Origin of the sequence: Methylocystis sp. H4A (assembly GCF_015709545.1) — a bacterium.
GTDB classification, from domain to species: Bacteria; Pseudomonadota; Alphaproteobacteria; order Rhizobiales; family Beijerinckiaceae; genus Methylocystis; species Methylocystis silviterrae.
Genome location: NZ_JADNQY010000023.1, coordinates 166,619 through 221,342 on the forward strand (window position 1 = coordinate 166,619; position 54,724 = coordinate 221,342).

A 54,724-nucleotide genomic window follows, 5' to 3' on the forward strand; every position below is an offset into this window, starting at 1 on the left:
TAGAACGAATGGGCGCACGCGATCGCCGTCGAGCGCAAAGGCGCCGAAAAGATCCCATGCCGAAACGATTCGCGCGCCGTCGATCCGCGCGTCAATCGTCATCGGCGCCTCTCGCGGATCGTCGCGCCAGAGCGCGAGGATGCGCATGTCACGAGGTTCGCTCATGTTTTAACGCGCTGCAGCAGACAGGCGTCGCCATAGGAATAAAAACGATAGCCGCTTTCGATGGCATGCGCATAGGCGGCCTTCATGCGCTCGAGGCCGGCGAATGCGGCGACCAGCATGAACAGAGTCGAGCGCGGGAGATGGAAATTGGTGAGCAGCATGTCCACGGCGCGGAAATGATAGCCGGGCGTAATGAAGATCCGCGTGCGCGCGGCATAAGGCGCAAGCCGTCCGGCGTCGTCCGCGGCGCTTTCGAGCACGCGCAACGCCGTCGTGCCGACGGCGACGATGCGTCCGCCTCCCGCCCGCACATCGTTCAGCGCCTGCGCCGTTTCAGCGTCAAGCCGCGCGAATTCCTCGTGCATCCTGTGCAGGTCCGTGTCATCCGCCTTCACGGGAAGAAAGGTGCCGGCGCCCACATGCAGCGTCACGCAATAAAGATGAACGCCCCGCGCTTCGATCGCAGCGAGCAGCTGCGGCGTAAAATGCAGGCCCGCCGTGGGCGCGGCGACCGCTCCCGCTTCGCGCGCAAAGATCGTCTGATAGTCACTTTCGTCACGCGCGTCGGACGAGCGCTTGCCGGCAATATAGGGCGGCAGGGGCATGACGCCTGCCTGCTCTATGGCGATATCCAGAGCGGTTCCGTGAAGCTCGAAAGCGAGCGTGATTTCGCCGTCCTCTCCCTTTGCTTCGACGCGAGCGTCGATCTCGCCCCCATGGCCCATAAAGCTTATGCGATCGCCGATCGCGAGCTTCTTTGCCGGGCGCATCAGCGCGCGCCAGCGGGAAGCGTCCAGCCGTTCGATCAGCGTCGCTTCGACATTGGCGCTCAACGCGCCGCGAAAGCGCCGACCGGAAAGCCGTGCGTGAATGACGCGCGAATCATTGACGACGAGCGCGTCTCCCGGACGAAGGTAGTCCGGCAGACCGCCGACGATCTTGTCCTCGAAAGGCCCGCCCGACGGGACGACGAGCATGCGGGCGCTGTCGCGGGGATCGGCGGGCCGAAGAGCGATTCTGTCTGGCGGGAGGTTGAAGTCGAAAAGGTCGACGCGCATGCGGAGCTTGCAAAAACCATAAGCTCCGTCAGGTCAAGTACGCCAGAACAATCGCGGCGCCGATTGTCGACCAACCGGCGCCGCGGCGACGGCTTACTGGCTTGCGCCGACGCGTCGGCGACGCTCGTCGAAACGGAACTCCGGAGCGTTCCGCAGATCGTCGCGAGTCGTGTTCACAATCGCTTCGACGTCGCCATCTTGGTTCCTCGAAACGACCATTGATGTCGGGTCAATTGCGATATGGCGCTCGCCGATGCCGAGGAAACCGCCGACGCTGACGATGACCGCACGCACATTCCTATTGTTGTCGAAGATGACGTCTTCGATCTCGCCGACGTTATCATTCTGCAGATTGCGGACGTCGCTGCCGATTAGCTGTGACATGCGCATATCGGTGGGGCCGAGCCTGTAGAAAATTACGCGGGCGGAGCCGAGCTGCTCCAGTTCGCGCATTTCAGCTGCGGATCGCCCTTTCGTCATCCGCCTATCCATGCCCGTCCGATCCATGCCCGTCCGGTCCATGCCTGACTGGCTGTCCTGATCGCGCATCCGTTCCCGCGCTGCGCTGCCTCGCCAAGTCGGCGAGGGGTCGTCATCGCGGCCCATCTCCCGCCAGCCGCCGCCAGATGTCGTATCCTCCACATCCTTGGCTGGTTCGCTTTGTTTCTCCTGCCACTGATTGCTGCTGCGAGACTGAGTTTGACTTTTGCTCGAGCTCGCGCCCGTGCGATCGCGCCCTGCATTCGCTGTCACGCTGGCGGAAAGCGCGATCGCCGCGACTGTAGCGATCAACAACTTGAGCGATTTCATCGGATACTCTCCACTGTTCCGCTCGCCCGTCTCGGCGAGCGATACTTTGCAACCAGCGTCTGGAGAGATAGTTCCGAATTTTGCGTCGAACTCAGGTCTTTACTGCACATGCGCCCAAGGCCGGGGCGCATGCTTGACCAAGGAGCTCATTCTGTCGCGTCAGTCGATCAGCCCAACGTGGCCTTGACGATCTTGTCCGGATCTTTCACCGGCTCGCCGCGCTTGATCTTATCGATATTCTCCATGCCGGAGATCACCTCGCCCCAGACCGTATATTTGTTGTCAAGGAAGCGCGCGTCATCGAAGCAGATGAAGAACTGCGAATTGGCGCTGTCGGGGCTTTGCGCGCGGGCCATCGAGCAGGTGCCGCGCACATGCGGCGTGCTGTTGAACTCGGCCTTGAGGTCTGGATATTGCGATCCGCCCGTGCCCGTGCCGCGCGGGCAGCCCGTCTGAGCCATGAAGCCGTCAATCACGCGATGAAAGACGATGCCGTCGTAGAATCCTTCCGAGACGAGCTTCTTGATATGCGCGACATGATTGGGCGCGAGGTCTGAACGAAATTTGATGACGACCGGTCCCTTCGTCGTCTCAAGCGTCATGGTGTCGGCGGCTTCGGTCATTATCATTTCCCTTGATTTTTGCAGGCGTAGCGGCTCTTCAACTCAGCTCTCGTCGCCAGCGACGCGCATCTTGATGATCTTATCCGGATTATCGACCATGCCATTATTGGACTTCGAACCCTTCTTGATCTTGTCGACGACGTCCATGCCGGAAACCACCTCGCCGAATACGGTGTATTTGCCGTTGAGCTGCGGCGCGTCTGCGTAGACGATGAAGAACTGCGAATTGGCCGAGTCATTGTCGCCCGGCTGACGCGCCATTCCGAGGACGCCGCGCTTGAACGGCGTATTCGAGAACTCCGCCTTAAGATCGAGATAGCGGGAGCCGCTCATGCCCGTCCCGGTGGGATCGCCGGCCTGAGCCATGAAACCGTCGATGACGCGATGGAACGCAATGCCGTCGTAGAAATGCTCTTTCGCGAGCTTCTCAATGCGCTCGACATGTTTGGGCGCGAGATCAGGCCGCAGCTTGATGGTGACGCGGCCGTCTTTTGTGTCGAGGTAGAGTGTGTGGTCATCGGCCGCGCTGGCAGGCATGGCGCTCAGCGCGGCGGCGGCCGCAGCGGCAAGGATGAGACGGCGCGTGAATTTCATGAAGCCTCCCTATGAGTTGCCGCGCCTTTTGACGGCGCGTTCAAGTGCGGCGACGGCGGCGGCCGGCGCAAAGGCCGACACGTCCCCGCCAAGCGCCGCGATTTGGCGCACGAAGGTTCCGCTAACATGGCGTAGCCCTGGCGAAGCAGGCAGGAAAATCGTGCGAATGTCGGGCGCGAGCGTCCCGTTCATCCCCGCCATCTGCATCTCATAGTCGAAATCGGCGCTATCGCGCAAACCGCGGAGAATGGCGCAGGCGCCGTGCTGGCGCGCCGCTTCGACGACGAGTCCGTCAAAGCCCGCGACCTCGAAGCCGCAAGACGCGCCTAGTCCGGCGCAGGCGTCGCGAATGACCGCCGCGCGCTCGTCGAAAGAGAGCCACGGTTTCTTGCCGTGGTGCACGCCGATCGCCACGACGATCCTGTCAAACAGCGCCCCGCCCTGCGCCATCACGTCGAGATGGCCAAAGGTCAACGGGTCGAACGTGCCGGGGTAGAGGGCCGTCCGCGCGGTGGTGGCAGAGGTCGCGGTCATCGCAGCGGTATAGGAGATTTTGCGCGGCTTCGCGAGACGGTGAGCGCCTTCGCCAATCCGACGGCCTGCCAAAGCCGGCGTCCGGTCGGCAACCCGTCGCTCAGGCGTTGCTTTTCGCGGAGGTCCGCCCTCCTGCGCTGCGAACGGAGCCCTACAATAGGTCTGCGTATCCGGCCAAGGGTCGGGACGCCTGCGACGGAGGCTCTAATGGGACTGTTGGATTTTTTGACCGGAAAAGGCAAACCGGGGCCTGCCCCAGACGCGCTCAAGAAGACGGCCGACGCCACCCCTAAGGCTGATGAGAGGCCCGGCGCGGCCGCGTCCGAAACTTTCTATGTCGTGAAGCCAGGCGACACGCTGTGGAAGATCGCCGAAGCGCATTATGGCGCGGGCAAGGGCGCCAAATATATGGAGATCTTCGAAGCCAATCGCCCGATGCTGACAGATCCTGATAAAATTCAGCCCGGCCAGCGCCTGCGCATTCCGCACGGCTCGACCGGACCTAGCGGCGAAGTCGCCGGCACGCATTAGTCGGCAGTAAAGGCGAAGGCGAGAGTGATGTGAAATTAGGCCTTCGTGGCTTCGAAGGCTGGGATGGCGCACGCAAATTTTTCGAGCCAGGCGACAAGGCGCGGGTGATTCTCCCGCCATGCGCCCGCGAAACGCAGGTCGAGATAGCCGAGCGCACAAGCGACTGCGATATGGCCGATGTCGATCGAGCCGGCCGGCGGAACTGCGCCCAGTACAGCGAGCGCCCGGTCGATCTTACCTCGCTGAAGCGCGATCGCTTCGTCGTAACGCAAGGCTTCCGGGCGATTGAACGTTTCGTAGCGGATCAATAGAGCGGCGTCATTGATCCCGTCGCCGAGCGCTTGCAGCCGCAAGGCCGCGAAGCGGGCCGTCGCCTCGGTTGGAATGATCCGCCCGCCGCCGGCGAGATGATCCAGATATTCGGCGATGACCCGACTGTCATACAGCGACGAGCCGTCCTCCAAAACCAACGTCGGAATTTTGCCGAGTGGGTTCTGACGCCGCAGACTGTCGGCCGGATCGGCCGCATTTGCGGTCGCAATTTCGATCCCATCCGACAAGCCGAGCAGGTCGGCGGCGATGCGGATCTTCCTGGCGTAGGGCGAAGCGGGATGAGAGCGCAGAACGAGCATGGCCGCTCCTATCATCCGTGTAGGAAACCCACAACGGCGTTATGGGGGACCGTCAACCTTGGGCGGCCTCCGCCGGATGGACTTGGTAAGCCCGCATCAGGTCATTCGCCTGCGAGCCAGGCAATCTCGTAGCCCGCGCCTTCGCCCTGCGCCATCCGTGCAGCGAGGAAGGAAAGCAGCGATCGCGCTTCCTCTTCGAACACGAATGGCGGATTGACGACCGCCATTCCGCAGCGGCGCAACCCCTCACCGTCTCCGCCAATGCTCAACGAAAGCTGCAGGATGCGCCGTATGCCGCTTTCCCTCAGCCTATTATGCAATTTCCGAATGTCGCGATCGCTCTTTGAGGGATGCCACAAGGCGTAAATGCCGGAACTCCATTTCGCATATGATTTACTAAAGGCGTCGAATGCGGCTTCGAACTCGTCCTCGCGCTCGAAAGGCGGATCAATCAACGCGAGCCCACGCCGCTCCTTCGGCGGAACATAAGCGCCAAGCCCCACATAGCCGTCGATATGAATCGCCTTAATGCGCTCGTCGCGCGAGAACCGGCGACGCAGCGCCGCAAAGGCGTCGGGCCGCAGCTCGCAGAAAATCGCGCGGTCCTGCGGGCGCATCAATTTCTGCGCGATCGCCGGCGAACCTGGATAGAGCGCGGGCTTTCCCTCCTGATCGAACGGCCCGAGACAATCGACGTAGGGCGCAAGCAGCGTGCGAACGTCCGCACTCGCGCCGGAGAGATCAGCGAGACGTCCAACGCCGCCGCGCCACTCGAGCGTGCGCTCCGCCTCATCCGCTGAAAGATCGTAGGCGCCCTCTCCTGCGTGCGTATCAATCACGCGAAACGGCGTCTCCTTGCGCCTCAGATAGACCAAGAGGCGCACCAGCAGCGCATGTTTGAAGACGTCGGCGAAATTGCCGGCGTGAAACCCGTGGCGATAGTTCATATGCGCTACAGCGGAGCGGGCGCGCTGATTTCTCGAACGTGGCAACCGCGCTGCGCAACGGCGGGACAAGCGCGAAACTCGCGCAGATCCTTGGACAGGCAGATGCGCACGCCGTCCATAACGCCCCGCCGGCACGACACCGCCATCATGCCGGGCCGCAGCCGTGGATTGGCTTCGTAGAAGGCGCGCTCGACGTCGATCGGCGTAAAGGTCTGGTCGCGCGTGGGTTTGACGAAAAGCGCCGGGATGGCCACGGCGGCATGGGCCCGCGCCACTTCGGCGAAATAGTCGCTCGGGCTTTTGCCGCTGCAGACTCCATGCTTGCGCCACTCGTAACGCGCCAGCCGCTCGTCGGGAAACAAGCCCGCCGCTTTTTCGATCGCGACGCGCGATGGAGAGCGCGCGCCCGGACATTCGCTCGGGACGCCGCTTTCATATTGCGGCCAGAGCCCGTGAACGACGAAGCCGAGTCCCTTCCCCGGCTCGCACTGGTCGCGCGCGCCCTCGACGCTTTCGCAAAATCCTGGAGACCAGCTGAGCGCCAGCACGTAAAAGTCGAAGTCGCGCGCCGCGCCGGCCCGCGAGGCCGCGCGATTCGCGCAATCCTCCGCCGTGCAGTCGCCTTCTTTCGCGATAGCGCCCAAAAATCCGCCCGACGTCACCGCGCCAACAATGAGCGCCCATGCGGCGCAACGAACGAAAACTCTTCTCATTTCAAACGACTCTGCAAATAGGACGCTAAGGCCCTGCGGCTCGACAATTAGGACTGAAGGCATGATTACGGTCGAGCCCGACGACGCACCATGTCACGCCAGGTCCCGCGCCGATGAAGCCCAAGGATTCTCCGATATTGTACACGACCTCGCGTCTCACGCCGTCGTTAAAAAGCGCCAATGCGCGACAATAGCGACGGGGAATATAGCTCAAGCCGTTGTTGCGCGCGCCGATGTCCTCGACGCCGTCAAAGGCCACAATGACCAAAGGCGAATTCCAGAACCAGGCTTCTCTTGCAGCAAAACCCTTGACGACTTCGTTGAGAATCGTCGGATCGACGCAGTAGGGGGTCAGTCCAGAGTAAGGCAGAATTCGAAACTCCGCCGGCGGGTTTTCCTCGCGTGCGGGCTGGGCGGCCGCCGTGGCCGCAGCAAGCGCGAAAAGCGCGGTCGCGGCGGCTCGCATCCAAACTCCGCCAGACCCCCGGTTGCGGCGCCGCATCTCGCTTCTCCTGAATCCCGCCCAGTTGCCGACGATTGACGCCAAAACCGCTCCCTGCGTCAAGGCTATGCGCCACTCATTAAGCGAAGAATCGCAGCAAGGATGCCAAGGCGCTCGGGACGCGCTATAATGGCCTCATGTCTAGGAACGTTCAGACCCTGCGCCGCATTATGGCGCTCTTCCTTGGCGCATTGTTGACGAGCGCGACGCCCAGCGCGTCCTTCGCGCAGGACCCCTTTACGGAATTCTTTGGCGGCATCTTTGGCGGCCATCCGCAGCATGGCTGGGGGCCTCGCGGCGAGCCAAGAGTGCGACGGATTATGCCGCACCGCGAGAATCGCGCCCCGACATACTGGCACGGCCAGACGGATAATCCGCGCCGCGCGGCGAAGCGTACGGACGGCGCCACCCCGGACCCGAACACGACCATTACCCAGCCGACGTTCGTTGTCGCGACGATCGGCGACACTCTGGGACTGCTTCTCGCAAACGGCCTGAAAGACGGGTTTTCGGATCGCCCAGACGTCGCCATCCTTCGGAAAGGCCGGGAAAGCAGCGGTCTCGTGCGCGAAGACTTCTACGATTGGCCCAAGGCGGCGAAAGAGATCGCCGCCGATCCGCAGAAGATCAATGTCGCCGTCGTCATGCTCGGCAGCAATGACCGTCAAGTGATCCAGCAGGGTCAAGAGTCAATCGAGCCGCTGTCGCCGCGCTGGCGCGAAATCTACGCAGCGCGGGTCGACGCGGTGATTGCGGCTTTCAAGGAAAAGAATATTCCGGTCATTTGGGTCGGTCTGCCGGTCATGAAGAACGAGCGCCTGTCCGCCGACATGGCGCAGCTCAATGAGATCTTTAAGGCGCGCGCGGCCCACGCCAATATTCCCTATGTCGATCTCTGGGAGGCGATGACCGACGAACATGGGCAGTACAGCGCTTTCGGGCCGGACATCAACGGCCAGATCGTCAAGCTGCGCTCCGCGGACGGCGTGCACTTCACCGAAGCCGGCGCGCGCAGCGTCGCCCATTTCGTCGAAGGCGAGATCAAGAAATATTACGACGCCTCTCGCCAGCAGGCTCCGGTCGCTGACGCGCCGGCGACGTCCCAACCTGACGCGCCGGGCGCGACTCCGTCACAGCAGCCAATAGCGGCGACCCCGGCGGACGGTCAGCCGATCGTATTCCGCTCGCCTGTCGGCGGACCGTCGGCGGCGCCGAGCCTGCCTGAACGACCTGCCGTTGGGCCGACGCAGCAACTGACGGGCGCCGGAGCGGCGACAGAACTCGCCAGGCGAACCCCGGCCGGCAAAGCGGCGACGGACGCAGGCACGCCCGCGCAGGCGCTCGCGCGACATGTTTTCATCGAGGGCGGGGACCAGAATCCACGCAGCAACCGCGCCGACGACTACAGCTGGCGCCCGGCGGCAAACGCACCTTCTCAGCCGCGCTAACGATTTGTGCGTTGGCGCACGGAACGCTTTTCGGTGGTTCTGCATTCTCTCTGCACGACAGAGAAATTGTGGAGCCGCCGTCATGTCCCGCCGTCAATTCAACGCCAGCCGCTTTCTGAAGGTCGCCGCCGTCGCCGCGTTCGCGGGACTTTCGTCTTCCGCCGTCAACGCTCAGGAAAGCTCCTTCATGGCGCTGCTTGATCCGTCGGCGGGCGCGCAGGAAATGACCGCGTCCTACGATGACGCCCGTGAGCAGCAAGCCTATTACGGCGGTCAGGATCAGGAAGCTAATTACGCCGTGCAGGACCCGCAGGCCTATTACGGGGATCAAGAAGACGCGCGGCTCGCGCGCGAATATCCGACCACGACGCGCGAGATCGTGCAGGATCCGACCAATGAGCGTCCTGGCACCATCACCGTCGACACGAACAATCGCTATCTCTATCTGTCGCTGCCGAACGGAGAGGCCGTGCGCTACGGCGTCGGCGTCGGCCGCCAGGGCTTCACCTGGAAAGGCCGGACACATATCGGCCGCAAGGAAGCCTGGCCGGATTGGACGCCACCGGCGGCGATGTTGAAGCGCCGTCCCGATCTGCCGCGCCATATGGTTGGCGGCGAGGACAATCCGCTGGGCGCGCGCGCGATGTATCTTTTCGCGGGCAATCGCGACACGATGTTCCGCATCCACGGCTCGAACGAGCCCTGGACGATCGGACAGGCGGTCTCGTCGGGCTGCATCCGCATGCTGAACAACGACGTGACCGATCTGTTCAGCCGCGTGAAGGTGGGCGCCACGGTCGTCGTGCTGTAAGCCGGCTCTCTGTCAAACGAAAGGCCCCGATTGCCGGGGCCTTTTATTTTGCGCCTATTCGAGCGAGCAAGTGAACACGAGATTGGTGAGCGCCGAAAAGATCACTTGCGTGACGACCCAAAAGCCGATCAGCGACCAAGCGAGCTTGTATTTCTCGCGGCCATAAAAGAAGGCCCCTACGAGCGGCACGATGAGAAAGTAAAATTGCCAGGGCGTGCTGACGAAGGTGTCACAATACCAGAGATTTAGCTTTTCACTGACCATTTACTCTCACCTTGGCAGATTGGTTTCGCCCATCAGGAATTCGTCCACCGAGTGGGCGCATTGGCGTCCCTCGCGAATGGCCCAGACGACGAGCGATTGTCCGCGCCGCATGTCTCCGCAGGCGAAGATCTTCTCGCGAGACGCCCGATAGGCGCGCGTGTCCGCCGCGACATTGCCGCGCGAATCGAGATCGACCCCGAGCGTTTCGAGCAAGCCTTCCCGCACCGGCGACACAAAGCCCATCGCAAGCAGCACCAGATCGGCCTTAAGCTTGAAGTCGCTTCCGGGCTCCTCCTGCATTTTCCCGTCGACGCGCACGCAGCGCAGCGCCTTCACTGCGCCTTCCGCGCCTTCGAATTCGCGCGTCAGCACCGAAAATTCGCGCGACGAACCCTCGTCGTGTGAGGAGGAGGTGCGCAGCTTCAGCGGCCAGTCGGGCCACGTCTGCAGCTTGTTTTCCTTCTCGGGGGGAAGCGGCATGATTTCGAGCTGGGTGACCGAAAGCGCCCCCTGGCGCACCGAGGTGCCGATGCAGTCCGAGCCGGTGTCGCCGCCGCCGATGACCACGACATGTTTGCCGGTGGCCAGGATCGGCTCGTTGGTTGAGAGCGGCTCGCCCGAGACCCGGCGATTTTGCTGCGGCAGAAAATCCATGGCGAAGTGAACCCCGCGCAATTCGCGGCCGGGGATCGACAAATCGCGCGGCTGTTCGGCGCCGCCGGCGAGGACAACGGCGTCATGGCCTGCGACCAGATCGGCGGCGGTGAGATCGACGCCGACATGAACGCCGCAGTGAAACACCGCCCCTTCCGCCTCCATCTGCTGAACCCGACGGTCGATGAGATGCTTCTCCATCTTGAAGTCGGGAATGCCGTAGCGCAGCAAGCCGCCGGCCTTGGCTTGCTTTTCGTAGACATGCACGTCATGGCCGGCGCGCGCGAGCTGCTGCGCCGCCGCAAGTCCCGCCGGCCCGGCGCCGACCACGGCGATCTTCTTGCCTGTTTTGCGCTTGGGCGGCTCGGGAACGACCCAGCCCTGCTCGAATCCGCGGTCGATGATCGCGCATTCGATGGTCTTGATGGTGACCGGCTGGTCCTGGAGATTCAGCGTGCACGAGGCTTCGCAGGGCGCCGGACAGACGCGGCCGGTGAACTCCGGGAAGTTGTTGGTGGAATGGAGATTGACGAGCGCGCGCCGCCACTCGCCGTGGTAGACGAGGTCGTTCCAGTCGGGAATCTGATTGTTGACCGGGCAGCCATTGTGGCAAAACGGAATGCCGCAATCCATGCAGCGCGAGGCTTGGCTGCGCGTGGTCTCGTCCGACAACGGAATGACGAATTCGCGATAATGGCGAATGCGGTCGGCCGCCGGCTTATATTTGCGGTCATGCCGGTCGATCTCGAGAAACCCGGTCACCTTACCCATCTTGTCGCGCACCTCTCGCGCCGCGCGTCGCGGCGGCAACGGCAATTCTCATCGTCGCGGCAGTCTCGCGTGGAAAAGCCAATTCGCTTTTCCGAACGCCCTGAGCCGTCGCAATCTTGGATGTTTTCTAAACGCTTTCGAGGGGTCGCCGTCAAGCCGCGAAGCTTCCGCGTCATAAGCTGACGCTCGCCAGCATTCCACTATTGAGTGCTGGGGCGCATGCCGCGCGCCGTCGGCGCGATGCGGCGAGACTGATCCTCCTTAACGAGGGTGTGCAGCAATTTCACCTGCCGCTGAGCCTTCGCCTCATAAAGCGCTTCATCGGCCACCGCGAGAAGCGCCTCCGCGTCTGCGCCATGTTCCGTCACCAGAGCTATGCCGACGCTTACGCCGATCGTCGCCTGAACGCCGTCGCCGAGGTCATAAGGCGCCGATATGGAATTCGTCAGCCGGAGACTCAGCTCCGCCGCTTGCTCGCTCGTCAAACTCTTGGCGAGCACCACGAATTCGTCGCCGCCAATCCGCGCCGCCACGTCGGTCGCGCGCAAGGACTGGCGGAGGCGCTCCGCGACCGATTTGAGCAGCCTGTCTCCGGCGGCGTGTCCGTATGTGTCGTTGACGGTTTTGAAGTTGTCGAGATCAAGAAAAAGGACAGCCAAATCGCCGCCGTGCGTCGGCGCGTCTTTCAGATTCGCGTCAACCGCGGCGGCGAGCCCGACGCGGTTCGACAGGCCGGTGAGCGCATCATGCTTGGCGCGATGGTCGTTCAGGCGTTCGGCCTGCATCGTCGCAATAAGCATTTTGTTTAGGCTGTAGGCGGCGGCGATCATGGCGGCGAGATAGAGGGGCACCTGCAGAAATACAAGATAAAGCAACGGTTCGCCAGAAAGGGCGGCGCCCGGCAGGAACGGGCCGAGGCTCGTCAGGATCATTGCGCCGGCGAGACGCGGCGCGCCAAAATTACGAAATCCGATGCCGCCGACCATGGCGGACCCAGAGAGACAAGCGAGCGTCGCGGAAACCCAGTCGCCGCTCGCGAGGCTAATAAAGGCGCCGTAGCCGACGCCGCTGCTCCAGAAAAGCTGAAGCAGGAGATAAACATCGGTCGGCGTCGGGCGATACTCGAGAGCGGCGCGGCGCGAGACTCTCAGGACGATCAGACGCACGGCCCCGAGCACGATTTCAAAGACGAACCAAGCGATGAAGGGGAGCGTCTGCTCGCGCGCCGCGATCGCTCCCGACACGACGATCGTATTGATAACGCCGCCAAAGAAGACTGGCAGGGTTCCGAACAACCCGCCAATCAACGCCACTTGGATGTCGCGAGTCGCGCCATGACCCGGGTTCACGAGCCAGCGCATCGCAGGCCAGCCCGGCAAGCTGTAAACTCTAGAGTCCTCTCGCATCAGGCTTCCTGGCCGCCGTCAAGGAAAAACCGCCGAGTTTAAAGCAGGTTAGCCCGACTCCCTCTCTTTAACAATCACCACTGACAAAGGCAAAGGCTACGCCCAAGCATTCCGCTCATTCGTCGCCCAGGTCACTCGCCCGCAGCTTTCAGCTGTTGCGGCTGCTTTTTACGCGCGTTGAGTTCGTTGAGCGCGCGCCGATACTCGACCGGCATCACCTTACGGAACTTGCCCACGTAATTTGGCCAATCCGCCAGAATGTCGCGCGCCCGCGTCGAGCCGGTGTAGCGCAGGTGATTGGCGATCAGCTGCCGAAGCCGCTCGGCGTCGAAGCGCGTCATGTCGCTCATCACGTCGACGCGGCCATGGCCTTCCAGATCGCCGGACTGGTGATAGGTCTCGGTCATGACGGCCTCCTCGTCGCGCACCGGCTCGAGGTCGACCATCGCGAGATTGCAACGCGTCGAGAACGCGTCATCCTCGTCCAAAACATAGGCGATGCCGCCCGACATGCCGGCCGCGAAGTTGCGGCCGGTCTGCCCAAGAACCACCACGACGCCGCCCGTCATATATTCGCAGCCGTGATCGCCAACGCCCTCGACCACGGCGAGCGCCCCCGAATTTCTTACCCCGAAGCGCTCGCCGGCGACGCCTCGGAAATAGCATTCTCCGGCAATCGCGCCATAGAGAACGGTGTTGCCGACAATGATCGAATTCGAGGGGTCGATCTGCCCGGCGTCGCGCGACGGATAGATGATCAGTTTGCCGCCCGAGAGGCCCTTGCCCACATAGTCGTTGGCTTCGCCTTCCAGACGCAGCGTCACGCCGCGCGCGACAAACGCCCCAAAGCTCTGGCCCGCGGTGCCCGTCGCGCGAATGTCGATCGTGTCCTCGGGCAGTCCCGCATGGCCATAGATGCGCGCGACCTCGCCGGAGAGCATCGCGCCCGTGGCGCGATCGACGTTGCGGATCGGCGTTTCGATGGAAACCTTCGCGCCGCGATCGAGCGCCGCGCGCGCCTCGGCGATGAGCTTGTTGTCGAGGACTTTATCCAGGCCGTGATCCTGCGTCTTGCTGTGACGGATCGCTCCGCCTTCTCCCTGTGGCTTGAAGAACAGCTTGGAGAAATCGAGACCGCGCGCCTTCCAATGCGCAATCGCCTTCTCCTTGTCGAGCATTTGCATCTGCCCGATCATTTCGTCGAATCTGCGATAACCCATGGAGGCCATGAGTTCGCGCGCTTCTTCGGCGACGAAGAAGAAGAAGTTGATGACATGTTCCGGCAAGCCGACGAAGCGCTTGCGCAGAACGGGATCCTGAGTCGCGACGCCGACCGGGCACGTGTTGAGATGGCACTTGCGCATCATGATGCAGCCCGCCGCGATGAGCGGCGCCGTCGCGAAGCCGAACTCGTCGGCCCCAAGCAGCGCGCCGATCACGACGTCGCGGCCGGTGCGCAACCCGCCGTCGACCTGCACGGCGATGCGCGAACGCAAATTGTTCAGCACGAGCGTCTGATGCGTTTCAGCGAGCCCGATCTCCCACGGCGACCCCGCGTGCTTGATCGACGTCAGCGGCGAAGCGCCGGTGCCGCCCTCGAAGCCGGAAATCGTCACATGATCGGCGCGGCCCTTGGAGACGCCGGCGGCGACCGTGCCGACGCCAACTTCCGAAACGAGCTTCACCGACACGGCGGCGCGCGGATTAGCGTTCTTTAGGTCGAAGATGAGCTGCGCCAAATCCTCGATCGAATAGATGTCGTGATGCGGCGGCGGCGAGATCAGGCCGACGCCGGGCGTCGAATGGCGCACCTTGGCGATGACCGCGTCGACCTTGTCGCCGGGCAGCTGGCCGCCTTCGCCGGGCTTTGCGCCCTGCGCCATCTTGATCTGAATCATGTCGGCGTTGACGAGATATTCCGTCGTCACGCCGAAGCGGCCGGACGCCACCTGCTTAATGGCGCTTCGCATTGAATCGCCGTTCGGCAGCGGCTTGAATCGATCCGCCTCTTCGCCGCCCTCGCCGGTGTTCGATCTGCCGCCGATGCGATTCATGGCGATGGCGAGCGTCGTATGCGCCTCGCGCGAGATGGAGCCAAACGACATGGCGCCCGTCGAGAAGCGCTTGACGATCTCGTTTGCCGGCTCGACCTCGTCGAGCGGAATCGGCTTCCGACCGTCCTCCTCGGCGCCTTTGACGCGGAACAGCCCGCGCAGATTGAGAAGCTTCTCGTCCTGCTCATTCAGCAGCTTGGCGAAGGCGCGATATTTGTCTTGCGCATTGCCGCGCACCGCATGCTGCAGCAGCGACACGGTTTGCGGCGTCCAGCTGTGGGCTTCGCCTCTGATGCGGTAGGCGTAATCGCCGCCGACGTCGAGCGCCTCCTTGTAGACGGGCGCATCGCTGAAGGCGAGGCGATGGCGACGCACGGTCTCGCGCGCGATCTCTTCGAGCCCGACGCCTTCGATGCGCGTCGTCGTGCCGGTGAAGAATTCGTCGATAAAGCTTTGCGCAAGGCCGACGGCGTCGAAGATCTGCGCGCCGCAATACGACTGATAGGTGGAGATGCCCATCTTGGACATCACCTTGAGAATACCCTTGTCGACCGCCTTGATGAAGCGCTTGACGGCGGTCGGACCGTCGACGTCGGAGGGAAACTCCGCCGCCGAAGCGATGAGCGTTTCAAACGCAAGATAGGGGTTGATCGCCTCGGCGCCGTAGCCCGCGAGACAGCAGAAATGATGCACCTCCCGCGCCTCGCCGGTCTCGACGACGAGGCCGACGGAGGTGCGCAGCCCTCTGCGGATCAGATGATGATGCACCGCCGCGGTCGCGAGCAGCGCCGGGATCGGAATGCGGTCCGGACCGACCATGCGGTCCGAGAGAATAATGATGTTGTAGCGGCCGCTGACCGCCTCCTCGGCGCGCTGACATAGCCGCTTGATCGCCGCATACATGCCTTCGGCGCCCTTTGTGGCGTCGTAAGTGACGTCGATCGTCTTGGTGTCGAAACTATCTTCGATCGTGCCGATCCAGCGGATCTTTTCAAGGTCCTCGCTCGTCAAGATCGGCTGGCGCACTTCGAGGCGCTTCTTGTTCGCCGAGCCTTCATGGTCAAGGATGTTGGGCCGAGGGCCGATGAAGGAAACAAGGCTCATGACCAGCTCTTCGCGGATCGGATCGATCGGCGGATTGGTCACCTGCGCGAAGTTCTGCTTGAAATAGGTATAGAGCAGCTTCTCCTTGTCGGAGAGCGCCGACACGGGCGTGTCCGTGCCCATCGACCCGATCGCCTCCTGGCCTGTGACGGCCATTGGGAAAAGCAAAAGATCGAGGTCCTCCTGCGTGTAGCCGAAGGCCTGCTGACGGTCGAGCATCGACACGTCCCATCGCGCGGGACGCGTATCGACGGGCTTTAGATCCTCGAGCTGAATTTGCGTGCGCGCCAGCCACTCCTTGTAAGGGTGAGAGTTCGACAGCTCCTTCTTGATCTCGTCGTCGGAAATGATGCGTCCCTGCTCCAGATCGACCAGCAGCATCTTGCCAGGCTGGAGACGCCACTTGGTCACGATCTTCTCTTCGGGAATCGGCAACACGCCCATTTCTGAAGCCATGACGACGAGACCGTCGTCGGTGACGAGATAGCGCGCAGGCCGCAGCCCGTTTCGGTCGAGCGTCGCGCCGATCTGGAGCCCGTCGGTGAAGGCCATGGCGGCCGGACCGTCCCACGGCTCCATGAGCGCCGCGTGATGCTCGTAGAAAGCCTTGCGGTCGGCGTCCATCAGCGGATTGCCGGCCCAGGCTTCCGGAATAAGCATCATCACCGCATGCGCGAGCGAATAGCCGCCGCGCACGAGGAATTCGAGCGCATTGTCGAAGCAGGCGGTGTCGGACTGGCCCTCATAGGAGATCGGCCATAGCTTGCTGATCTCGTCGCCAAACAGCGGCGAGGAGACCGACGCCTGGCGCGCCGCCATCCAGTTCAGATTGCCGCGCAGCGTGTTGATTTCGCCGTTATGCGCGACGAAGCGATAGGGATGCGCAAGCCGCCAGGAGGGGAAGGTGTTCGTCGCGAAGCGCTGATGCACAAGCGCCAGCGCCGAGATAAAACGCTCGTCCTTGAGATCGAGGAAATATTCGCCGAGCTGCGAGACGAGCACCATGCCCTTATAGACGATGGTGCGCGAGGAGACCGAGACGGCGTAAAACTCCCGTCCACCGTTGCCGAGCCTGTAAATTTCGTTCGAGGCCGCCTTGCGCGCAAGATAGATGCGCCGCTCAAAGATGTCGGCGTCAGCGACGTTCGGCCCCCGCCCGATGAAAATTTGCGCGTGATGCGGTTCGACCGCCTTCACCGCCTCGCCGAGATCGCTCGAGTCGACGGGAAGATCGCGCCAACCAAGAACGACGAGCCCCTCTTCTTCGATCGCCTTTTCGATGATGCCGCGCGCGCTTGCGCGCGTCTCGGGATCGCGCGGCAGGAAAAACTGCCCGATGGCGTAATCGCCGGGGCCGGGAAGCTCTACGCCGAGCTTCGCGCACTCCGCTTTGAAGAACTCATGGGGGATCTGAAGCAGGATGCCGCAGCCGTCGCCGAGCTTCGGATCAGCGCCGACCGCGCCCCGGTGATCGAGATTGAGCAATATTTGCAAGCCCATCTCGACAATGGCGTGCGACTTCTCGTTGCGCATGTTGGCGACGAAGCCCACCCCGCAGGAATCATGCTCCTTGGCGGGGTCATAAAGCCCTTGCGCCTGCGGAAGAGCGGGGTCGCGGCCGAGCGGCTGCGGTCCGGCTTCAGCGAAGTGCTCGGCGGCTTTCGTCATTTCGGCGTCTCCTCGACAGGACCGAGCGCCTTTTCCTGCGCCCCTCCCGCCCGCTCATCGAACCATAAAACTGTCGTCGGCGTGACCTAAATCGTCGCAGCCCGACTCTCGCATTCCCGTAACGCAGGTTTCGCAACGATTGCGAAACCCTCGCGTCCTCGTCTCGCGACCGGGCGCAAGGCAAGGGACGCGCCACTTTGCGAGCCCTCTCATTTACGTTGGCCGGGGCGCGTGTCGAGCGGCGACCATGAAAATGAAACAGAGCTTCCAAAAGCGAGCGCCGCTTTAAGGTCAGCAACGCTGACATATCTGCGGGCTAAATTACTGCCAGATTTGCGCTGAAGTGACAAGCAACCGCTTGGGCTTTGGGCGCTTGGCGGTCCAATGCTCGCCGCAATGTTGTCAGAGCATCCGCGCGGCCGAGAGGGCTTATAGGGAAGAAACAATGCGGTCATTCAATGGGAAAGCGGTTTTGCCGTTCGTGTTGGCGCTGGCGGCAAGCGCCGCCGTTCCGCAGCACGCCTTCGCGCAGTTTTTCTTTCGGCCGTTCGCCAACATCTTCCGCACTCGAATTCCCGACGAGGGTCCGCCGGCCTTCGCCTCCCGTCCCGCCGTCGCTTCGATCCTCGGGCGCACCGGCTTTCAATTGGTCGGACCGCTCGGTCGCCGAGGCGATCAGATCGTCGCCACCGGCGTCAGTCGCCGCGAGGGCGAGATGCGCTTTATCATCGATCCCTACGAGGGCCGCATCTTGCGCGCGGTGAGACTTGGCCCTCCGCCGATGTATGATCGCGGGCCACATTATGGCGGCGCTTACGGACCTTCAGGCGGCGATGCTTATGGCGCGCCCCCCTCGACCGGCGCAGCTCCATACCCGCCCCCGGGCGTCGGCAGTCCCGGGGCGGTCGGCCCGGCTGCGGATCGCGGACGCCAGCAGCCCGGCGGCGCAGCTTTGGCGGATAAGGCGCCAAATAGCGCCAGCCAACAGCGCGCTCGGGCGGCGCAGAAAACCGCGGCGCCGAAGAGTTCGCGCGCAATCGCCCCGACGACGAAGCCCATAGCGCCCCCCGGGGCGCCGATTGCGATCGCGCCGGCCGCCTCCCCTGCTCCGGCGCCGTCCGCGGCTACGCCGATCGAGCCCAAGACCGCGCCGGCCGCCCAGTCGCAGGAGCCCAAGCCGAACGCTCAGAGCGCCAAGACGGCGCCCGCGCCGAGCACGGAGACGGCGCCCGCGCCAAGCACGGAACAGAAGGGCGCCGATTTAACGGCTACGCCTCCGGCGGCGACAGCCGATAAGACCGCTGGCGACAAGCCGGGCGCCGCTTCGGCTCCGTCAGAACTGAAGTCGAACGAAGCCAGCGCCCCCGCGCCGGCGCAAGCGGCCCAGGGGCTGCAGCCAACCACGGAAAGCTCAGCTAAGCCGGCGCCGACTTCTGCTCAAAAGGCGCCGGACTCTGGCGCGACTCCGCCGTCGGCGCAGGCCGCCAAGGAAACGCCAGCCGATAAGCCGGCGGATTCGGCGTCTGTGGAGCCGAAAGCCGAGCCCGCAAGCGCGCCGCCGCAAGCGCAAGCGACGCAGCAGTCGCCGCAAAGCCCTGAAAGCGCCCCCACATCGCCGGCGCCGGTCTCGGCTGATCATGCGCCAAGCGCTGCTCCCGTGGGGCAGATCGCCGAAAAGCCCGCCGCTCCGTCGCAAAGCGTGTCCACGCCCGCGAAGCGCGCAGCGGCCGTCCGCGCCGCCGGAGGCTCCTCGCGCCGGGCGATCGTCCCGCCATCAGGCGCGAGCGGCACGACTGCCGTGACCCCGACGGCGTCGACGCCGCCGGCTTCCGCCCCGATGGGTTCAGCGACGGCGAAGACGCCCGAGGACGCCGCAAAACCGAAGACCGGCGGATAGCAAGAGAGGCGCCCGAAAGGGCGCCTCTGGCATTTTCTTCGAATGTTCCGCCGTTACTTTACGCAGCCTTGGACTCGACGATCGTCGCGGACGGCGTCGTCACGCCGATGTCGATGCGGCGTGGCTTCTGCGCCTCCGGAATCTCGCGGACGAGGTCGACGTGCAGCAAGCCGTTGACGAGGCTGGCGCCGGTTACGACCACATGGTCGGCAAGCTGGAACCGACGTTCGAACGCCCGTGCGGCGATGCCCTGATGCAGGACCGCGCGGCCGTCGGAAGGCTGCGCCGGCTCTTTCGAGCCTTTGACGGACAGCGTGTTTTCCTTGGTCTCGACGGACAGTTCCTCGCGCGAGAAGCCCGCGACCGCGAGGGTCACGCGATAGGCGTTCTCGCCCGTGCGCTCGATATTGTAAGGCGGGTAGCTTTGGGACGTCTCGAAGCCGCTGGCCTGATCGAGCAGGTTGAACAGACGGTCGAAGCCGACGGTCTGACGGTACAGCGGAGAGAGATCGAACTGACGCATGACATATCCTCCAGTTGAGCGACATGCGGCGCGCTAGCGTTATCGCGCCGCGCCTCTTAGCGCGTCCGTTACGGCCCGCGCTGGCAACGATTTAAGAAGCGCTGCGGCGTCGTTCAAGAGGCCCCGGCAGGATCCGGCGACACAGAATTTCAGGCCGGCAGCGAATGGCGCTCGGGCGCGCGAAACGGCGACTCGAGAGCCAGCACGAGCCTGACCAGATCCGCCTGACGGCTCGCGCCGGTCTTCTGGAAGATGCTTTTCAGATAGCCCTTGACGGTTCCTTCGCTGAGACCAAGCGCGCGCGCGGTCGCCGGGACGCCGCCCACTTCGGCGATGGCGAGCAGCACCGAACTCTCGCGGGCGGTGAGGCCGAACACGCCCGCGGCGACCGCTCCACTTTCGCTGGAGTTGAGGGCGAGCCTGCGCATGAACAACGCCGACAATCCCTTCGACAGCGGCAGCACATGCATCACGCAGCAGCGCGACTCCCCGCGTTTCACCATGATCGCGAAGGCTTCCGCATCGGCCCCGCCGATCCGAGCGAGCGCACGCTCCAATGCCTCCTTCGCGCGCGGATCGCGCACAGTCAGCGTTTCGCCGCAGATCGCCAGCGCATCGCCTTCGCCGAACATCTCGTCGGCGCTGCGATTCCTATGGACGATGCGCATCCTGCTGTCGACGACAAGCACGGGGGACGTCAGCTCCTCGAACAATTCGACAAGAGCGGATGTGTCAGACGCCGGCTTGTGCCGCGCGATGGCCTTCGCGAGATGCGGCAGAAGCGCCTCAAGGCGCCCCTTCGCCTCGATGTCGTCGAGACCCGCGGCCTCATCGCGAAAGGCGACGAATAGGCAAACGCCCGTCTCGGATCGGTGAATGACTCCGCCGATCATATCGGCGAGGCCGAAGGGCGCCATCCAGCGCTGGTAGGCGCCGCTTTGATGTAGTTCGTCCCGCGAGACGAAGTCTTCCGCCGAGAACGCCCGACCGACGCCAATCTCGGCCAGCACACGCGCCTTGATCGGATCGAGTTTGCGATGATTGCGGAGATATTCGACGATCCACGCTTTCTCAGCACGTGTCGAATGCTTGAGCTCCAGCAGCGCCGAACAACGGTCTTCGAACAGCAGCGCTGCAAAGCGCGCATCTAGCAATCGCGCGATCTCGTCGAGCGCATGGGGCCAATGCTGGGCTTCGGCGCCCGCGGCTTTGATCGCCACGATGACGCGCGCATCCGCATCTTTCGTCGAGGTCATGTCTTCACCCGGTGCGACCTCTCGCCACACCTTCGCAAAGCCGGTCTTCGCGATGGCGCTTGCCGCACAGCGAAACGTCACACTGCCTTGGAGCCCTAGAAGAATCTGTAGAAACGCCAGGGCGCCAATCACTCGCAGCTTAGCGTCTGTGTTGCGCAACTGCAACAAGGACAAGAATTTACGCAAATGCCGAGCGCCACCCTCCCGATCGGGGGGAAACGGAGAAAAACGTAGCGGCTAAGTTGCACAAAATGAATCGGCGCGGCGGCATGGCGACTTCGGCTTCAATGACGACAGCAAAGACGGACGCACGGAAAGGCCTACGCGCCTTTCTTGCTGCGACGCTTTTCGTCGTTTCGGCATTGTTGCAGACGACGATCGCGCCGCATGCGGCCCTGTCGGCGACGCAAGAGTTCTGCGTCACAAGTCACGCCGCTGCGGACGAGACGGCGCCGAGCGGCGCGCCGGCGCTCGGCTGGCATGCGCATTGTGGCGCCTGCCCAATCGCCGCGGCGCCGATCCTTTCCGAAAAGCCGCCGATCGCGCGGCTCGAACAGCCGCCAACCCCGCTTGTCTATTTCGACTCCTGGCCTTTCGAACCGCGAGAACGACGCCGGCCCGGCGAAACGCGCTCGCGCGCGCCTCCCACGCTCTCCTGACGAAACAAAACACGCACCGTTTCAACCGCCGTTCGCCGGCGGATCAGGAGAACTCATTCAATGTACCGTCCCGCCCTACTGCGCGGCGCAAGCGCTTGCGCGTTGATCCTCGCCTCGCTTGCGACCGCCACGGCCCAAGTCTCTCTTCCGCAGATCGTCGTCGGCGCGGCGCAGAGGGCGCCAACCACGCCGCCGCAGGACAAGGCCGACGAGACCGTCGTCACGCAGAAGGAAATCATTGAGGAGAAGCCGCCGGAGACGGATACGGCGAAGCTTCTCGAGCATCAGCCGGGCGTCAGCGTGCAGACAGGCGGCGGCGTTTCCGGCCTCCCGGCGATCCGTGGTCTCGCCGACGATCGCCTGAAGATTGTCGTCGGCGGCGTGCAGGCCACGTCCTCCTGCGCCAATCACATGAATTCGCCGTTGAGCTACACCGATCCGAATACGATCGGTCGAGTTGAAATCGTGACTGCGGTCTCGTCAGTCAGCAAAGGCGGCGATTCAATCGGCGGCTCGATCCTCGTCACCCCGAAATCGCCGGTCTTTGCGACGCCGGTCGTCGCGCCGGGGGTCGTCGGTCCGGGCGGCGCGCCGGTGTCGCCGATCGTCGCTGCAAGCCCCTACCCGCCTGTTCCCTATCTGCCGCTGCCGGTTCCAGGGACGCTGCGATTTGGTCCCAACAATGAAGTGCTGGCGACGGGAACGATCTCGGCCTTCTTCCGCGGCAACAACAACGGCGTCGGCGTTTCCGCGAACATCAACATGGCCAACGACCATTGGAGCCTTCTCTACAACGGGTCCTGGCAGCGGGCGACGAACTATCACGCCGGCGGCAACGGCGACAAAGTTCTCTCAACGGGCTTCATGTCCGAGAATCACGCCGTCACGCTCGGCTACCAGAACGAAGGGCATCTGTTCACCTTCCGCGGCGCCTATCAGAACATCCCCTACCAGGGCTTTCCGAACCAGCGCATGGATATGACGCGCAATCGCTCCTATTCGCTGGACGCCCTCTACAAGGGCGCCTTCGAATGGGGCACGCTGGAGGCGCGCGCCTACTGGCATCAGGTCTTCCACAAGATGGGATTCCTGGAGGACAGATTCTGGCTCAATCACCCGATGATCGCGCTCGGCCGCGACTTTGGCTATTCGGTAAAAGCGGAAATTCCATACAGCGATCAGGATCTTTTCCGCATCGGCAATGAGTTCCACGGCTATCGCCTGCAGGACTACTGGCCTTCCGATCCCACCGGTTTCACGCAGGGGTTCGCCACGCCGCCCGGCAGTTTGAGCCGGCCTTTCGCGAATGTGAACATCAACGGCGGCCAGCGCAACCGATTTGGCACGTATGCCGAATGGGAGCGCCGCTGGACGACTCAGTGGTCCAGCCTGATTGGCGTGCGCAACGACATCGTCTGGATGGACACTGGTCCTGGCCAGAGCTACACGCCCTTTATCTTCCCCAACTCACCCCTGCTCGCGCGCGCGAATAATTTGGCGGTCAATATCTTCAACGCGCAAAATCGCGCGCGCACCGACATCAATTTCGACATGACCGCTCTGGCGCGCTATGAGCCGGAACCTGGCAGCCTTTACGAGTTCGGCTATTCGCGCAAGACGCGCTCGCCCAATCTCTATGAACGCTACACCTGGCCGGTGGCGGGCCCGTTCACGGCGATGTTCAACTGGTTCGGCGACGGCAATGGGTATACCGGCAACCTCAATCTGAAGCCGGAAGTGGCGCACAATGTCGCATTCACCGGCGCTTGGCGCGACATGTCCGGCGCAAACAATTGGGAAGCGCGGATCTCGCCCTTCTACACCTATGTCGAGAACTATATCGACGGCGCTAGAACCGGCGGAACCTTCAATCAGTTCCCGGTGGCGAATTCCTATATTTTCCAGATCATGCAGTTCCGCAACTTCAACGCGGAGCTCTATGGCGTCGACGGCTCGGGCAGAGTGAAGCTGCATGAATCACCCGAATACGGCAGGCTGCAGGCGGTTGGCGTCGTCAGTTTCGTCTATGGACGAAATCTCGACATCGGCAATCCGCAGTATTGTCCGCCGGGCAACGGCTTGTGCTCCGTCGCGTCCTTCCTGATCAAGAAGGGCGACGGTCTATGGAACCTGATGCCGGCCAATGCGCGCATTACGCTGGAGCATCAGATCGGCGGATTGAGCATGGCCGCCGAAACGCAACTCGTCGCGCCCAAGGATCACGTGTCGGCGAACAAGGGCGAGTTCACGACCCCGGCATACGCGCTGCTCAATCTCCGCGCCGCCTATGACTGGAGCAATATGCGCATCGACCTTGGCGTCGACAATGTCACCGATGCGCTTTACTCGTTGCCGCTTGGCGGGTTCGACTTGACGAACTATTCGCGCAATGCGTTCCTCTTCGGACGCAATGCGGGTCTTGCGAGCGTGCGTCAGGTGCCCGGCATGGGTCGGAACTTTTATGCCGGACTGACCGTGAGGTTCTGACCGCGACGCTCTATTTTCAAAGGCGGCGCGCTATTGCGCCGCCTTTCCTTTGGATGCTTATGATGCGGCGATCTCTCCTTGTGACCCTTTTGCTCTGCGCTTCGCTTGCATCGGCGCACGCCGAGATCATTGGCGCGAATGCGTCGCGCGCTGTCACCGAGGACGAGATGAAGGCCTCTCTCGGGGAGGTCGATCTCATCGGCGCAAATGGCGCGCCGCTCGATCTGCGCGCGCTGATGGCGAACGGCCGGCCGACGCTCGTAAGCCTTTGGGCATATTGGTGTCCGAATTGTCTCGCTGAAATGAAAGGCTTCAAGGCGATCGCCGCCGCCTGCCCGGATCGCTGGAACATCGTCTTCGTCTCGGCGCGCGCGAGCGATTACGCCAAGGATGCGACGAAGTTCAAAACCTACGGCCTGCCCTGGAAAATCTTTCGCGTTGGCGATTCCACCAGGACGGACGTTTCAAAAGCCATGAGCGCCCGGGCCTTCTATGGCGCGACGGCCGACGGCGGCGTCGTTACCCCTCTCCACTATTTCATCGGCGCGTCCGGACGGGTCGACGCTATCGTCAACGGCAGACTGAACTTCGCGGAACCCCAACGTCTCGCCGCCTTCTGCGCCGATTGAAACGGCGCCGTTCGGTCTTGTCGCCAAAATGCATTATCTTGGCGCGAAGAATCGGCTCTGAAGCGCCGAGGAGAGCCCATGCGAGAACTTGTCGCGTCGCCCGGCAACCCGATCCCCGAGGGCGCCGCCGTTTACACCCTGAAGACGCGGGACGGCCGGCGATTGCGCGCCGCCGCTTTTCCCTGCAGCGAGAGGGCGCGCGGCACCGTGGCGCTGTTTCAGGGCCACAATGAGTTCATCGAAAAATATTTCGAGACCATCGAGGAGTTGCGCAGCCGCCGCCTCGACGTGGTCGCGCTCGATTGGCGCGGCCAGGCCGGCTCGGAACGCGAACTCGCCGACCCGCGCAAGGGCCATATCGACGACTTCTCGCAATATCAGCGCGATCTGGAGGTTTTCATCTCCCAGGTGTTGAGCGACCGGCCGCAGCCCTGGTTCGCCCTCGCCCATTCGATGGGCGCGGCCATCCTGTTGGACGCGGCGCATGCAGGAAAAACGCCGTTCCAGCGCTTCGTGCTGACCGCTCCCATGATCGATCTCGCCAATCTGCGGTTTCCGCGCGCCTCACGCTGGCTCGCTGACACGCTCGACATGTGCGGACTGGGCGGCATGTACATTCCGGGCGGAACCGGCGCCTCCTTTATCGAGAAGCCCTTCGAAGGCAATCTGCTGACCACCGATCGGGTCCGCTTCGAACGAAACGCCGCCATTCTCAGGGTGGCGCCGCAGCTCGCCATCGGCGATCCGACGATCGGCTGGGTCAACGCCGCCTTCCGTCTCATGAGGGGCTTCGAATCGCCGGACTATGCCCGAAGCATCCGCGCGACCATCCTGATGTTCGGCTGCGGGCGCGAGATGATCGTCTCCAACGCCGCCATCGAGCGTTTTGCTCAAAATCTCGACAGCGGCGCTCTCGCGATGGTCCCCGGCGCCAAGCACGAACTCATGATGGAGCGCGACGAGTTTCGCAGTCAGTTCTGGCGCGGCTTCGACGCTTTCATTCCGGGCGAAGCGCGCGTCTCATAGAGCGCGCTGAGCGCACGCTCTAAACTTTGAGATCAATCACGCTGCAGTGCAGCCTGGCCTAATCGCCGAGCAGCTTCAACGCCTCTTCGTGCAGCGCCGGGTCGCCCGCCGCGACGATGGCGCCGCCCAGCGCCGCCGCGCCGCCGCTCCAGTTGGTGACGACGCCCCCCGCGCCCTCGATGATCGGAATCAGCGCGACGATGTCGTAGGGGTGCAAATTCGTCTCGATGACGAGGTCGACATGGCCGGCCGCAAGCGCGCAATAGGCGTAGCAGTCGCCGCCGTAGCGGGAAAGCCGCGCCCCACGCTCAACGCGGTGAAAATGCTCGCGCAGCGCCGGATCGATCAGCAGCGGCGATGTCGTCATCAGCGTCGCCTGCGCGAGCTTTGGACAGTGGCGCGAGGCAATCCTGCGCGTCTCAAGAACGCCGCGCGCGCCTTCCGGCCCGCGCGCCGGCCCGCGCCAATACGCGGCCTCGCCGTCGCCGAAGAACCGCTCTCGGGTAAACGGCTGGCTCATCAGGCCGTAGCAGGGGCGGCCGCGATGCGTGAGGCCGATCAGCGTGCCCCACAGCGGCAGGCCGCAGATGAAGCTCTTGGTGCCGTCGATCGGATCAAGCACCCAGACATATTCGGCGTTTTCGCGTAAGTGTCCGAATTCCTCGCCATAGACGCCGTGGTCGGGGAAGGTCGCCTCAATCAGCCGCCGCATGGCGAGTTCGGCGCCGCGGTCGGCTTCCGTGACGGGATCGAACGCCCCGCCATGCGCCTTGTCGTCGGCCGCGAGCGCGGTCCTGAAAAAAGGCATGATGGCTTCCGCCGAAACGTCGGCGAGGCGCTCAACGAACTTCTCGAAATCAACGGCGGTCATGCCAGCTCCCAGCGGGGCGCGTCGAGCGCCCGGCTATTCGGCCGCCGCCCGCCGCTCGCCGCCCAAAATCTCGCTCAAGTCTTCGTGCCGCGCCACCATCGCCATGACGTCCGCAAGATCGCGGGCGATGGCGTCGAAGCGCTCGTTCTTCTGGAGCGTAGACTCGTCCATGTAAAGACCACGCGACACTTCGATCTGCAGCGCGTGCCAGCCCCCGACGGGCTTGCCGTAATGCTCGGTAATAAAACCGCCCGCGTAGGGCCGATTGCGCATGACGTGATAGCCCCGGCCGCGCAATCGATCCTCGACGACGTCGACGAGTCCGGTGGAGGCGCTGGCGCCGTAGCGGTCGCCAATGACGAAGTCGATGCGCCGCTTGTCGCCCCGCGTCGAAAGCAAGGGATCGCGGGCGCCGGTCGAAGGCATCGAATGGCAGTCGATCAGCACGGCGACGCCAAAACGCGCCGCAGCGCGCTCCATCAGGCCGCGCAAGGCCGCATGGTAGGGCTTGTAGAGGCTGTCGATGCGCCGCAAGCCCTCGTCGAGCGTGAGGCGGCTTGCATAGATCTCGCGCGCGTCGGCGACCACGCGCGGGATCGTCCCAAGTCCGGCCGCGACGCGCAGAGAGCGCGTATTGGCGAAGGACGGCAAAGCGCCGTCGAAGAGCTTGGGGTCGAGTTCGTAGGGTTCGCGATTGAGATCGAGATAGGCGCGGGGAAAGCGCGCCCGCAGCAGAGGCGCTCCCATGGATGAGGCCGAGGCGAAGAGATCGTCGACATAGGCGTCTTCCGAACGGCGCAGCGTCGCCGCGTCGAGCGGCGTCGCGGCGAGAAAGCGCGCAGGATAGATCCGCCCGGAATGCGGTGAGGAAAAGACCAGCGGCGAAACGAGCGTGTCCGGCTCGATGATGTCGAAGGCGCGTTCAAATTCCGGTTCGCAGCAGGGCGTCGCCGTCGAGTTGGTTTCGCGCCACTCGCGCATGCCGTCGTTCATTCGTTTTTCTCGTTTCCGCGCCGCGATCGCCTCTTCAGACCAGCGCCGGCGTGGCGGATCAGCTCAAAAAGGACGATGCGTCGCGCTATACTGGGCGCTAAGTTAACGCGGCGCCACCCCGGTTTCACCTGAAATTTACGAAGCTCGGGCGATATGGCTAAAAACCCGCGAGGATGGCGATGAACGATAGACCGACCGCAAGAATTCTGCTTGCGGAAGACGACAACGACATGCGGCGCTTCCTGGTCAAAGCTTTGCAGCAGGCCGGTTTCTCCGTCACCTCATTCGACAACGGGCTTTCCGCTTATGATCAGCTGCGGGTCGAGCCCTTCGAACTCCTACTGACCGACATCGTCATGCCCGAGATGGACGGAATCGAACTCGCTCGCCGCGCGACCGAACTCGATCCCGACATCAGGGTCATGTTCATCACCGGCTTCGCCGCCGTGGCGCTCAACCCCGACAGCCACGCGCCGCGACAGGCGAAAATCCTCTCCAAGCCCTTCCATCTGCGGGATTTGGTTACCGAGGTGCACAGAATGCTTGCGGCATAAGCGCTTTAGATCACGCTGCTTTTGGACCTGATCGCCCAAATGCAGATCACACAGCGCGCTCTAGGCGCAGGCTTCACAGATCGCGGCGACATGGCGGTCGTCCGTCCCGCAACACCCGCCCAGGATGCGCAAGCCGGGATATGTCTCGCGCAATCTCCGATATCTGCGGCCGAGATCGATCGGATCGCCCGAGTCGAGCGTTTCCGATTCGTCGAGCTCGGCGTGGCTTTTTCTCGAAGCGTTGGCCTTGACGCCGAGCAGCCGATTCATCCACGGCGCGTCCGTAGAGAGCGCCTGCTCGAAATGCGTCGGATGGGCGCAATTGATCATGTAATAGGCAGGCGCCGCGTCGGTTTCGCGGTCCACCGTCTCGACCGCGTCGCGCAAGCTCCGCCCGCCGATAAGTTTGCCGTCGGTCTCCACCGTGAAGGAAATTGAGCAGGGCATGGCGCGCGCGCGGGCGGCGCGGGCGATCCCGATCGCCTCCTCGACAGAGCTCAGAGTGTAGGCAGCGACCATGTCGGCGGCCGTTTGGGCGAGGGAGGCGATCTGCGGCGCGTGATAGTCTTCCGCTTCCGTGGCGCTCATGCGCCCTTCCGCGTAGCCGTCTCCTCGCGGCCCGATCACGCCGGCGACGACGATCGGCGTTTGAGCCGTCTCCCAGGCCTGCCGAAGTTCGTCGAGCAGCGCGATCGATGCTTCATTGATGCGCTTCAGCCCTGCCGCGTCATAGCCAAGCTTCGCGCCCCAGTCGGGATTCGCGCGCCAGGTCGGACTGTCCAGAATCAAGCCGCGTCCGTGGCGCCGCGCGATCGCGAGGTAGCGCTCATAATAGGCGCGCAGCCGCGCCCGGCCCTCCTCACTGTCGAGCAGGACAAACGACGCGAAATGCGGCAACTCGACGCCCTCATGAAAGATCAGCGTCGTCTCCATGCCGCCGTCGCTAACAAAGAGACCAGGCTTCAGCTGCGGCAGATCGGCTCGGTATCCGGTCATTTTCTATATTCCTCGCCTGTGGCGCCCGGCCGCTAGGGGCCAACTTGCCCATTTGCCCGCAGTGCGTTATCAGCGCCAGCAAATTCGCTTGTTTCGAACGGCCGACCCCGCGCCGCTGCGGCGTGGGTCTTCAGTCGTTTCCATCGCAAAAAGGATGCATCGCTATGAAAAAGGACATCCACCCCGGATATCACACGATCAAGGTCGTGATGACCGACGGCACGGAATTTACGACCCGTTCCACCTGGGGTAAGGAGGGGGACACGATGCACCTCGACATCGACCCGAAGACGCATCCGGCCTGGACGGGCGGGTCGACGCAACTGCTCGACCGCGGCGGACGTTTGTCGCGCTTCAACTCCCGCTTCGGAAATCTCTCTTTCGGCAAGAAATAAAAAGAAGGCGGCGGTCGAACCGCCGCCTCCAGTTGGTTCGCCTGAAGGATATTACTGGGCGAAAGCGGCGCGCAGCCTCGCGATCTGCGCTTCGACCGGACTGGAAGCCGGCGCCGGCGTCGCGAGCGCCGGCTCGAGAGCATGGATCAGCCGGTCAAGGTGGATAATCCGCGCTTGCAGACGCAGCGACTGCAGCGACAGCTCACGCAGGCGCAGTGGCAGGCGCTGGAAGAGTTCGGGGGCCGAGGCGAGCTCCTGCTCGCGAAGCTTGACGCGATGCCGGTTGCTCGCCGCCTGATGGCGCGTCAGCTCTCCCTGATTCACCGCGCGCTGCAGCAACAGCCAGGACGCAATCTGCATCAGCCTTGTGGTCAGCCGCATGCTCTCAGCCGCATAGGCGAGAGCTTCGGTCCGCGGCAGCACCTTCGCGTCGAGACGTCCGTCGCCGTCGAGATAGGAGGCCGCCTCCTCCACGAGGCTCATTCCTTCGCGAAACAGAGCGCAAAAGCCCTCCGATCCCGCCAGTCTCTCGATGAAAGAGACCGGCTGCTTCTCGCCCACGCTGCCTTTGACTCGAGCCATACGAACGTTCACGCAAATTGGACGCGGGTGCGTCTCCGATGGCTTGAACTGTAACGCAGAGGACGGAGGGGCGCGCGCTTAGCCTTTCTTTAACCTTAACGGGAGGCCTTCGCCGAGCCGAACGCAAAAAGAGAGCCGCGACGGCGGCTCTCAAGGCTTCTTGACAGGGAGGCATCAAGGACGAGTGGAGAAGAAGCCACTCGGATGTCCCGCTTAAGGGACCCATTCAGGCTGCACGACAATCCTTAATTTAACGTTAACGCGCGCCAAACTGCCCCTGTGTCGAGCGTTTTTGGCCGATGGAGACGAAGCGGGCGGCAAAAGAGCTTCCCATCGCGGGGGCCGGTTAGCGCCGCTCGCCAGCATCGGCGACAAAAAGAAACGCCGACCCAATTACCGGACAACGCCTCAGGTCAACCCAACGTTCTGTCAATCAAGCCGAAAAAGGGACTGGCTCCAGGGCGAAAACTGGCGCATTTGAACAACCCTCCGCATGCGTCCCCGGGCGCCCGCCGCGCTCGAAAAGCGTTGAACCTCCCACAACCCTCCCCCTAGGCTCTCCTAAAATGATTCGCTCCGCCTTGATGAATGTGATGACCGCCGCCGCCCTGAAAGCGGGACGCGGCCTTAAACGCGATTTCGGGGAGGTGGAGAACCTTCAAGTATCGGTGAAGGGTCCGGGCGATTTCGTGAGCGCGGCCGACAAGCGCGCCGAGAAGACTCTGTTCGACGAGCTGTCGAGGGCGCGCCCCGGCTATGGCTTCATTCTGGAGGAAGGCGGCGTCGTCGAAGGTTCAGACAAGAGCCACCGCTGGATCATCGATCCGCTCGACGGCACCTCGAATTTCCTCCATGGCGTTCCGGTCTTCGCCATCTCTATTGGCCTGGAGCGCGAGGACCGTCTTGTCGCCGGCCTCGTCTATAATCCCGCCACCGACGACATGTTCGTCGCCGAGCTGGGCCAGGGCGCCTATTTCAACAATCGCCGCATGCGCGTCGCGGCGCGGCGGTCGCTCGGCGAGTCCATGGTGGCCTGCGGAATTCCGCCGCTGGCGCGGGTTCGCGACCATGAATCCTTCAAGCGCGAGCTTGCAGCCGGCATGGGAAAGATCGCCAATATTCGCCGCTTGGGCGCCGCGGCGCTCGATCTCGCGATGGTCGCCTGCGGGCGTTTCGACGGCTATTGGGAGCGCGGCATTAGCTCGTGGGACGTAGCGGCGGGAATCGTGCTCGTGCGTGAAGCCGGCGGCTTCGTCAGCGACTTTTCGGGCGGCGCAGACATGCTTGGGAAGGGCGAGATCTGCGCCGGCAATGAGGCGATTCATCGCCAGCTGCTCGATTTGATGAGGAAGGCATGAACGCGCCGACCGCACATGCGTCGCTGAATCTGCGTTCGCGCGTCGATGACGACTGGCCTTTCATTCTCGACGTTTGGGTCACCGCTTGGCGGGCCACCTACCCCGAGATCGACTTCGAGGCGCGCCGCGACTGGCTCCAACGCCGCCTTCGAGAGCTGGAAGCGACTGGAGCGGTGACGCTCTGCCTGTTTGACGCTCAGTCGACGCTTGCGGGCTTCGTCGTGATCAATCCGGCGGACGGATGGCTCGATCAGATTTGCGTCGCTCCCGATCGATTCGGCGCAGGCTGCGGAGCCTCGCTGCTGTCTGCGGCGCGAAACGTCTCGCCAAGGCTTATTCGGCTAGACGTCAATGCGGACAACGCTCGCGCCATCCGTTTTTACGAACGTGACGGATTTTCGCGCGTCGGGCGCGGCGCGAACACATTGTCCGGGCGCGAAACCATCATGATGGAATGGCGACCGCAGGGAGAATAACAATTCTCGCCTGCCGGGTTTTCATTGGGCGTCCGCTCCTATAATATTCATCGCGCATTCGAGTTTCGGCCGAACGATCTTGCTCTCTCGTCTCAAGACGCGCGGCGCCTGACCTTTCCCAAGCTTCGATTGACTGAGAAGAACGCAGCGATCCGCAGCGTTCCCGCTATTTTGAAAGGAAAAGCCATGCCGACAGGCGCCGTAAAGTGGTTCAACGCACAAAAGGGCTTCGGCTTCATTCAGCCGGATGCCGGCGGCCAGGACGTCTTCGTTCACATCAGCGCCGTCGAGCGCGCAGGCCTCGACAGCCTCGCTGAAGGCCAGAAGGTTTCCTACGAGCTCGTCGTGGACAAGCGTAGCGGCAGATCCTCCGCCGATAAGCTGCAACTGCAGGACTAGACTTCGCCGCCTTGGCGCTGCTCGCCCAGATGTGCGATGCGGATCATGTTTGTCGCGCCCGGCGTGCCGAAAGGCATGCCGGCGACGATGATGACCCGGTCGCCAGGGCCGCCGAACCCCTCGCTCTCCGAATATTCGCAGGCGCGGCCCACCATATCTTCAATGTCGACAGCGTCGCGCGTCTCCAGCGCGTGCACGCCCCAGACAAGCGCCAGACGACGGGCGGTGTCGCGCTTCGGTGTCAGCGCGAGAATTGGCGACTGCGGCCGTTCGCGGGCGATGCGCAGCGCCGTCGAGCCGGATGACGTCCAGGCGATGATCGCCTTCGAATGAAGCGTTTGCGCCACGTCGCGGGCGGCGACGGCGATGGCGTCGGCTGAGGTCGGATTGGGCAATTCGCCGCGCTGAGCATTGATGATCGAGCGGTAGATCGCGTCCGTCTCGACCTCTTCCGCGATCCGGCTCATGGTGGCCACGGCTTCATGCGGATATTGCCCCGCCGCACTTTCGGCGGAGAGCATGACGGCGTCCGCGCCTTCAAAGACGGCGGTGGCGACGTCGGACACCTCGGCGCGCGTCGGCAAGGGCGACAGGATCATCGATTCGAGCATCTGCGTCGCGATGACGACCGGCTTGCCCAGCCGTCGCGCTGAACGGTTGATGCGTTTTTGAAGTCCAGGGACGCGCTCGAGCGGCACTTCGACGCCAAGGTCGCCGCGCGCCACCATCAGCGCGTCAGAAACCTCGATCACCTCCTCGAGCCTAGAAATCGCTTGCGGCTTCTCGATCTTCGCCATGACCATCACTCGGCCTTGCGTGATCTGCTTCACTTCAAGGACGTCTTCGGGACGCTGGACGAAGGAGATCGCAACCCAGTCGACGCGCTCTTTGAGCGCGGCGTCGAGATCGGCGCGATCCTTGTTGGTCATCGAAGTGATTGGAATTTCGGTATCGGGAAGGCTGACGCCCTTGCGGTTCGAGAGGCGCCCAGCGACGTCGACGACGGCGTGCGCCCGCTCCGGAGACGTCTCGACCACATGCAGCCGCACGCGGCCATCGTCGATGAGGATCGAATCATTGACCTTGAGCGCCGCTAAAATCTCAGGATGCGGCAGGCGCACGCGCGTGACGTCGCCGGGTTTGGGATCGCTGTCGAAGACGAAGACGTCGCCCTTGCGCAGATGCACTGAGCCTTCCTCGAAGGCGCCGATGCGCAGCTTCGGGCCCTGGAGATCGACGAGCACGGCGATCGCGCGCGAGATGTCGTTCTCAATTTCGCGGATAATCCGAACATAGCTGGCGAGCCCGGCATGATCCGTGTGGCTCATGTTGATGCGGAAGACGTCGGCGCCGGCGCGCACGAGCCCCGCGATGACCGCTTTGTCGACCGTCGCCGGACCAAGCGTTGCGATAATTTTGACGCGCCGCGACCTTCTCATGATGAAGCAGTTCCTGAATTGAGTTATTGCGCGGGCGCGGCGTTGGGGTCAGTGAGCTGAACCGTCCAGCTCTTCGCGTCCCGTCCCGTGTCGATTTCGAAAAATCCGGTTCGATCAAAACCGCGCGCGAAACAGTCCTCTCGGCCGTCGATGCGGAATTCCCGATCACGCGTGCACATGAACGCCTTACCCTTCCACTCGCCGCCGCGCTCGTCCATCGCGTAGACATAATAATATTGGGCGGCGAGCGGACCGCGCAGAAGCGTTTCGCAAACGCTCGGCCGAAGGTTCCACCAACCCTCCGACAACCAGTTGCGCCCGTCGGTATAAGCGATGGCGACGCTGACGCGCGCGCTCGTGTTGTTGCACAGACGAAAATCCGCTCGGGCCGGCCCGGCGGCGCAAAACGTTAGAGCGGCAACAAGAACGGCGCGTCGAATCATATCTTTAGCGAGGCCTGGAGGGGGCTGAAGATAGCTCGCTGACGCGCGCGCAAGCGGCGCAGCGGGCGGTCCTGCAAACCATGCTTGCGAGTCTTTGTCCACCCCGCGGCCTCGGAGTTTCGCCGCGCCGCCCGCCCCGCCGACGCGCCCGCCTTGCAATCCGCCGGAACAAAGCAATCGGCCTAATGTTTAGGACCCGTACGCGCTTGCGTGCTCGGGAGGCAGGAAAATGGAAAAGTCTGAAGTCCTCACCACGTTGAATGAGCTGGCCGAAATCAGTCGTGACGGCGAGCAAGGGTTTCTGGCCGCGGCTGAAGACGTCGAAAATCCGACGCTAAAGACTGTGTTTCGCACGGCGGCCGCGCGCTGCGCTGAAGGCGCGAGGGAACTCGAATCGAAGATCGTCAGCTTAGGCGGCGAACCTTCGAAGAGCGGCTCCATGACCGGCGCCATGCACCGTGCTTGGACAAATCTGAAGGCCGCCCTGACAAGCCGTTCGGAACAGGCGGTGCTGGAGGAGGTCGAGCGCGGCGAAGACGCCGCCAAGGACGCCTATCAGCAGGCCATCGCGCAGCCTCTCCCTCCGGAGATCCGATCGATGGTCCAGCGCCAGTATCAGGGTGTGAAGGAAAACCACGACCGCGTGCGCAGCCTGCGCGACGCGGCGTAACAACCCACTTTCTTTTCGAACGAAGCATGAAGGAAGTGACGCGCGCGTCACTTCCTTCCTTGCAGCGCCCGCGCCGCGCTGAGCGCGAAATAAGTCAGGACGCCTGAGGCGCCGGCGCGCTTGAAGGCGAGTAGACTTTCGAGCATGGCGCGTTCGCCGTCGATCCAGCCGTTTTGCGCAGCCGCGGTAATCATCGCGTATTCGCCCGACACCTGATAGGCGAATGTCGGCGCCCGGTAGACGTCGACGACGCGTCGCACAATATCGAGATACGGCATTCCCGGCTTCACCATCACCATATCGGCGCCCTGCTCGAGGTCGAGGCCCACTTCGCGTAGCGCTTCGTCGGAGTTGGCGGGGTCCATCTGATAGGTGCGCTTGTCCCCTCTGAGCGTCTTGCTGGTGCCAATCGCGTCACGGAACGGCCCGTAAAACGCCGACGCATATTTCGCGGCGTAGCTCATGATCTGCACGTTTTCGAAACCCTCGGCGTCCAGCGCGTTGCGGATCGCTTCGACGCGTCCATCCATCATATCCGAGGGCGCAATGATGTCCGCGCCTGCGCGCGCTTGGGTGACCGCCTGCCGCGCCAGCACGGCGACGGTCGCGTCGTTGACGATCTCGTCGCCGACGAGCAGGCCATCATGCCCATGGCTCGTGTAAGGATCGAGCGCGACATCGGTAATGAGGCCGATGTCGGGAACGGCGCTCTTGATCGCCTGGCAGGCGCGGCAGACGAGATTCTCGGGATCGAGCGCCGCGCTCGCGATTTCGTCGCGCAAGTCCGGATCGGTATAGGGGAACAGCGCAACGGCGGGCACGCCGAGCGCGGCCGCCTCTGCGACGGCTTCAACCGCCGCGTCGACCGAGTAACGGAACACGCCTGGCATCGAGGATACGGGCTCGCGTCGATCCGATCCGTCGATCAAGAAGAGGGGCCAGATGAGGTCCGAGACCTCAAGCGCGTTTTCCCTGACGAGACGGCGCGCCCATTCGCTCTTCCGATTCCGACGCGGGCGCTGCAGCAGGCTCAGCCGCGCTGCTGCTTCGACGGGCTTTCGTGCATCGTTCATGGCGTCTCCGCTCTCTGGGCTCGCTGACATGCGCCCTTCCCCGGTCATCGCCGTCATCCGGTTTCGAGGGGAACGGACTTCAGGCTATAGAGGATGGACGGCCATTGCGCTTGCGCGAGGAAGAACCATTGAAAATCGGCTCGCGCAACTCTTCTCTGAGCCGATTGGCGCGCGTTTCGGCGATCGCCGCCGGCGCGCTTCTCGCTGCGAGCGCATCACTCGCACAGGTCAAGCCGGCGACTCCAACGCCGCCGGTTCGAGCCCGCTCCGGCCCGGCGCAGCAAAAGCAAAGAACGCCCTCGCCTCCACAGGAGGTTGGGCGACCGCCGGCGCGGCAGCCCCGTGCAACGCGACCTCCGACGATCATATCGCCGACGCCGAGCGCGAAGCCCGTTCCGCAAACTCCGCGGGCGCCTGGCGTCGACGCGCTGTCGCCGCCGCGAACGCCGCCTCCGGTCGATATAAGCCAGCCGCCGCCGACTCTCCCCCGCGCGCCGCGCGAGAAGATGCGGGCCTGCGCCGAGGAATGGGACAGGATGAAACGCGAGTCGAAAGATGGTTTGCCGATGTGGCGCGATTTCGCGACGGAATGCCTGACGCGCTAGGCGCCGCTAACGGCTGACGCGCGCCTGACGCGCCGAAAATGCAGTGAGCTGTAAATGCTATCGCCCGGGGTGCGTCTCACTGGACGCGCGCCCCCGGGCGATGAGTGCGTGAAGCGCTGCCGCAATGACGCGAAAGACCGATCGCGCATGCGAGGCGCTTCGGCTTACGCGGTCGCTGGCGCAGCTGGCGGGGTTGGCGTTTTTGCCTTGCGCGGCGTGCGCTTCTTCGCGGTCGCCTTGCGCGTGCTCTTCTTGGCGCTGGCCTTTTTCACGGCGCCGCGCTTTTTCGTCGCCACCTTGCGGACGCCCTTGCGGGCCGTCTTTTTAGCAGCGGTCTTTCGCGTAGCCTTGCGGGCGCCCTTCTTGGCCGCTGACTTCTTCGTCGCTGCCTTCCTTGCGGTTTTACGCGCACCCTTCTTCGCTGCAGCCTTCTTGGCCGGCTTACGCTTCATTGTAGCTCTCGCCATAATAAGTCCCCTTGATCCGAATTGCCGGAACTATGGTCCACCGACAATACGCGCAAATAGCGTAACGCGGTTAAGCAGTCGTTCAAGTGCTGCGCGCGCAGAAGTGATCAACGCAACGCATGACGAGGCATGTTGAGCGCAGTCGCGCGACAAGCAAAATGATCGTGAAGCTGCTTTGCAAACGCTTCGGCGAGACTATCGCGACAGGTTTGCGCCGCGCGTTTTATTGACGACGATCCGTGCGCGGATTCGGTTGACGACATCCGCTCCGAGAAGGCTCCAGACGTGCAATCGCACGCTCTGCCGCAAGTCGCGCCTGTTGTTCAATTACTTGATTTGCTTTTGTATCCGCGAACAGTTGCGACTCGCGCACGCTGCCCGAGATGGATCGCGGCGCAATATGTCGGAACACGATGAAAAATCGCGGAGCGCGCCTGTCGCGGTCGGGCGACTCGACGCCGGCACAGAGACGGAGGACGTGGAGCGGCGCCGACCTCGCGCGCCTCCGAGGCGCGCGCGAGGTAGCGCATTCGGAGAGAAAAAAAAATTGTGGTCAGCGCGGTCGGATCAAAAAAAAATGGCGCACGACAGCTGCGCTGGGAGAAGAATCGCGCAGCGCGTGCCGTGAACTGATTCGTTTTTTCGACGAACGGGCGCGCGTCAGACGCCCAACTTGCGCTTGAGCAGCTCGTTCACCGACTGCGGATTCGCCTTGCCGCCCGTCTGCTTCATCACCTGTCCAACGAACCAGCCGAGCATCGTTGGCTTCGCCTTCGCCTGCTCTACCTTGTCGGGATTGGCGGCGATGACGGCGTCGACGGCGGCTTCAATCGCGCCTGTGTCGGTCACCTGCTTCATGCCGCGCGCTTCGACAATCTCCTTGGGATCGCCGCCTTCCGTCCAGACGATCTCGAAAAGATCCTTGGCAAGCTTGCCGGAAATAACGTTCTGCGAGATGAGGTCGATGATCGCGCCCAAAGCCTGCGACGACACTGGCGAGCGCGTGACGTCGAGCCCCTCCTTGTTCAGACGGCCGAACAATTCGTTGATCACCCAGTTGGCCGCAAGCTTGGCGTCGCGTCCCTTCGCCGTCTCCTCGAAGTAGTCGGCGGCCGCCCGCTCCATCACAAGCACGCCGGCGTCGTAAGGCGGCAGGCCGTATTGCTGGATAAAGCGCGCGCGCTTTGCGTCGGGCAGCTCCGGCAACTGCGCCCTGAGCGCCTCGACATATGGCTGGTCGAACTCGAGCGGCAGCAGATCCGGATCGGGAAAGTACCGATAATCATGCGCTTCCTCCTTGGAGCGCATCGAGCGCGTCTCTCCCCTCCCTGGATCGAAGAGCCGCGTCTCCTGGGCGATCGCGCCGCCATCTTCGAGAATGCCGATCTGTCGACGCGCCTCGACGTCGATCGCCTGGCCAATGAAGCGGATGGAGTTGACGTTCTTGATTTCGCAGCGCGTGCCGAGCGGCGCGCCGGGGCGGCGCACGGAGACGTTGACGTCGGCGCGCAGCGAACCCTGCTCCATGTTGCCGTCGCAGGAGCCGATGTAGCGCAAGATCGTCCGCAGCTTCGAAACATAGGCGCGCGCCTCCTCAGCCGAACGCAGGTCGGGCTTGGAGACGATCTCCATGAGCGCGACGCCGCTGCGATTGAGATCGACGTGGCTTTCGGTCGCCGAAAGATCATGCAGCGACTTGCCGGCGTCCTGCTCGAGATGCAGACGCTCGATGCCCACGGTGATGCGCTCGCTTGGCGACACGTCGACGATCACGGCGCCTTCGCCGACGATCGGGTGCTTGTACTGAGAGATCTGGTAGCCCTGCGGCAGGTCGGGATAGAAATAGTTCTTGCGGTCGAAAACCGAACGCAGGTTGATCTTGGCCTCTAAGCCGAGACCTGTGCGGATCGCCTGTTTGACGCACTCCTCGTTGATGACCGGCAGCATGCCCGGCATGGCCGCATCGACCAGGGAGACGTGATTGTTCGGCGCGCCGCCATACTCCGCGGAAGCGCCGGAGAAGAGCTTGGCGTTGCTCGTCACCTGCGCATGTATCTCCATGCCGATCACGACTTCCCAGTCGCCGGTTGCGCCGCTGATGAGCTTGTTGGGAGCCGCCTGTGTCGTCATATCCGCCTCGCTAAACTTACCCGTTCCATATAAACCACGCTTCGCAAGAGCGGAACGGCCGGCGCGCAGCAGAGGAAAACGGGCGAGATGGCCACGGAACGGAATTCTGAGGACAGCCGCCGAAAAGGCCTCATCGCCCGCATGCGCGGCGCGCCCCGCTATGTGAGCATTCCTGTGGGCGTCGGCCTGATCCTCGGCGGAACCATTCTTGCGCCGCTTCCCGTCTTCGGGGTGTGGATGTTCCCTTTGGGCCTTGCGATCCTCGCCCCGCACTCGCCGGGCGCTCACAGGCTGTCGCGGCGTTTCCATTGGTGGTCGCTAAAGTTCCTGCGCTGGTCGATCCGCAACGGTTTCGTCCGCGTCAAGAGAAAAGCCCCCAACGGCGATCAGGAAGAGCGTTCGCCGTCCGCCGATCCTTGAGAGTCGCCCTTTAGCGCGCGAGCGCCCATCAGCCGCTCTTCGTAGTGGATCGACCAGTCGATCAGCGCGCGCCACAGGGTCATCGCGACCTCGACCGACAGTCCCTCGCGGCGCGCGGCGCCAAGCACATGCCCCAATACTTCCTCGACGCGCTCGGGGACATTGGCGGGGATTCCCAGCGCGGGTTTGATCCTTGCGGCCCGTTCGATTTGTCGCTGTCGCTTTGCAAGCAGCGTCACAAGCTCTTCGTCCAGCTCGTCGATCAAACGGCGCACATCGGACATTTCGTCCTGCAGCGCTTGCTGCGGGCGTTCCGCAATGTCCTTTTCAGCGCTCGGCGTCGTCATCATCAGCCCTCGCGCCACCATGGCTGCGGAAGTTCGATCTTGGGCGCCGCCCGTTCGATCGCCGCAGCGAGAGAGAACAGCGTCTCCTCGTCGAATGCTTTGCCGATGAGCTGCAACCCGAGCGGCAAGCCGTTCGCCGCGAGACCGCCCGGAACGGCGACGCCGGGAAGACCGGCCATGTTCACCGTAACGGTGAACACGTCGTTGAGATACATCTCTACAGGATCGGCCGAGCCCTTCTCTCCCTGCGCGAAGGCGGTCGACGGCGTCGCCGGCGTCAGGACGGCGTCGACGCCGGACGCGAAGGCTTCGTCAAAGTCACGCTTGATCAGGCTGCGAACTTTCTGCGCACGGACGTAATAGGCGTCGTAATAGCCGGCGGAGAGCACATACGTGCCGATCATAATGCGCCGCCGCACTTCCGGACCAAAGCCCGCTGCGCGCGTCTTCTCGTACATTTCGCTGACGTCGCGGCCCTGCTCACGACACCCGTAACGCACGCCGTCGTAGCGCGCGAGATTGGACGAGGCTTCAGCCGGCGCGATAATGTAATATGTCGGCAAGGCGTAGCGCGTATGCGGCAGGGAGATTTCGACGATCTCTGCGCCCGCGTCCTTCAGCCAAGCGGCGCCTCTATCCCATAACGCGGCGATCTCCGCCGACATGCCGTCGAGGCGATATTCCTTGGGCACGCCGATGCGGCGTCCCTTCACGGAGGCGCCGACAGCGGCTTCGTAGTCCGGCACAGGCGCGTCGACGCTGGTCGTGTCTTTCGGATCGTGGCCGGCCATCGACCTGAGCATGATCGCTGCGTCGCGCACGGTGCGCGTTATCGGTCCCGCCTGATCCAGCGACGACGCGAACGCGACGATGCCCCAGCGCGAGCAGCGGCCATAGGTCGGCTTGACGCCCACAGTGCCCGTGAAGGCGGCGGGCTGACGGATCGAGCCGCCTGTATCTGTCGCCGTGGCGCCAAGGCAAAGACGCGCGGCCACCGCCGACGACGAGCCCCCCGAAGAACCGCCCGGCACGATCTTGGCGTCGGGATCCGCGGCGCGGCGCCACGGCGAAACAACGGGGCCGAAGGCGCTCGTTTCGTTCGACGACCCCATCGCGAATTCGTCGAGATTGAGCTTGCCGAGCATGGCCGCGCCGTCGCCCAGCAGATTTGCCGAGACCGTCGATTCATATGTCGGCGTGAAGTCGTCGAGAATTCGACTCCCCGCCGTCGTGCGCACGCCTTTGGAGCAATAGAGATCCTTTATGCCGAGCGGCAGACCCTCGAGCGGGCGCGCGTCGCCGCGGGCGATGCGGGCGTCGCTCTCCTGCGCCTGCGCCAGCGCGACCTCCGGCGTCTCCGTGATGAAACAATTAAGCGCGCGCGATTTGCTGATTGCGTCGATGTGCGCCTGCGCCAGTTCAACGGCGGAGAGCTGTTTGGATTTGAGAGCGTCGCGCGCCTCGGCCAATGAAAGATGCGTGGGGTCGGACATTTGTCCCTTTATATCTGAGGCCGCCGCATGCGCGGCGCCGGCGCGACAAGCGCTATTCGATCACCTTGGGCACGACGAAATAATAATCCTCGCGCAAAGGCGCGTTGGCGAGAATCTCATCGGCGATGCCGCCGTCGGTCACGACGTCGGCGCGCTTCTTCATTTGCATCGGCAAGGCAGAGGTCAACGGCTCAACGCCCTCGACATCGACCTCGCTCAACGTCTCCACGAAAGCCAGGATGGCGTTGAGTTCGCCGCGCAGGCGCTCGACCTCGCTGTCTTCGATGGCGATACGCGAGAGATGGGCGATCCGGCGGACGGTCGCGGAATCAACGGACATCTAGGGCTCCGCAAGAAAGGTCTCGACGGGCGCTATAGCGCTTGGCCTTTCGCGGCGCAATGTTGCGAAGCGGATCGTAGAGGCAAAAAGCCGAAGCGTGGAGCCCGTTGAGTTTGCGGAATTGCGGCGGCGTGTTAGCGAAATCGCGGTGACCATGCGCGCGACGACCCTTGAAGAACTGGCGGCGCTTCTGCCGCCGAAGGGCCGGCTGATGGGATTGGATCTCGGGACCAAAACCATCGGATTGGCGCTTTCGGACGTTGAGCGGCGGCTCGCGTCGCCACTTGATACGATCGCGCGAGCGAAGTTTTCTCCAGACGCCGCCGCTTTGCTCAAACGCGCGGCCGATTTCGATATTTGCGCGCTGGTGGTCGGGCTGCCGCTCAACATGGACGGCACGGAAGGGCCGCGCGCGCAGGCGACACGCGCCTTCATGCGGAATCTTTCTAAGCTCGCATCCCTGCCCTTCGCCTTCTGGGACGAGCGCCTCTCGACCGCGGCTGTAACGCGCGAATTGATCGCGCAGAACGCCTCGCGCGCCAAACGGGCCGAAGTCGTCGACCGAATGGCGGCCGCCTATATCCTGCAGGGCGCGCTCGACCGTTTGAAACGTCTGTAGTGGCCTCGATCGCAGCATTACAACCTTTGATAGAATTTTGTTCTTGACACGGGATAGGCGTGATGGAAGAAAAATATAAGAAAGTCCGATGCTTACCTTATTCATAACCTGCCTCGTGGTCCGTGGAGACTGACAGCGATGCCCCGGCCAGATGCTTCTCAAAAAGATTGCAGCAAGTCCCCCGGAACGACCGCAGAGAGCGCCAAAGCCAATGAGGAGGCGGCATCCATCGCGTCATATATTGCTGATATGTCAGACGAGATGGCGAAACTCGCCAGTCGCTGCGACATGCCCATGCTCTGCTATTTCTTGAATCTCGCCCGCGCCGAGGCGGACATGCGAGCGCGCGAGCTTGGCGGTTATCCAATCGACAGATCGGCCTGAGTTACAACCTATAGTTGATTACGAGGGAAACGCTGTTGGCGCCGTGACGCAGCAAGCGCCCCTCAATGTCGAGCTCGACGAGGACTCCCTGCACTTCGCGCGCCGTCAATCCGGCGACACGGATGAGATCGTCGATCGCGATGGGCGCAGGTCCGAGCAGGGACAGGATGATCTCATGCGCGTCCCGCCGCGGCGCCTCGTCGCCTCGCGGGCGCGCGTCGAGATCAGCGACGCAATCCGCTGACGGGCCTGGCGGCGAGAACCGCTTGGGAGCGGCTCTTTCCTCAAACGCCGCGCCATCGAGGCCGGCGAAAAGATCCAGTTCGTCGATCAGAGTGTCCTGTCCTTCGAGAGAGTCGTCGTCAAAGAGATTCTTGCGCGGCGGGGTCCCCGCGTTCTCGGCGAGCACCGAAATCACGTCCTCGGGGCGCGCACACAGCGTCGCGCCTTGGCGGATGAGATCGTTGACGCCTTCGGCGCGCGGATCGAGCGGCGAACCCGGAACGGCGAAGACCTCTCGCCCCTGCTCATTGGCGAAACGCGCCGTGATCAGCGAGCCGGAACGCCGCGCCGCCTCGACGACGATGGTCGCGCGGCTCATCCCGGAAATGATGCGATTTCGGCGCGGAAAATCGCGGCCGCGCGGCTCCCATTCGATGGGCATTTCAGAGACGATCAGTCCCCTCTCGGCGATCTCTTCGACAAGCCGCGCATGTTCGGCCGGATACGGGCGCGCATGGCCGCCGGCGAGCACGGCGACCGTGCCTGTTTCGAGCGTGGCGCGATGCGCGACGGCGTCGATGCCGCGCGCGAGGCCAGAGACAATGACGTAATTCTCGAGCGCGAGGCTGCGCGCAAGGCGTTCAGCGAAGGCGAGACCGGCGGCTGAAGCGTTGCGCGAGCCGACAATCGCGACGCCATCACGCTGCGCGGTCCAGGAAACGCCGCGCATTGCGATGAGCGGCGGCGCATCGGCGATTTCCCGAAGCAGCGGCGGATAGTCCGGATCGCCCGTGGTGGCGAAGCGAACGCCGAGCGCGCGCGCCGCCTCGATCTCGCGCAGCGCTTCCTCACGGGGGGCGATGCGGATGATCCGACCGCGCAGGGACCGCGCCGCAAGCGACGGCAGCGCGTCCAACGCCGCGCCGGCGCCGCCGAAACGATTGATGAGCTGTCTGAAGGTGCGCGGCCCGACATTTTCGCTGCGGATGAGCCTCAGCCAGTCGACGAGCTGCTCTTCGCTCAACCGACCTGGCGACGCCTCGGTCACGCCTTCTGTCCGATGCGCGTTTCGGCGCCGGCGCGCAGACGGGCGATGTTCTCTCGATGCCTGTAGAAGACGATTGCGGCCATCACCGCGACGGTAAAGGCTTCGCCGCCCTGGCCGAGCATGAGCAAGACCACCGGCGCCGTCGCGCTCGCGATCAGCGCGGCAAGCGACGAGTAACGCCACAGCGCCGCCGCCGACAGCCAGACGGCGCAGAAAATCAACGCCGTCGGCCAGTTGAGCCCAAAGAGCACGCCAAGGAACGTCGCAACGCCCTTTCCGCCCTTAAACTGCAGCCAGACCGGCGCAATATGACCGATGAACGCCGCAAGACCGGCGATCATGCCCCCTTCGGGCGAAAGCGAGGCGCCGATGAGCGCCGCCGCCGTGCCTTTCAGCCCGTCCAGCAGCAGCGTCGCCGCCGCGAGATCCTTTCGACCGGTGCGCAACACATTGGTTGCGCCGATATTGCCGGAGCCGATCGCGCGCAGGTCCGTCGTGCCCGCGAGGCGCGTGAGCAGGAGACCGAAGGGAATAGAGCCCAGCAAATAGCCGATCGCAAGGGCGACGATGTCGTAAATGATGGAGTTCATCCGTGAAAACGCGATACTTCTCGACAGCGAAAGGCCACAGGATGCTAAAGGAGGCGCTATCGCGCCGCAATAAGCGTTTTCAGTCACGACGCCCGCCTATATTTCAGGACGGCCGTCGAGGCCTTGTGGGCGCCTTTTTTAATTGAAATCGCTCTCTGGAAGCTCGCGCGACACATCCGCGCGTCGCGTTTTCGAACTCGAGGCGGTAAGAAGGCTAAAATCAGGAATCGAATGACTGAGCAACGCAGGCCGCGCCCACGGGCTTTTCGCCTCGAAGGCGACCAGACGGTCACAGCCAAGGCGACGCCGCAGATCGACGATGCCGGGAAGCCATCTATCGAGGTCGTCGAGGCGGAATTTGACGCTTTCGCGCTTGAGGCCGCCCAGCTCGCGGACGGCTTGACCGGGGATGAAGCCGCCGTCGAAGCGGCGCAAGCCGACGGCATGCTGCGCCGCTACGTTTTCTCATGGGGCGGCGTCTTTTTGTCGGCGGTCAGCGGGCTTATGTCCCTGGCCTTCACGCTCTGGATATGGGGGTTTGTCGAAGACCTGTTCCAGCGCTCCGCCCTTCTCGGCATGGTGGGACTGAGCCTTGCGGGTCTCGCCGCCGTCGCCGCCCTCATCTCCATCACGCGCGAGTTTCGCGCCATCGGCCGGCAGAATCGTATCGCCAAGCTGCATGCCGCGCTGGCCGAGGCGCATGCGAGCGATGACGGCAAGGTGGCGCGCGAGCGCGTCGGCGAACTTTGCAAGCTCTATGAAGATCGTCCGGACACCGGCCGGGCGCGCGCGCTGCTCAACGACTATTTGAAGCGGATTATCGACGGACGCGATCTGATCACCCTCGCTGAGCGTAATCTCGTCGCGCCCCTGGACGAAGAAGCGCGGCGCGAAATCGCCGGCGCCGCCAAACGCGTCTCCGTCGTCACCGCGATCAGCCCGCGCGCGCTCCTCGACGTGCTTTTCGTTGTCGGCCAGGCGATCGTGCTGATGCGAAAAATCGCGGAGATTTACGGCGGTAAGCCGGGGCTGCTCGGTTTCTTCAAGCTGGCCCGCTCGGTCGGCGCGCATCTAGCCATCACCGGCGGCGTGGCGGTCGGCGACTCCATACTTCAGCAGGCGCTCGGCCACGGCATTGCCGCACGCATTTCGGCAAAGCTCGGCGAAGGCGTATTGAATGGGCTTCTCACCGCGCGAGTCGGCCTTTCCGCCATGGCCGTCTGCCGACCGACGCCCTTCATCGCCGAGAAGCAGCCGGGCGTCAGGGACGTCGCGCCTTTCCTCTTCGGCGACAAGACCAAGAGCTGATCCGCATTGAAAGCAGCAAGCCTGAAAATCACCACCTGGAACATCAATTCCGTGCGGCTGCGCCTGCCGCTGATCGCCGACTTTCTCAAGAGCCGGGCGCCGGACGTGCTCTGTCTGCAGGAGACGAAATGCCGGGACGCCGAATTCCCGATGAAGGATGTCCATGCGCTCGGCTATGAGCATATCGCGATCAACGGCCAGAAGGGCTACCACGGCGTGGCCGTCATTTCGAAGCGGCCTTTACGTTTCGTCGAGAAGCGCGATTTCTGCGAAAAGGGCGACGCGCGTCATATCTGCGTGGAAATTGACGCCCGGAGCGGCCCGATATCGCTGCATAATTTCTATGTGCCGGCCGGCGGCGACGAGCCTGACGTCGACATCAATCCGAAGTTTCAGCACAAGCTCGATTTTCTCGATGAAATGCGCGACTGGATTGTCACTGAAGGGGTCTCGCGCGGCCGCGCGGTGCTCGTCGGAGACCTAAATGTCGCGCCGCTTGAACATGACGTCTGGAGCCATAAGGCGCTATTGAAAGTCGTGAGCCACACCCCAGTCGAGGTCGAGAAGCTTACCGGAGTGCTTCGGGCTGGCGCTTGGGTAGACGCCATGCGGCATTTCGTTCCGGCGGAAGAAAAGCTTTATACTTGGTGGAGCTATCGCGCCGCCGATTGGGAGGCGTCGAACCGGGGGCGCCGGCTTGACCATATTCTGGTGAGCGAGGCGCTTGGCGGCGGGCTGGAACGTCTAGACGTGCTGCGCGACGCGCGCAGCTGGACCCGCCCGTCCGACCACGTGCCGGTGACGATCGAACTATCTGACTGAGCGCAAACGGGGATCGGGAGGCGAGACGGCGGCATGATCGCGCGCGATCTGATGAACAGCGACTTTCCTTATGTAACGGCGGACGCAGATCTCGATTACGTCGCGAAACTTCTCGCTGAATGCGGGCTGGGCGCCGTGCCGGTCGTCGACGACGAACTGACGCCTATCGGAATCGTGACGCGCAGCAATCTCGAACAAGCGCGCCCGCAACCCCTGCCCGACCTTGGCGCCATTCCGGGGTTTCTGCTGCGCAACAGGCCCAAACCGGTATTTCACTCGAATGGTCGCGTGTTGCGCGAAGTGATGACGTCGCCGGCGATATCGATTTCCGACTTCGCCAAAGTTCCCGACATCGCGCGAATTATGGAGAGCCATAGCCTCAAACGCATTCCCGTCGTTGATGGGCACAAGATCATCGGCCTCGTGCTGCGCAAAGAAGTCATGGAGGCGATGGCGGGAGGCTTTACCGCCATGGCTTTGGAGGCGCATCGGCGTCGTCCGCTGATCTCCCTTCCGCAGCAGACAGGCGATCGCTGCGCCGTCGCGACGGCGCTGGAATTTCGCGAGCTCGTCGCAGCGCATGAGCGTCAGCTCGACCTCGAGCGCGTCGAACGTCGACGGGTGGCGATCGAACTGCGCGAACAACGCATTCGTGATCTCGCGAGCCAGCGGCTGACGGACCCGCAATGGCGCGAGATGCTGGAGCAGGCGCGACGCAGCGCGGCGGCCGGACTCACCGAACATGTGCTCATCCGGTTCCCGTCGCAGCTTTGCGCCGACGGCGGCCGCGCGATCAATGCGCCAGACCCCAATTGGCCGGCGACTCTGCGCGGCGAGCCAGCCGACGTCTTTCACCGGTGGCGTAATGAACTGCACCCTCGCGGCTTTCGTATCGCCGCGCAAATCGTCGATTTCCCCGAAGGTCTGCCAGGCGACGCTGCGCTCTTCCTGATGTGGAGCGCGGCGCGCAATTGAGTGCGCGTCACCCGCCGCCGACGCCCGTGTCGGCGCGCAAAGCCGCAAGCGAAGGATAGCGCCGCGCGGCGCCGTCGGTCTGCACTTCAACCGATCCGTCGGAAAACATCACATAGATCGATCCGCTGGCGATATAACGGTCGACTTCAACCGGCGCCGGCGGCGGCGGCGTGGTCGGGACAGGCTGCTGCTGTTGTTGCGGCGCCTGCGCGCCTTCAACCAGATCTGCCGCCGCGCGCGCCTGCGTCGCAGGAACTTTATCGGCGATGCGGCCCAAAACGCCGATTGCGCGCCCAAGCGCTATCGTCACCACGCCGCCAGAGACCGCCGTGGCGCCGCCGATGAACAGGCTCCAACCGCGCTCGAGCTGGATGTAATCCCAGCCGGTCCACATGCCATAGGCGCCGGAAAGCGCAAGCGCGAGCCCGAGAAAAATGACGCCCAGGCCGTATCGTCTCATCGTCATCCTTCAGTGATTGTCCGGGCCGGAACCTATCACAAGGCGCGCCGACCGCCATAGGAACGCAAGTCCTCGGGGAAGACGCGCGAATACTTGAGGGCGCGCGCAGCGCCGCGCCGCCGCGAAATTTTAAATCAAGATATATGTATGTTAGTTATATTAACATCAATATGTAGTTGTTAAATTTATCTGCCATGTCCGCACTGGAGTATTTTTTTCCGTTTATTTTCAATTAGATAATAGTATATATAAGATGCGGCATGGTGTCACATCGTAATTCGATCAATCAATACAAACGTCATCGTCACAGCGTCGACGCGCGCGTGCGGCGGAGGAGTGCCGAAAACCGGCCGACGTCGGCAATCGTGGGGAGAACCGTAGATGAAAAGTTTAACTGGCGTGCGCGGGCTGCTGGCTGGCGCAGTGATTGCGGCCGCAGCTTTTTTCGTCGCGCCATCAGCCGCTTTCGCGCATGGCGGCGTGATGCTCGAGCAAGACGAGTGCGTGCTGCGGATCGGTCCGAACACCATGCACTTCATCGGCTATCAGCGCTCGGGAGAAGAAGCGGAGTTTTGCGAGGACATCGCCAAAACCGGGCCGACCGTCATTGCGCTGACCGCGGTTTCGCCTGATCTGCGCGACATGGCGATCGGCATCCGCATCGTTAAGGATGTCGGCGATGAGAAGGAAAAGGCCAACCTCAATGCGGTCACCGTCGCCTATATCGAGCCGAAGGTCTATCGCAACGGCATCATGACCTTCGAACACGACTTCAAGGATGCTGGTCGTTATGTCGGAATCGTCACTGTGCGCGACGACCTTGGCAATGAATGGGTCTCGCGCTTTCCCTTCTCGGTGGGGCTCTACACCTTCTGGGGACTGATCGAATATATCCTCTACGCCGTCGGTTTCTTCTCGCTTGTCGGCCTGATGTGGTGGATGCTGCGCGCAGGCGCAAAGAAGAAGACGCACGCGGGCGACGCCATCGCCTAAGCAAGCGGCCCGAAGATTGCAGCATGGCTCGGTCGCCGACGAGCCATGCTTTTTTGTCGCTACAAAGCGAACATAGCTGCGCCGTTCGGGATCTCGCGATATTGCCGCATGCGGCGCGCGGGTTTAGTTAAGCGCGTGCAGCTGAGGCTGACAGGCTACGCTCGTCTAACGTATTCAGGAGAGAATTATGTCCTTCACCCTGGAAGATCTGCCTTATCCCTACGACGCTTTGCAGCCTTATCTTTCCCGCGAGTCCTTCGAATATCACCACGACAAGCATCACGCGACCTATGTCGCCAATGCAAATAATCTGGTGAAAGGCACCGAATACGAAGGCAAGCCGATCGAGGAAGTGATCGTCACCGCCTACAACCGCAACACGCCGATCTTCAATAACGTCGCCCAGCATTTCAACCATCACCATTATTGGAAGTGGATGAAGCCGAACGGCGGCGGCGCCATTCCCGGCAAGGTCGAGAAGGCGATCATCGAGTCCTTCGGCTCGGTCGACAAATTCCGCGAAGAATTCCAGAAGGAAGGCCTCGGCCAATTCGGCTCCGGCTGGGTGTGGCTCGAAGCGAAGGATGGAAAGCTCGCCATTCGCAAGACGCCGAACGCGGAAAATCCACTCATCCATGGCGCCGCGCCGATCCTCGTCGCCGACGTCTGGGAGCACTCCTATTACATCGACTATCGCAATCGCCGCGCCGACTATTTAAAGGCGTTTCTCGATCATCTCGTCAATTGGGAACATGTCGAGGAAATGTTCGACGCGGCGTAGCGCCACTTCGTTCCGCGCGGCGCGCCTAATTTGCGCGCCGCGCATTTTTTAAGTTGTGAATAAGCGCCGAGGCGGCAAGCAGCAAAAGCGCCGCAAAGACGAGCACGGCCGCCACGGCATGCGAATCTTCCCATTGACGTCGCGCCGCCTCGAACGCCGCCGGCATCTTGGTCCAATTCTGCGTCGCGACATTCATGGGATAGGTCCACGTCCAGAAGATCGCCTGCGTTCCAGTGAGCGTTACGAAGGAGGCGAACGAGAGGACCGCCGCAATCCGGTTGCGGCGAACGGCGATCGTATGCGCCAGCGTCGTCAGTAGTGCGAGGACGACGGCGATTCCGAAATAGGCCCAGCCGGCGTAGATCTGCTGAACGCTCATGTAGTCGGCCGGCGAAAGCGCCATCTTATTGGCGCGCTCGAAAAAATGCGCGCCCGCCGGAATCACGCATAGCGCGACGCTCGTGATTGCGGCGATCTGCAAGCCAAAAAGCATCAGCGGCGTCCTTCGCTGCGCCTACAGTCAGCTCGGCGCGGTCAATCAGCGGCGATTTTCGGCTGCGACTCGACGACTCGCTTAAGGTCAGCGAGGCCGCGATCGAATTGCGCCCCGACCGTCTTGTCGATGTTCAAAAACTTATGCATCGCCTTGCCCACAAATTCATGGTGGCCGGACATCGCCCAGGTGACTTCCGTGCTGTTCTCGCCCAAAGGCTTGAGATTGAATTGCACGTCGTGCTTGGCTTTGAACGGCTTTTTGAATTCGAGCTTGATGCCGACGCGCTCGCCCTGGCGGCTCTCGACGATCTCCATCTGACCGACGCCGACCTGCTTGTCGCCGGACCATGAATAGGTCGCGCCGTAGCCCTGCGGCGTCCCTCCATATTCTTCCTTCATATTGGGGTCGAGCTTGGCCCAGGGCGACCAGTCGGCCCAATTGTGAAAGTCGTTGATGTGGCGAAAAACCACTTCCGGCGGCGCGTCGATCACGATCGAGCGGGCGATGCGGAATTTATCGGGCAGGAAGGAGATGTAGGCGATCAGCGCGCTGACGAGAGCGAGGAAAACGAGAGCGAACATCGTCATTATGCAGGTCTCCGCAAGAGCGTGAGTCCGTCGAGCGAACGGCCCGCGGACTTGCAATTTCGTTCCGCGCTCTCCGGGCCGAGAGATGTCGCTTTCTCGCGAAGCGCTCGCCCACGGCCCGCCGCCTGACGCGCTGGGCGTCAGTTTAGAGCGGCGGGCGCAATACGCAACGCATTGTGGGTTAGATGAGGCTTCCGCAGAACGCCTGGATCTTTCGGCAGGCGTCTTCGAGCAGCGCGTTCGATGCGGCGTAGGACACCCGGAAATTGGGACCGACGCCGAACGCCGAGCCTTGCACCACGGCGACGCCCTGCGTTCCCAGGAGTTCGGTCACGAAATCCTCGTCGGTTTCGATGACCTTCCCATCGGGGGTCTTACGCCCGATGGCGTCGGCGCAGGAGGGAAACACGTAGAACGCGCCTTCCGGCGTCGGGCATTTCAAATATTTGGCCTGGTTGAGCATGGAGACCACGAGGTCGCGCCGCTCCTCAAAGGCCTTGCGGAAGACCGCGAGATGGTCCTGCGGCCCTTCGAGGGCTTCAACCGCCGCCCATTGCGCGATCGAACAGGCGCCCGACGTCTGCTGGCCCTGGAGCAGGTCCATGGCCTTGATCAGGGCGCTGGGCCCTGCCGCGTAGCCGATGCGCCAGCCGGTCATGGCGTAGGCCTTGGAGACGCCGTTCATGGTGAGCGTGCGCTCCATGAGCGCCGGCTCGACCTGGGCTGGCGTGACGAATTTGAAGTCGCCGTAGACGAGGTGCTCGTAGATATCGTCAGTGAGGACATGCACCTGCGGATGGCGCAGCAGAACGTCCGTCACCTTCTTCATTTCATTGAATGTGTAGGCCGCGCCCGAAGGGTTCGACGGAGAGTTGAGCACGAGCCATTTGGTCTTGGGCGTGATGGCGCGCTCGAGCGCCTCAGGCTGGAGCTTGAAGCCGTCCTCCATCCGCGTATCGACGAAGACGGTCGTTCCGCCACAGATCGCCACCATCTCCGGGTAGCTCACCCAGTAAGGCGCCGGAACGATCACTTCGTCGCCGGGATTGAGCGTCGCAAGAAAAGCGTTGAACAGGATGTGCTTGCCGCCGGTGGCGACGATCGTGTCCGACGCCTTGTAGTCCAAGCCGTTTTCGCGCTTAAATTTTTTTGCGACAGCCTCGCGCAGCGGCGGAATTCCGAGCACCGGCGTATACCGGGTTTCGCCGCGATCGATCGCAGCTTTCGCTGCGGCGCAGATGTGCTCGGGCGTGTCGAAATCGGGTTCGCCGACGGAGAGGCTGATCACCTCGCGCCCCTGTGCGCGCAAGTCGCGGGCTTTCTGCGTCACCGCGATCGTTGCCGAGGGCTTCACGCGCGACAGGGCGTTGGCGAGGAAAGTCATTGGAGTCGAGTTCCTGCGGAGGGGATAGTGCGCCGCACCATAATTTGCGCGGCGTAGCGTCGCAACGAGATTCACGAGGCTCGCAGGGCCACATGGGTCTATTGTTGATGAAGACTTTCAACAACCTCGCGCGGGGCACACACGATCGCCGCTCTGCCGCGCCACGCGCCAGCGCGATTGCTCGCCATGCTGCGTATCGGTGTTTTCTAAGGAAAAACAATCATCTTTTATCAAATAGCCCGAATCGGCGACTGAGCTTTGGCTCAACTTGATCAAATCAATATTGCCAAGTGTTAACCCCGTTTCACGCACTTCTTAAAAATTTATAAAATTTCCGAAGAATGATGCAACTTTTTCAGCCCATCCTCGTTTCTGTCTTGAGAACGCGGCGACGCGAGTCAATCGCGCGCGGGCCTTGGGGAGAGGTCAAGCGTTACACAAGGGCGAATGCGAGAGGATTAGGGAAAATGTCGCTCGTTGACAAATTTGAAGATCAGATGGAGCCCGCCTTCACGCGCAGCTTCGATAGGGATTCGGCGCGTCGCCAGTTTCGCGTTTCGCTTTTGCTGGTCGCGGCCATGGCGATGGCCGCATTCGTTCTCGGCTTCGCCCTCCCGATCGGTTCGCCCGCGCAAAAGGCCACGCCTGTTGCGACCGACGGCGGCGTTTTCGCCGGGCGACTGGTGACGATCGACCGCTAATCTCCGCAATTTCGTAAGCGGTAAGCAAGGCGCGCGTCTGTCGACGCGCGCAATCTTTTTGGCGGGCTTCAAACCGGCTGCCTTTCAAGCGGCCGGTTTTTGATTGCGTTACGCTCAAGACCCTCTTAGTCCGCGATCACTTCTTATCCATGTGGTGGTGCTCGTGATGCGAGGCGCCGCCTTCCTTGGGCCCGGCGGAGTCCTGGCCATGCGCCTTTTGCCAGCGTTCCATCGCTTCGGCGTCATGCGCATGGGCCGCGTCCGGCGCATCGATCGCCGCGTCAACAACCACTTCGCCGGCCTTTTCGAAGACGAGCGTCATTTCCAGGCCCCAGCCCACCTCAAGATGCTTCTTGATGTCCAAAAGCGTCACATAGACGCCGCCAGGCGCGAGCGTGACTTTCGACTTGGGCGGCAGGACGACAGGCGTGATGAGGTCGAGCTTCTTGGGGTCGCCGTGGATCTCGGCCTTGCCGAACTTTTCCGACTTGACGGCGATCAGCCTGTCGGGCGTCGCGCCACTATTGTGCAGCATTGCGTAGAACTGCGCATTGTTGTCGCCGTCGACGGGGGCGCGAAGCCAGGGATGCTCCACTTTCAGATTGCCGACATCGTATTCATGCGCAGTCGCGGAACCACGCCCGGCGAAGAGCCCAAGCGCCGTCCCGGTGAGCAGAGTCCCGCCGGTCAGCAAAAATTCACGCCGCTTTAGCATCTCGCTTCTCCCTTTGCGCCGGACCTTTGCTCTCGCCGGCCTGACTGGCATCATGACGAAGGATGCGCCGCTCCGATAGGCTCGCGCCTCGTTCGCGCTTGCGACAATATGGCGCGCTAATGCGAGTGCAGGCTGATCTCGATCAAGGGTTCACGGGCGAGTTCGGCGGCGAGTCCCGATAGTCTCTGCATATTCCCGTCGTCGGGCGCGAATGTGCGGAAACGCGCCCGAATGTAGCCGGAACGATCCACGAGGAAATGCGCCTCTTCGATCGCCTCGGACGGCGTTTCATTAGGGTAGCGATTGATCACCGAATAGGCGGTCTCAACCGCCTTGGGATGAACGACCTCTCGAGCTTTCGCCTCCTGCGGGCAGGCCGCGTCATAGATCGTCACCTGGTTTACGCCAGCGGCCTTGGCGGCTTCATGCGCGATCTTCACGCTTTCCGCGCGCGCCGTGGGATCGCCGTTTGACGACCCGCAGCGCGCAAAGGAGATCAGCGTTGGAACGCCGCGCAGCTTGAAGAGAGACGTCGCAGTCTCCTCTGGATCGATCAGCGCGAAATCCGGCGCGATCAGCCATTGAATCATGGGCTGAGGGCTCATGAAGCGCGCGCGGTTTGAATAGGACATCATCAGCAAGAAGTTGATCACGTCCCAGCGGTCGTCGACGTCGAGCTGCTCGCCGAAGGCGGGCATGACGCCGCTTTGTCCGCCATGAGTCAGCCAGTGGAAAATGTCGCCAATCGTATGAGTGCCGACATGCGGAGCCGTCAAATCGGCGGGTTGCACGGGGAGTCCCTGCGGGTTCTTGAGGTCTTTG

General features: G+C 62.9%; 57 protein-coding genes and 1 pseudogene (2 of these 58 cut by a window edge). 22 read left to right on the plus strand and 36 right to left on the minus strand.

Annotated features, from left to right (window positions below; genetic code table 11):
* The 6 genes from IYW40_RS09950 to coaD all read right to left on the minus strand — a co-directional run.
* Positions 1–165: the 5' end (the start) of a hypothetical protein gene (locus IYW40_RS09950; RefSeq protein ID WP_196400489.1), read on the minus strand. Its footprint begins 168 nt before the window's first position; 165 of the gene's 333 nt are visible here — the first part of the coding sequence; it begins with the start codon at positions 163–165; its stop codon lies beyond the left edge, outside the window.
* Positions 162–1,223, minus strand: a complete 1,062-nt coding sequence (queA, locus tag IYW40_RS09955; RefSeq protein ID WP_196400490.1) for a tRNA preQ1(34) S-adenosylmethionine ribosyltransferase-isomerase QueA — start codon at positions 1,221–1,223, stop codon at positions 162–164. Before queA ends, IYW40_RS09950 begins: the two co-directional genes overlap by 4 nt.
* Before the next feature lie 93 nt (positions 1,224–1,316).
* Positions 1,317–2,033 (minus strand): PRC-barrel domain-containing protein, encoded by a 717-nt coding sequence (locus tag IYW40_RS09960; RefSeq protein WP_196400491.1) that lies wholly within the window; start codon positions 2,031–2,033, stop codon positions 1,317–1,319.
* A gap of 167 nt (positions 2,034–2,200) precedes the next feature.
* A complete protein-coding gene (locus tag IYW40_RS09965) occupies positions 2,201–2,656 on the minus strand; it encodes a peptidylprolyl isomerase (RefSeq protein ID WP_196400492.1) in 456 nt (151 codons plus the stop codon).
* Positions 2,657–2,698: 42 nt separating this feature from the next.
* On the minus strand, positions 2,699–3,250 hold the full coding sequence (locus tag IYW40_RS09970) for a peptidylprolyl isomerase (RefSeq protein WP_175094449.1): 552 nt from the start codon (positions 3,248–3,250) through the stop codon (positions 2,699–2,701).
* 9 nt (positions 3,251–3,259) lie between these two features.
* Positions 3,260–3,784, minus strand: a complete 525-nt coding sequence (gene coaD, locus IYW40_RS09975) for a pantetheine-phosphate adenylyltransferase (protein WP_196400493.1) — start codon at positions 3,782–3,784, stop codon at positions 3,260–3,262.
* A gap of 330 nt (positions 3,785–4,114) precedes the next feature.
* Between coaD and IYW40_RS21795 the strand changes: the two are divergent.
* Positions 4,115–4,315, plus strand: a pseudogene (locus IYW40_RS21795) (LysM peptidoglycan-binding domain-containing protein); the annotation flags it as partial.
* A 35-nt stretch (positions 4,316–4,350) separates the two neighbouring features.
* Here IYW40_RS21795 and IYW40_RS09985 read toward each other — a convergent pair.
* The 4 genes from IYW40_RS09985 to IYW40_RS10000 form a co-directional block, all read right to left on the minus strand.
* Complete coding sequence (locus IYW40_RS09985; protein WP_196400494.1) at positions 4,351–4,947, minus strand: glutathione S-transferase family protein; 597 nt, start codon at positions 4,945–4,947, stop codon at positions 4,351–4,353.
* A 101-nt stretch (positions 4,948–5,048) separates the two neighbouring features.
* Positions 5,049–5,894 carry a 23S rRNA (adenine(2030)-N(6))-methyltransferase RlmJ gene (rlmJ, locus tag IYW40_RS09990; protein ID WP_196400495.1) on the minus strand — a complete coding sequence of 282 codons (846 nt, stop codon included), beginning with the start codon at positions 5,892–5,894 and terminating at the stop codon, positions 5,049–5,051.
* A gap of 5 nt (positions 5,895–5,899) precedes the next feature.
* Positions 5,900–6,607: a ribonuclease T gene (locus IYW40_RS09995; protein ID WP_196400496.1), complete on the minus strand. Its 708-nt coding sequence runs from the start codon at positions 6,605–6,607 to the stop codon at positions 5,900–5,902.
* Positions 6,608–6,632: 25 nt separating this feature from the next.
* Positions 6,633–7,073, minus strand: a complete 441-nt coding sequence (locus IYW40_RS10000) for a hypothetical protein (protein WP_246720744.1) — start codon at positions 7,071–7,073, stop codon at positions 6,633–6,635.
* 173 nt (positions 7,074–7,246) lie between these two features.
* Between IYW40_RS10000 and IYW40_RS10005 the strand changes: the two genes are divergently transcribed.
* Complete coding sequence (locus IYW40_RS10005; RefSeq protein WP_196400498.1) at positions 7,247–8,557, plus strand: SGNH family hydrolase; 1,311 nt, start codon at positions 7,247–7,249, stop codon at positions 8,555–8,557.
* Between the two features lie 82 nt (positions 8,558–8,639).
* Positions 8,640–9,368 carry a L,D-transpeptidase gene (locus IYW40_RS10010; RefSeq protein WP_196400499.1) on the plus strand — a complete coding sequence of 243 codons (729 nt, stop codon included), beginning with the start codon at positions 8,640–8,642 and terminating at the stop codon, positions 9,366–9,368.
* A 54-nt stretch (positions 9,369–9,422) separates the two neighbouring features.
* On the opposite strand, the gene IYW40_RS10015 is transcribed toward IYW40_RS10010, so the two are convergent.
* From IYW40_RS10015 to gltB, 4 genes are all read right to left on the minus strand, one after another.
* The gene (locus tag IYW40_RS10015) at positions 9,423–9,632 is read right to left on the minus strand and encodes a hypothetical protein (protein WP_196400500.1); all 210 of its coding nucleotides are present in this window, start codon (positions 9,630–9,632) and stop codon (positions 9,423–9,425) included.
* Between the two features lie 6 nt (positions 9,633–9,638).
* A complete protein-coding gene (locus tag IYW40_RS10020) occupies positions 9,639–11,057 on the minus strand; it encodes a glutamate synthase subunit beta (RefSeq protein WP_196400543.1) in 1,419 nt (472 codons plus the stop codon).
* Positions 11,058–11,257: 200 nt separating this feature from the next.
* Positions 11,258–12,418 (minus strand): GGDEF domain-containing protein, encoded by a 1,161-nt coding sequence (locus IYW40_RS10025; protein WP_246720745.1) that lies wholly within the window; start codon positions 12,416–12,418, stop codon positions 11,258–11,260.
* A gap of 176 nt (positions 12,419–12,594) precedes the next feature.
* Positions 12,595–17,289, minus strand: a complete 4,695-nt coding sequence (gene gltB, locus IYW40_RS10030; protein ID WP_196400502.1) for a glutamate synthase large subunit — start codon at positions 17,287–17,289, stop codon at positions 12,595–12,597.
* Between the two features lie 445 nt (positions 17,290–17,734).
* On the opposite strand from gltB, the gene IYW40_RS10035 reads away from it, so the two are divergent.
* Positions 17,735–19,186, plus strand: a complete 1,452-nt coding sequence (locus tag IYW40_RS10035; RefSeq protein ID WP_196400503.1) for a hypothetical protein — start codon at positions 17,735–17,737, stop codon at positions 19,184–19,186.
* Between the two features lie 58 nt (positions 19,187–19,244).
* Here the strand turns inward: IYW40_RS10035 and IYW40_RS10040 are convergent, their stop codons facing one another.
* Positions 19,245–19,709 carry an Hsp20 family protein gene (locus IYW40_RS10040; protein WP_124738506.1) on the minus strand — a complete coding sequence of 155 codons (465 nt, stop codon included), beginning with the start codon at positions 19,707–19,709 and terminating at the stop codon, positions 19,245–19,247.
* A 149-nt stretch (positions 19,710–19,858) separates the two neighbouring features.
* A complete protein-coding gene (locus tag IYW40_RS10045; protein WP_196400504.1) occupies positions 19,859–20,965 on the minus strand; it encodes a helix-turn-helix transcriptional regulator in 1,107 nt (368 codons plus the stop codon).
* A 287-nt stretch (positions 20,966–21,252) separates the two neighbouring features.
* On the opposite strand from IYW40_RS10045, the gene IYW40_RS10050 reads away from it, so the two are divergent.
* The 4 genes from IYW40_RS10050 to IYW40_RS10065 all read left to right on the plus strand — a co-directional run bounded on the left by IYW40_RS10050 (position 21,253) and on the right by IYW40_RS10065 (position 25,766).
* Complete coding sequence (locus IYW40_RS10050) at positions 21,253–21,624, plus strand: hypothetical protein (RefSeq protein WP_246720746.1); 372 nt, start codon at positions 21,253–21,255, stop codon at positions 21,622–21,624.
* A gap of 60 nt (positions 21,625–21,684) precedes the next feature.
* Positions 21,685–24,111, plus strand: coding sequence for a TonB-dependent receptor plug domain-containing protein (locus IYW40_RS10055; RefSeq protein WP_196400506.1), 2,427 nt, complete (start codon positions 21,685–21,687; stop codon positions 24,109–24,111).
* A gap of 80 nt (positions 24,112–24,191) precedes the next feature.
* The gene (locus tag IYW40_RS10060) at positions 24,192–24,740 is read left to right on the plus strand and encodes a TlpA disulfide reductase family protein (protein ID WP_348644266.1); all 549 of its coding nucleotides are present in this window, start codon (positions 24,192–24,194) and stop codon (positions 24,738–24,740) included.
* A gap of 78 nt (positions 24,741–24,818) precedes the next feature.
* Entirely contained in the window at positions 24,819–25,766 is a 948-nt protein-coding gene (locus tag IYW40_RS10065; RefSeq protein ID WP_196400508.1) for an alpha/beta hydrolase, read from the plus strand.
* Between the two features lie 58 nt (positions 25,767–25,824).
* On the opposite strand, the gene hisN is transcribed toward IYW40_RS10065, so the two are convergent.
* Positions 25,825–26,637, minus strand: coding sequence for a histidinol-phosphatase (hisN, locus tag IYW40_RS10070; protein ID WP_196400509.1), 813 nt, complete (start codon positions 26,635–26,637; stop codon positions 25,825–25,827).
* Between the two features lie 33 nt (positions 26,638–26,670).
* Complete coding sequence (locus IYW40_RS10075) at positions 26,671–27,630, minus strand: N-formylglutamate amidohydrolase (protein WP_196400510.1); 960 nt, start codon at positions 27,628–27,630, stop codon at positions 26,671–26,673.
* Between the two features lie 179 nt (positions 27,631–27,809).
* On the opposite strand from IYW40_RS10075, the gene IYW40_RS10080 reads away from it, so the two are divergent.
* A complete protein-coding gene (locus IYW40_RS10080) occupies positions 27,810–28,184 on the plus strand; it encodes a response regulator (RefSeq protein ID WP_026223012.1) in 375 nt (124 codons plus the stop codon).
* Between the two features lie 60 nt (positions 28,185–28,244).
* On the opposite strand, the gene IYW40_RS10085 is transcribed toward IYW40_RS10080, so the two are convergent.
* On the minus strand, positions 28,245–29,180 hold the full coding sequence (locus tag IYW40_RS10085; protein WP_196400511.1) for a homocysteine S-methyltransferase family protein: 936 nt from the start codon (positions 29,178–29,180) through the stop codon (positions 28,245–28,247).
* Between the two features lie 164 nt (positions 29,181–29,344).
* Between IYW40_RS10085 and rpmE the strand changes: the two genes are divergently transcribed.
* On the plus strand, positions 29,345–29,575 hold the full coding sequence (gene rpmE / locus IYW40_RS10090; RefSeq protein ID WP_196400512.1) for a 50S ribosomal protein L31: 231 nt from the start codon (positions 29,345–29,347) through the stop codon (positions 29,573–29,575).
* A 51-nt stretch (positions 29,576–29,626) separates the two neighbouring features.
* Here rpmE and IYW40_RS10095 read toward each other — a convergent pair whose 3' ends face one another.
* A complete protein-coding gene (locus IYW40_RS10095; RefSeq protein ID WP_196400513.1) occupies positions 29,627–30,157 on the minus strand; it encodes a DUF1465 family protein in 531 nt (176 codons plus the stop codon).
* A 566-nt stretch (positions 30,158–30,723) separates the two neighbouring features.
* Here IYW40_RS10095 and IYW40_RS10100 point away from each other — a divergent pair.
* From IYW40_RS10100 to IYW40_RS10110, 3 genes are all read left to right on the plus strand, one after another.
* Complete coding sequence (locus IYW40_RS10100; protein WP_196400514.1) at positions 30,724–31,515, plus strand: inositol monophosphatase family protein; 792 nt, start codon at positions 30,724–30,726, stop codon at positions 31,513–31,515.
* Complete coding sequence (locus tag IYW40_RS10105; RefSeq protein ID WP_196400515.1) at positions 31,512–31,991, plus strand: GNAT family N-acetyltransferase; 480 nt, start codon at positions 31,512–31,514, stop codon at positions 31,989–31,991. Before IYW40_RS10100 ends, IYW40_RS10105 begins: the two co-directional genes overlap by 4 nt.
* A 186-nt stretch (positions 31,992–32,177) precedes the next feature.
* On the plus strand, positions 32,178–32,390 hold the full coding sequence (locus IYW40_RS10110) for a cold-shock protein (RefSeq protein WP_014893040.1): 213 nt from the start codon (positions 32,178–32,180) through the stop codon (positions 32,388–32,390).
* Here IYW40_RS10110 and pyk read toward each other — a convergent pair.
* On the minus strand, positions 32,387–33,829 hold the full coding sequence (gene pyk, locus IYW40_RS10115) for a pyruvate kinase (RefSeq protein WP_196400516.1): 1,443 nt from the start codon (positions 33,827–33,829) through the stop codon (positions 32,387–32,389). The two genes, IYW40_RS10110 and pyk, sit on opposite strands and share 4 nt — an antisense overlap.
* A 23-nt stretch (positions 33,830–33,852) precedes the next feature.
* Complete coding sequence (locus IYW40_RS10120; protein WP_196400517.1) at positions 33,853–34,272, minus strand: DUF1036 domain-containing protein; 420 nt, start codon at positions 34,270–34,272, stop codon at positions 33,853–33,855.
* Positions 34,273–34,501: 229 nt separating this feature from the next.
* Here IYW40_RS10120 and IYW40_RS10125 point away from each other — a divergent pair, with 229 nt between their 5' ends.
* Positions 34,502–34,942 (plus strand): PA2169 family four-helix-bundle protein, encoded by a 441-nt coding sequence (locus IYW40_RS10125; RefSeq protein WP_175094475.1) that lies wholly within the window; start codon positions 34,502–34,504, stop codon positions 34,940–34,942.
* A 47-nt stretch (positions 34,943–34,989) separates the two neighbouring features.
* On the opposite strand, the gene hemB is transcribed toward IYW40_RS10125, so the two are convergent.
* The 3 genes from hemB to gatB form a co-directional block, all read right to left on the minus strand.
* Complete coding sequence (hemB, locus tag IYW40_RS10130) at positions 34,990–36,015, minus strand: porphobilinogen synthase (protein ID WP_175094476.1); 1,026 nt, start codon at positions 36,013–36,015, stop codon at positions 34,990–34,992.
* A gap of 769 nt (positions 36,016–36,784) precedes the next feature.
* Entirely contained in the window at positions 36,785–37,072 is a 288-nt protein-coding gene (locus IYW40_RS10135; RefSeq protein WP_196400518.1) for a histone, read from the minus strand.
* A 675-nt stretch (positions 37,073–37,747) separates the two neighbouring features.
* Positions 37,748–39,217, minus strand: coding sequence for an Asp-tRNA(Asn)/Glu-tRNA(Gln) amidotransferase subunit GatB (gene gatB, locus IYW40_RS10140; RefSeq protein WP_196400519.1), 1,470 nt, complete (start codon positions 39,215–39,217; stop codon positions 37,748–37,750).
* A gap of 87 nt (positions 39,218–39,304) precedes the next feature.
* Between gatB and IYW40_RS10145 the strand changes: the two genes are divergently transcribed.
* On the plus strand, positions 39,305–39,637 hold the full coding sequence (locus IYW40_RS10145; protein ID WP_196400520.1) for a hypothetical protein: 333 nt from the start codon (positions 39,305–39,307) through the stop codon (positions 39,635–39,637).
* Here the strand turns inward: IYW40_RS10145 and IYW40_RS10150 are convergent.
* The 3 genes from IYW40_RS10150 to gatC are packed head-to-tail and all read right to left on the minus strand — an operon-like array spanning position 39,604 to position 41,817.
* Complete coding sequence (locus IYW40_RS10150; protein WP_246720748.1) at positions 39,604–39,987, minus strand: chorismate mutase; 384 nt, start codon at positions 39,985–39,987, stop codon at positions 39,604–39,606. The genes IYW40_RS10145 and IYW40_RS10150 overlap by 34 nt on opposite strands.
* Positions 39,987–41,477, minus strand: a complete 1,491-nt coding sequence (gene gatA / locus IYW40_RS10155; RefSeq protein ID WP_196400521.1) for an Asp-tRNA(Asn)/Glu-tRNA(Gln) amidotransferase subunit GatA — start codon at positions 41,475–41,477, stop codon at positions 39,987–39,989. The genes IYW40_RS10150 and gatA overlap by 1 nt, the downstream gene beginning before the upstream one ends.
* A gap of 52 nt (positions 41,478–41,529) precedes the next feature.
* Positions 41,530–41,817: an Asp-tRNA(Asn)/Glu-tRNA(Gln) amidotransferase subunit GatC gene (gene gatC / locus IYW40_RS10160; protein WP_196400522.1), complete on the minus strand. Its 288-nt coding sequence runs from the start codon at positions 41,815–41,817 to the stop codon at positions 41,530–41,532.
* Positions 41,818–41,971: 154 nt separating this feature from the next.
* Between gatC and ruvX the strand changes: the two genes are divergently transcribed.
* A complete protein-coding gene (ruvX, locus tag IYW40_RS10165) occupies positions 41,972–42,436 on the plus strand; it encodes a Holliday junction resolvase RuvX (protein ID WP_018408645.1) in 465 nt (154 codons plus the stop codon).
* Positions 42,437–42,821: 385 nt separating this feature from the next.
* On the opposite strand, the gene dprA is transcribed toward ruvX, so the two are convergent.
* Positions 42,822–44,090: a DNA-processing protein DprA gene (dprA, locus tag IYW40_RS10170; protein ID WP_196400523.1), complete on the minus strand. Its 1,269-nt coding sequence runs from the start codon at positions 44,088–44,090 to the stop codon at positions 42,822–42,824.
* Positions 44,087–44,680, minus strand: coding sequence for a glycerol-3-phosphate 1-O-acyltransferase PlsY (gene plsY, locus IYW40_RS10175; protein ID WP_196400524.1), 594 nt, complete (start codon positions 44,678–44,680; stop codon positions 44,087–44,089). Before plsY ends, dprA begins: the two co-directional genes overlap by 4 nt.
* 231 nt (positions 44,681–44,911) lie before the next feature.
* Here plsY and IYW40_RS10180 point away from each other — a divergent pair, with 231 nt between their 5' ends.
* Genes IYW40_RS10180 through IYW40_RS10190 form a run of 3 tightly spaced genes read left to right on the plus strand, consistent with a single transcriptional unit; the run spans position 44,912 to position 47,785 of the window.
* The gene (locus tag IYW40_RS10180) at positions 44,912–45,988 is read left to right on the plus strand and encodes a TIGR01620 family protein (RefSeq protein WP_196400525.1); all 1,077 of its coding nucleotides are present in this window, start codon (positions 44,912–44,914) and stop codon (positions 45,986–45,988) included.
* Positions 45,989–45,994: 6 nt separating this feature from the next.
* The gene (locus tag IYW40_RS10185) at positions 45,995–46,810 is read left to right on the plus strand and encodes an exodeoxyribonuclease III (RefSeq protein ID WP_196400526.1); all 816 of its coding nucleotides are present in this window, start codon (positions 45,995–45,997) and stop codon (positions 46,808–46,810) included.
* Between the two features lie 33 nt (positions 46,811–46,843).
* A complete protein-coding gene (locus IYW40_RS10190; protein WP_196400527.1) occupies positions 46,844–47,785 on the plus strand; it encodes a CBS domain-containing protein in 942 nt (313 codons plus the stop codon).
* 7 nt (positions 47,786–47,792) lie between these two features.
* On the opposite strand, the gene IYW40_RS10195 is transcribed toward IYW40_RS10190, so the two are convergent.
* Positions 47,793–48,245 (minus strand): hypothetical protein, encoded by a 453-nt coding sequence (locus IYW40_RS10195; protein ID WP_246720749.1) that lies wholly within the window; start codon positions 48,243–48,245, stop codon positions 47,793–47,795.
* 381 nt (positions 48,246–48,626) lie between these two features.
* On the opposite strand from IYW40_RS10195, the gene IYW40_RS10200 reads away from it, so the two are divergent.
* The gene (locus IYW40_RS10200) at positions 48,627–49,238 is read left to right on the plus strand and encodes a hypothetical protein (protein WP_196400529.1); all 612 of its coding nucleotides are present in this window, start codon (positions 48,627–48,629) and stop codon (positions 49,236–49,238) included.
* 187 nt (positions 49,239–49,425) lie between these two features.
* Positions 49,426–50,019 (plus strand): superoxide dismutase, encoded by a 594-nt coding sequence (locus tag IYW40_RS10205; RefSeq protein ID WP_029651728.1) that lies wholly within the window; start codon positions 49,426–49,428, stop codon positions 50,017–50,019.
* 25 nt (positions 50,020–50,044) lie between these two features.
* Here IYW40_RS10205 and IYW40_RS10210 read toward each other — a convergent pair whose 3' ends face one another.
* The 3 genes from IYW40_RS10210 to IYW40_RS10220 all read right to left on the minus strand — a co-directional run bounded on the left by IYW40_RS10210 (position 50,045) and on the right by IYW40_RS10220 (position 52,486).
* Positions 50,045–50,512 (minus strand): hypothetical protein, encoded by a 468-nt coding sequence (locus tag IYW40_RS10210; protein WP_196400530.1) that lies wholly within the window; start codon positions 50,510–50,512, stop codon positions 50,045–50,047.
* Between the two features lie 41 nt (positions 50,513–50,553).
* Positions 50,554–51,102, minus strand: coding sequence for an SRPBCC family protein (locus IYW40_RS10215; RefSeq protein ID WP_196400531.1), 549 nt, complete (start codon positions 51,100–51,102; stop codon positions 50,554–50,556).
* Between the two features lie 181 nt (positions 51,103–51,283).
* A complete protein-coding gene (locus IYW40_RS10220) occupies positions 51,284–52,486 on the minus strand; it encodes a pyridoxal phosphate-dependent aminotransferase (protein WP_196400532.1) in 1,203 nt (400 codons plus the stop codon).
* Between the two features lie 467 nt (positions 52,487–52,953).
* Here IYW40_RS10220 and IYW40_RS10225 point away from each other — a divergent pair, with 467 nt between their 5' ends.
* Positions 52,954–53,187 carry a hypothetical protein gene (locus tag IYW40_RS10225; protein WP_014893014.1) on the plus strand — a complete coding sequence of 78 codons (234 nt, stop codon included), beginning with the start codon at positions 52,954–52,956 and terminating at the stop codon, positions 53,185–53,187.
* A gap of 136 nt (positions 53,188–53,323) precedes the next feature.
* On the opposite strand, the gene IYW40_RS10230 is transcribed toward IYW40_RS10225, so the two are convergent.
* Positions 53,324–53,902, minus strand: coding sequence for a copper chaperone PCu(A)C (locus tag IYW40_RS10230; RefSeq protein WP_196400533.1), 579 nt, complete (start codon positions 53,900–53,902; stop codon positions 53,324–53,326).
* 116 nt (positions 53,903–54,018) lie between these two features.
* On the minus strand, positions 54,019–54,724 hold the 3' end of the coding sequence (locus IYW40_RS10235) for a c-type cytochrome (RefSeq protein ID WP_196400534.1). Its footprint extends 1,220 nt past the window's final position; 706 of the gene's 1,926 nt are visible here — the last part of the coding sequence; its start codon lies beyond the right edge, outside the window — the gene reads right to left on this strand; the stop codon is at positions 54,019–54,021.

Bases quoted from the DNA above. Each gene is read 5' to 3' on its own strand.
- IYW40_RS10100 (WP_196400514.1), top strand. From the start codon at position 30,724: ATGATTCGCTCCGCCTTGATGAATGTGATGACCGCCGCCGCCCTGAAA.
- IYW40_RS10210 (WP_196400530.1), bottom strand. From the start codon at position 50,512: ATGCTTTTTGGCTTGCAGATCGCCGCAATCACGAGCGTCGCGCTATGC.
- IYW40_RS09965 (WP_196400492.1), bottom strand. From the start codon at position 2,656: ATGACCGAAGCCGCCGACACCATGACGCTTGAGACGACGAAGGGACCG.
- IYW40_RS10040 (WP_124738506.1), bottom strand. From the start codon at position 19,709: ATGCGTCAGTTCGATCTCTCTCCGCTGTACCGTCAGACCGTCGGCTTC.
- IYW40_RS10180 (WP_196400525.1), top strand. From the start codon at position 44,912: ATGACTGAGCAACGCAGGCCGCGCCCACGGGCTTTTCGCCTCGAAGGC.
- IYW40_RS10015 (WP_196400500.1), bottom strand. From the start codon at position 9,632: ATGGTCAGTGAAAAGCTAAATCTCTGGTATTGTGACACCTTCGTCAGC.
- IYW40_RS10105 (WP_196400515.1), top strand. From the start codon at position 31,512: ATGAACGCGCCGACCGCACATGCGTCGCTGAATCTGCGTTCGCGCGTC.
- gatA (WP_196400521.1), bottom strand. From the start codon at position 41,477: ATGTCCGACCCCACGCATCTTTCATTGGCCGAGGCGCGCGACGCTCTC.
- IYW40_RS10230 (WP_196400533.1), bottom strand. From the start codon at position 53,902: ATGCTAAAGCGGCGTGAATTTTTGCTGACCGGCGGGACTCTGCTCACC.
- hemB (WP_175094476.1), bottom strand. From the start codon at position 36,015: ATGAACGATGCACGAAAGCCCGTCGAAGCAGCAGCGCGGCTGAGCCTG.
- IYW40_RS10145 (WP_196400520.1), top strand. From the start codon at position 39,305: ATGGCCACGGAACGGAATTCTGAGGACAGCCGCCGAAAAGGCCTCATC.
- pyk (WP_196400516.1), bottom strand. From the start codon at position 33,829: ATGAGAAGGTCGCGGCGCGTCAAAATTATCGCAACGCTTGGTCCGGCG.
- IYW40_RS10200 (WP_196400529.1), top strand. From the start codon at position 48,627: ATGAAAAGTTTAACTGGCGTGCGCGGGCTGCTGGCTGGCGCAGTGATT.
- IYW40_RS10110 (WP_014893040.1), top strand. From the start codon at position 32,178: ATGCCGACAGGCGCCGTAAAGTGGTTCAACGCACAAAAGGGCTTCGGC.
- IYW40_RS10135 (WP_196400518.1), bottom strand. From the start codon at position 37,072: ATGAAGCGTAAGCCGGCCAAGAAGGCTGCAGCGAAGAAGGGTGCGCGT.
- IYW40_RS10215 (WP_196400531.1), bottom strand. From the start codon at position 51,102: ATGACGATGTTCGCTCTCGTTTTCCTCGCTCTCGTCAGCGCGCTGATC.
- IYW40_RS10005 (WP_196400498.1), top strand. From the start codon at position 7,247: ATGTCTAGGAACGTTCAGACCCTGCGCCGCATTATGGCGCTCTTCCTT.
- IYW40_RS10050 (WP_246720746.1), top strand. From the start codon at position 21,253: ATGACGACAGCAAAGACGGACGCACGGAAAGGCCTACGCGCCTTTCTT.
- IYW40_RS10085 (WP_196400511.1), bottom strand. From the start codon at position 29,180: ATGACCGGATACCGAGCCGATCTGCCGCAGCTGAAGCCTGGTCTCTTT.
- IYW40_RS09970 (WP_175094449.1), bottom strand. From the start codon at position 3,250: ATGAAATTCACGCGCCGTCTCATCCTTGCCGCTGCGGCCGCCGCCGCG.
- coaD (WP_196400493.1), bottom strand. From the start codon at position 3,784: ATGACCGCGACCTCTGCCACCACCGCGCGGACGGCCCTCTACCCCGGC.
- IYW40_RS10065 (WP_196400508.1), top strand. From the start codon at position 24,819: ATGCGAGAACTTGTCGCGTCGCCCGGCAACCCGATCCCCGAGGGCGCC.
- IYW40_RS10080 (WP_026223012.1), top strand. From the start codon at position 27,810: ATGAACGATAGACCGACCGCAAGAATTCTGCTTGCGGAAGACGACAAC.
- IYW40_RS10190 (WP_196400527.1), top strand. From the start codon at position 46,844: ATGATCGCGCGCGATCTGATGAACAGCGACTTTCCTTATGTAACGGCG.
- IYW40_RS10095 (WP_196400513.1), bottom strand. From the start codon at position 30,157: ATGGCTCGAGTCAAAGGCAGCGTGGGCGAGAAGCAGCCGGTCTCTTTC.
- IYW40_RS10220 (WP_196400532.1), bottom strand. From the start codon at position 52,486: ATGACTTTCCTCGCCAACGCCCTGTCGCGCGTGAAGCCCTCGGCAACG.
- IYW40_RS10020 (WP_196400543.1), bottom strand. From the start codon at position 11,057: ATGGGTAAGGTGACCGGGTTTCTCGAGATCGACCGGCATGACCGCAAA.
- IYW40_RS10205 (WP_029651728.1), top strand. From the start codon at position 49,426: ATGTCCTTCACCCTGGAAGATCTGCCTTATCCCTACGACGCTTTGCAG.
- gatC (WP_196400522.1), bottom strand. From the start codon at position 41,817: ATGTCCGTTGATTCCGCGACCGTCCGCCGGATCGCCCATCTCTCGCGT.
- rpmE (WP_196400512.1), top strand. From the start codon at position 29,345: ATGAAAAAGGACATCCACCCCGGATATCACACGATCAAGGTCGTGATG.
- IYW40_RS10225 (WP_014893014.1), top strand. From the start codon at position 52,954: ATGTCGCTCGTTGACAAATTTGAAGATCAGATGGAGCCCGCCTTCACG.
- IYW40_RS09960 (WP_196400491.1), bottom strand. From the start codon at position 2,033: ATGAAATCGCTCAAGTTGTTGATCGCTACAGTCGCGGCGATCGCGCTT.
- ruvX (WP_018408645.1), top strand. From the start codon at position 41,972: ATGCGCGCGACGACCCTTGAAGAACTGGCGGCGCTTCTGCCGCCGAAG.
- IYW40_RS10195 (WP_246720749.1), bottom strand. From the start codon at position 48,245: ATGAGACGATACGGCCTGGGCGTCATTTTTCTCGGGCTCGCGCTTGCG.
- IYW40_RS09985 (WP_196400494.1), bottom strand. From the start codon at position 4,947: ATGCTCGTTCTGCGCTCTCATCCCGCTTCGCCCTACGCCAGGAAGATC.
- IYW40_RS10125 (WP_175094475.1), top strand. From the start codon at position 34,502: ATGGAAAAGTCTGAAGTCCTCACCACGTTGAATGAGCTGGCCGAAATC.
- IYW40_RS10120 (WP_196400517.1), bottom strand. From the start codon at position 34,272: ATGATTCGACGCGCCGTTCTTGTTGCCGCTCTAACGTTTTGCGCCGCC.
- IYW40_RS10055 (WP_196400506.1), top strand. From the start codon at position 21,685: ATGTACCGTCCCGCCCTACTGCGCGGCGCAAGCGCTTGCGCGTTGATC.
- IYW40_RS10045 (WP_196400504.1), bottom strand. From the start codon at position 20,965: ATGACCTCGACGAAAGATGCGGATGCGCGCGTCATCGTGGCGATCAAA.
- queA (WP_196400490.1), bottom strand. From the start codon at position 1,223: ATGCGCGTCGACCTTTTCGACTTCAACCTCCCGCCAGACAGAATCGCT.
- IYW40_RS10075 (WP_196400510.1), bottom strand. From the start codon at position 27,630: ATGAACGACGGCATGCGCGAGTGGCGCGAAACCAACTCGACGGCGACG.
- gltB (WP_196400502.1), bottom strand. From the start codon at position 17,289: ATGACGAAAGCCGCCGAGCACTTCGCTGAAGCCGGACCGCAGCCGCTC.
- IYW40_RS10035 (WP_196400503.1), top strand. From the start codon at position 17,735: ATGCGGTCATTCAATGGGAAAGCGGTTTTGCCGTTCGTGTTGGCGCTG.
- hisN (WP_196400509.1), bottom strand. From the start codon at position 26,637: ATGACCGCCGTTGATTTCGAGAAGTTCGTTGAGCGCCTCGCCGACGTT.
- gatB (WP_196400519.1), bottom strand. From the start codon at position 39,217: ATGACGACACAGGCGGCTCCCAACAAGCTCATCAGCGGCGCAACCGGC.
- IYW40_RS10150 (WP_246720748.1), bottom strand. From the start codon at position 39,987: ATGATGACGACGCCGAGCGCTGAAAAGGACATTGCGGAACGCCCGCAG.
- rlmJ (WP_196400495.1), bottom strand. From the start codon at position 5,894: ATGAACTATCGCCACGGGTTTCACGCCGGCAATTTCGCCGACGTCTTC.
- plsY (WP_196400524.1), bottom strand. From the start codon at position 44,680: ATGAACTCCATCATTTACGACATCGTCGCCCTTGCGATCGGCTATTTG.
- IYW40_RS10010 (WP_196400499.1), top strand. From the start codon at position 8,640: ATGTCCCGCCGTCAATTCAACGCCAGCCGCTTTCTGAAGGTCGCCGCC.
- IYW40_RS10025 (WP_246720745.1), bottom strand. From the start codon at position 12,418: ATGCGCTGGCTCGTGAACCCGGGTCATGGCGCGACTCGCGACATCCAA.
- IYW40_RS09995 (WP_196400496.1), bottom strand. From the start codon at position 6,607: ATGAGAAGAGTTTTCGTTCGTTGCGCCGCATGGGCGCTCATTGTTGGC.
- IYW40_RS10000 (WP_246720744.1), bottom strand. From the start codon at position 7,073: ATGCGAGCCGCCGCGACCGCGCTTTTCGCGCTTGCTGCGGCCACGGCG.